At 33.4% G+C, this 52839-nt stretch carries 50 protein-coding genes and 1 tRNA gene (1 of these 51 running past the window's edge); 26 read left to right on the top strand and 25 right to left on the bottom strand.

Annotation, left to right across the window (positions count from 1 at the left end):
* A protein-coding gene (locus tag HYN86_RS20665; RefSeq protein WP_113679763.1) for an O-methyltransferase crosses the window boundary here: on the top strand, positions 1 to 553 show its 3' portion. The gene continues 227 nt to the left of window position 1, outside the view; 553 of the gene's 780 nt are visible here — the last part of the coding sequence; its start codon lies beyond the left edge, outside the window; it ends in the stop codon at positions 551 to 553.
* A 60-nt stretch (positions 554 to 613) separates the two neighbouring features.
* On the opposite strand, the gene HYN86_RS20670 is transcribed toward HYN86_RS20665, so the two are convergent.
* Positions 614 to 1273 carry a DUF6565 domain-containing protein gene (locus HYN86_RS20670; RefSeq protein WP_113679764.1) on the bottom strand — a complete coding sequence of 220 codons (660 nt, stop codon included), beginning with the start codon at positions 1271 to 1273 and terminating at the stop codon, positions 614 to 616.
* A 292-nt stretch (positions 1274 to 1565) separates the two neighbouring features.
* Here HYN86_RS20670 and HYN86_RS20675 point away from each other — a divergent pair, with 292 nt between their 5' ends.
* The 4 genes from HYN86_RS20675 (at position 1566) to secA (ending at position 6837) form a co-directional block, all read left to right on the top strand.
* Complete coding sequence (locus HYN86_RS20675) at positions 1566 to 2252, top strand: ABC transporter ATP-binding protein (protein WP_113679765.1); 687 nt, start codon at positions 1566 to 1568, stop codon at positions 2250 to 2252.
* A gap of 104 nt (positions 2253 to 2356) precedes the next feature.
* Positions 2357 to 2926 carry a cob(I)yrinic acid a,c-diamide adenosyltransferase gene (locus HYN86_RS20680; protein ID WP_113679766.1) on the top strand — a complete coding sequence of 190 codons (570 nt, stop codon included), beginning with the start codon at positions 2357 to 2359 and terminating at the stop codon, positions 2924 to 2926.
* Between the two features lie 259 nt (positions 2927 to 3185).
* Positions 3186 to 3407 (top strand): DUF2795 domain-containing protein, encoded by a 222-nt coding sequence (locus HYN86_RS20685; RefSeq protein ID WP_007138072.1) that lies wholly within the window; start codon positions 3186 to 3188, stop codon positions 3405 to 3407.
* 85 nt (positions 3408 to 3492) lie between these two features.
* A complete protein-coding gene (secA, locus tag HYN86_RS20690) occupies positions 3493 to 6837 on the top strand; it encodes a preprotein translocase subunit SecA (RefSeq protein WP_113679767.1) in 3345 nt (1114 codons plus the stop codon).
* 177 nt (positions 6838 to 7014) lie between these two features.
* Here the strand turns inward: secA and HYN86_RS20695 are convergent, their stop codons facing one another.
* Together HYN86_RS20695 and HYN86_RS20700 are read right to left on the bottom strand one after the other, a co-directional pair.
* Positions 7015 to 7677, bottom strand: a complete 663-nt coding sequence (locus tag HYN86_RS20695) for a TrmH family RNA methyltransferase (protein ID WP_113679768.1) — start codon at positions 7675 to 7677, stop codon at positions 7015 to 7017.
* Positions 7678 to 7734: 57 nt separating this feature from the next.
* Positions 7735 to 8118 (bottom strand): hypothetical protein, encoded by a 384-nt coding sequence (locus tag HYN86_RS20700; RefSeq protein ID WP_162789414.1) that lies wholly within the window; start codon positions 8116 to 8118, stop codon positions 7735 to 7737.
* 100 nt (positions 8119 to 8218) lie between these two features.
* Here HYN86_RS20700 and HYN86_RS20705 point away from each other — a divergent pair, with 100 nt between their 5' ends.
* The 3 genes from HYN86_RS20705 (at position 8219) to HYN86_RS20715 (ending at position 12934) form a co-directional block, all read left to right on the top strand.
* Complete coding sequence (locus HYN86_RS20705) at positions 8219 to 8908, top strand: SIR2 family NAD-dependent protein deacylase (RefSeq protein WP_113679770.1); 690 nt, start codon at positions 8219 to 8221, stop codon at positions 8906 to 8908.
* A gap of 204 nt (positions 8909 to 9112) precedes the next feature.
* On the top strand, positions 9113 to 10459 hold the full coding sequence (gene purB, locus HYN86_RS20710; RefSeq protein WP_113679771.1) for an adenylosuccinate lyase: 1347 nt from the start codon (positions 9113 to 9115) through the stop codon (positions 10457 to 10459).
* 237 nt (positions 10460 to 10696) lie between these two features.
* Positions 10697 to 12934: a cation:proton antiporter domain-containing protein gene (locus HYN86_RS20715; RefSeq protein ID WP_113679772.1), complete on the top strand. Its 2238-nt coding sequence runs from the start codon at positions 10697 to 10699 to the stop codon at positions 12932 to 12934.
* Between the two features lie 149 nt (positions 12935 to 13083).
* Here the strand turns inward: HYN86_RS20715 and HYN86_RS20720 are convergent, their stop codons facing one another.
* The gene (locus HYN86_RS20720; protein ID WP_113679773.1) at positions 13084 to 13722 is read right to left on the bottom strand and encodes a peroxiredoxin; all 639 of its coding nucleotides are present in this window, start codon (positions 13720 to 13722) and stop codon (positions 13084 to 13086) included.
* A gap of 111 nt (positions 13723 to 13833) precedes the next feature.
* Positions 13834 to 14745 (bottom strand): AEC family transporter, encoded by a 912-nt coding sequence (locus tag HYN86_RS20725; protein WP_113679774.1) that lies wholly within the window; start codon positions 14743 to 14745, stop codon positions 13834 to 13836.
* A gap of 403 nt (positions 14746 to 15148) precedes the next feature.
* Here HYN86_RS20725 and HYN86_RS20730 point away from each other — a divergent pair, with 403 nt between their 5' ends.
* The 3 genes from HYN86_RS20730 (at position 15149) to meaB (ending at position 17583) form a co-directional block, all read left to right on the top strand.
* Complete coding sequence (locus HYN86_RS20730) at positions 15149 to 15556, top strand: RrF2 family transcriptional regulator (protein ID WP_113679775.1); 408 nt, start codon at positions 15149 to 15151, stop codon at positions 15554 to 15556.
* Between the two features lie 57 nt (positions 15557 to 15613).
* On the top strand, positions 15614 to 16255 hold the full coding sequence (locus HYN86_RS20735) for an NAD(P)-dependent oxidoreductase (protein WP_113679776.1): 642 nt from the start codon (positions 15614 to 15616) through the stop codon (positions 16253 to 16255).
* Positions 16256 to 16485: 230 nt separating this feature from the next.
* Positions 16486 to 17583, top strand: coding sequence for a methylmalonyl Co-A mutase-associated GTPase MeaB (gene meaB, locus HYN86_RS20740; RefSeq protein WP_113679777.1), 1098 nt, complete (start codon positions 16486 to 16488; stop codon positions 17581 to 17583).
* A 77-nt stretch (positions 17584 to 17660) separates the two neighbouring features.
* Here meaB and HYN86_RS20745 read toward each other — a convergent pair whose 3' ends face one another.
* The 3 genes from HYN86_RS20745 to HYN86_RS20755 form a co-directional block, all read right to left on the bottom strand.
* A complete protein-coding gene (locus HYN86_RS20745; protein ID WP_230406402.1) occupies positions 17661 to 19442 on the bottom strand; it encodes an LTA synthase family protein in 1782 nt (593 codons plus the stop codon).
* 185 nt (positions 19443 to 19627) lie between these two features.
* The gene (locus HYN86_RS20750; protein ID WP_057116919.1) at positions 19628 to 19855 is read right to left on the bottom strand and encodes a hypothetical protein; all 228 of its coding nucleotides are present in this window, start codon (positions 19853 to 19855) and stop codon (positions 19628 to 19630) included.
* 43 nt (positions 19856 to 19898) lie between these two features.
* Entirely contained in the window at positions 19899 to 21284 is a 1386-nt protein-coding gene (locus HYN86_RS20755; protein ID WP_113679779.1) for an MATE family efflux transporter, read from the bottom strand.
* Positions 21285 to 21474: 190 nt separating this feature from the next.
* On the opposite strand from HYN86_RS20755, the gene HYN86_RS20760 reads away from it, so the two are divergent.
* Positions 21475 to 21996: a hypothetical protein gene (locus HYN86_RS20760; protein WP_113679780.1), complete on the top strand. Its 522-nt coding sequence runs from the start codon at positions 21475 to 21477 to the stop codon at positions 21994 to 21996.
* A 180-nt stretch (positions 21997 to 22176) separates the two neighbouring features.
* Here the strand turns inward: HYN86_RS20760 and HYN86_RS20765 are convergent, their stop codons facing one another.
* Complete coding sequence (locus HYN86_RS20765) at positions 22177 to 23055, bottom strand: PPK2 family polyphosphate kinase (RefSeq protein WP_113679781.1); 879 nt, start codon at positions 23053 to 23055, stop codon at positions 22177 to 22179.
* 205 nt (positions 23056 to 23260) lie between these two features.
* Between HYN86_RS20765 and HYN86_RS20770 the strand changes: the two genes are divergently transcribed.
* The 9 genes from HYN86_RS20770 (at position 23261) to HYN86_RS20810 (ending at position 33160) form a co-directional block, all read left to right on the top strand.
* Complete coding sequence (locus HYN86_RS20770) at positions 23261 to 24097, top strand: DUF6929 family protein (RefSeq protein WP_113680022.1); 837 nt, start codon at positions 23261 to 23263, stop codon at positions 24095 to 24097.
* 75 nt (positions 24098 to 24172) lie between these two features.
* Complete coding sequence (locus tag HYN86_RS20775; RefSeq protein ID WP_113679782.1) at positions 24173 to 26329, top strand: prolyl oligopeptidase family serine peptidase; 2157 nt, start codon at positions 24173 to 24175, stop codon at positions 26327 to 26329.
* Between the two features lie 192 nt (positions 26330 to 26521).
* Positions 26522 to 27178, top strand: a complete 657-nt coding sequence (locus tag HYN86_RS20780; protein ID WP_113679783.1) for a hypothetical protein — start codon at positions 26522 to 26524, stop codon at positions 27176 to 27178.
* Positions 27179 to 27391: 213 nt separating this feature from the next.
* Positions 27392 to 27892 (top strand): RNA polymerase sigma factor, encoded by a 501-nt coding sequence (locus tag HYN86_RS20785; RefSeq protein ID WP_113679784.1) that lies wholly within the window; start codon positions 27392 to 27394, stop codon positions 27890 to 27892.
* A gap of 2 nt (positions 27893 to 27894) precedes the next feature.
* Positions 27895 to 28860 carry a hypothetical protein gene (locus HYN86_RS20790; protein WP_113679785.1) on the top strand — a complete coding sequence of 322 codons (966 nt, stop codon included), beginning with the start codon at positions 27895 to 27897 and terminating at the stop codon, positions 28858 to 28860.
* 70 nt (positions 28861 to 28930) lie between these two features.
* Complete coding sequence (locus HYN86_RS20795) at positions 28931 to 31087, top strand: vWA domain-containing protein (RefSeq protein WP_113679786.1); 2157 nt, start codon at positions 28931 to 28933, stop codon at positions 31085 to 31087.
* A 52-nt stretch (positions 31088 to 31139) separates the two neighbouring features.
* The gene (locus HYN86_RS20800) at positions 31140 to 31727 is read left to right on the top strand and encodes a phospholipid scramblase-related protein (RefSeq protein WP_113679787.1); all 588 of its coding nucleotides are present in this window, start codon (positions 31140 to 31142) and stop codon (positions 31725 to 31727) included.
* Positions 31728 to 31840: 113 nt separating this feature from the next.
* Positions 31841 to 32557, top strand: a complete 717-nt coding sequence (locus tag HYN86_RS20805; protein ID WP_113679788.1) for a 3-ketoacyl-ACP reductase — start codon at positions 31841 to 31843, stop codon at positions 32555 to 32557.
* Positions 32558 to 32650: 93 nt separating this feature from the next.
* Positions 32651 to 33160: a hypothetical protein gene (locus tag HYN86_RS20810; protein ID WP_113679789.1), complete on the top strand. Its 510-nt coding sequence runs from the start codon at positions 32651 to 32653 to the stop codon at positions 33158 to 33160.
* Between the two features lie 166 nt (positions 33161 to 33326).
* Here the strand turns inward: HYN86_RS20810 and mtaB are convergent, their stop codons facing one another.
* Positions 33327 to 34661: a tRNA (N(6)-L-threonylcarbamoyladenosine(37)-C(2))-methylthiotransferase MtaB gene (gene mtaB / locus HYN86_RS20815; protein WP_113679790.1), complete on the bottom strand. Its 1335-nt coding sequence runs from the start codon at positions 34659 to 34661 to the stop codon at positions 33327 to 33329.
* A gap of 486 nt (positions 34662 to 35147) precedes the next feature.
* On the opposite strand from mtaB, the gene HYN86_RS20820 reads away from it, so the two are divergent.
* A complete protein-coding gene (locus HYN86_RS20820; protein WP_113680023.1) occupies positions 35148 to 35666 on the top strand; it encodes a hypothetical protein in 519 nt (172 codons plus the stop codon).
* Positions 35667 to 35735: 69 nt separating this feature from the next.
* On the opposite strand, the gene HYN86_RS20825 is transcribed toward HYN86_RS20820, so the two are convergent.
* From HYN86_RS20825 to hisS, 12 genes are all read right to left on the bottom strand, one after another.
* Positions 35736 to 36266, bottom strand: coding sequence for a GNAT family N-acetyltransferase (locus tag HYN86_RS20825; protein WP_113679791.1), 531 nt, complete (start codon positions 36264 to 36266; stop codon positions 35736 to 35738).
* A gap of 5 nt (positions 36267 to 36271) precedes the next feature.
* Positions 36272 to 37075 (bottom strand): Cof-type HAD-IIB family hydrolase, encoded by an 804-nt coding sequence (locus HYN86_RS20830; protein WP_113679792.1) that lies wholly within the window; start codon positions 37073 to 37075, stop codon positions 36272 to 36274.
* Positions 37076 to 37152: 77 nt separating this feature from the next.
* Positions 37153 to 37371, bottom strand: coding sequence for a putative signal transducing protein (locus tag HYN86_RS20835; RefSeq protein ID WP_113679793.1), 219 nt, complete (start codon positions 37369 to 37371; stop codon positions 37153 to 37155).
* A 10-nt stretch (positions 37372 to 37381) separates the two neighbouring features.
* Entirely contained in the window at positions 37382 to 38197 is an 816-nt protein-coding gene (locus HYN86_RS20840) for an alpha/beta hydrolase (RefSeq protein WP_113679794.1), read from the bottom strand.
* Positions 38198 to 38270: 73 nt separating this feature from the next.
* Complete coding sequence (locus HYN86_RS20845; RefSeq protein ID WP_113679795.1) at positions 38271 to 38933, bottom strand: DEAD/DEAH box helicase; 663 nt, start codon at positions 38931 to 38933, stop codon at positions 38271 to 38273.
* Between the two features lie 102 nt (positions 38934 to 39035).
* Positions 39036 to 40199 carry a sigma-54-dependent transcriptional regulator gene (locus tag HYN86_RS20850; RefSeq protein WP_057116938.1) on the bottom strand — a complete coding sequence of 388 codons (1164 nt, stop codon included), beginning with the start codon at positions 40197 to 40199 and terminating at the stop codon, positions 39036 to 39038.
* Between the two features lie 207 nt (positions 40200 to 40406).
* Positions 40407 to 41723, bottom strand: coding sequence for an ABC transporter permease (locus tag HYN86_RS20855; protein ID WP_113679796.1), 1317 nt, complete (start codon positions 41721 to 41723; stop codon positions 40407 to 40409).
* 81 nt (positions 41724 to 41804) lie between these two features.
* Positions 41805 to 42734 (bottom strand): ABC transporter ATP-binding protein, encoded by a 930-nt coding sequence (locus HYN86_RS20860; RefSeq protein ID WP_113679797.1) that lies wholly within the window; start codon positions 42732 to 42734, stop codon positions 41805 to 41807.
* A 160-nt stretch (positions 42735 to 42894) separates the two neighbouring features.
* Positions 42895 to 44004, bottom strand: coding sequence for a molecular chaperone DnaJ (dnaJ, locus tag HYN86_RS20865; RefSeq protein WP_113679798.1), 1110 nt, complete (start codon positions 44002 to 44004; stop codon positions 42895 to 42897).
* Positions 44005 to 44081: 77 nt separating this feature from the next.
* A complete protein-coding gene (locus HYN86_RS20870) occupies positions 44082 to 44660 on the bottom strand; it encodes a nucleotide exchange factor GrpE (RefSeq protein WP_057116942.1) in 579 nt (192 codons plus the stop codon).
* 542 nt (positions 44661 to 45202) lie between these two features.
* A tRNA-Trp gene (locus HYN86_RS20875) sits at positions 45203 to 45273 on the bottom strand.
* A 186-nt stretch (positions 45274 to 45459) separates the two neighbouring features.
* Entirely contained in the window at positions 45460 to 46887 is a 1428-nt protein-coding gene (gene hisS / locus HYN86_RS20880; protein ID WP_113679799.1) for a histidine--tRNA ligase, read from the bottom strand.
* Positions 46888 to 47066: 179 nt separating this feature from the next.
* Here hisS and HYN86_RS20885 point away from each other — a divergent pair, with 179 nt between their 5' ends.
* Positions 47067 to 48311, top strand: coding sequence for an ABC transporter permease (locus HYN86_RS20885; RefSeq protein WP_162789415.1), 1245 nt, complete (start codon positions 47067 to 47069; stop codon positions 48309 to 48311).
* 92 nt (positions 48312 to 48403) lie between these two features.
* On the opposite strand, the gene prmC is transcribed toward HYN86_RS20885, so the two are convergent.
* Entirely contained in the window at positions 48404 to 49258 is an 855-nt protein-coding gene (prmC, locus tag HYN86_RS20890) for a peptide chain release factor N(5)-glutamine methyltransferase (protein WP_113679801.1), read from the bottom strand.
* Between the two features lie 87 nt (positions 49259 to 49345).
* Entirely contained in the window at positions 49346 to 49831 is a 486-nt protein-coding gene (locus tag HYN86_RS20895; RefSeq protein WP_113679802.1) for a GNAT family N-acetyltransferase, read from the bottom strand.
* Positions 49832 to 49928: 97 nt separating this feature from the next.
* Here HYN86_RS20895 and ribD point away from each other — a divergent pair, with 97 nt between their 5' ends.
* The 3 genes from ribD to HYN86_RS20910 are packed head-to-tail and all read left to right on the top strand — an operon-like array spanning position 49929 to position 52216.
* Positions 49929 to 50978: a bifunctional diaminohydroxyphosphoribosylaminopyrimidine deaminase/5-amino-6-(5-phosphoribosylamino)uracil reductase RibD gene (gene ribD, locus HYN86_RS20900; RefSeq protein ID WP_113679803.1), complete on the top strand. Its 1050-nt coding sequence runs from the start codon at positions 49929 to 49931 to the stop codon at positions 50976 to 50978.
* Positions 50971 to 51573, top strand: coding sequence for an HAD family hydrolase (locus tag HYN86_RS20905; RefSeq protein ID WP_113679804.1), 603 nt, complete (start codon positions 50971 to 50973; stop codon positions 51571 to 51573). Before ribD ends, HYN86_RS20905 begins: the two co-directional genes overlap by 8 nt.
* A gap of 10 nt (positions 51574 to 51583) precedes the next feature.
* Complete coding sequence (locus tag HYN86_RS20910; RefSeq protein ID WP_113679805.1) at positions 51584 to 52216, top strand: IMPACT family protein; 633 nt, start codon at positions 51584 to 51586, stop codon at positions 52214 to 52216.
* A 31-nt stretch (positions 52217 to 52247) separates the two neighbouring features.
* Here HYN86_RS20910 and HYN86_RS20915 read toward each other — a convergent pair whose 3' ends face one another.
* The gene (locus HYN86_RS20915; protein WP_095952032.1) at positions 52248 to 52652 is read right to left on the bottom strand and encodes an acyl-CoA thioesterase; all 405 of its coding nucleotides are present in this window, start codon (positions 52650 to 52652) and stop codon (positions 52248 to 52250) included.
* Between the last annotated feature and the right edge of the window lie 187 nt (positions 52653 to 52839).

Raw genomic sequence — 52839 nt, forward strand, 5'->3', positions numbered from 1 at the left:
AAGACAAATTTCCAAAATTGCGCAGACAGCTGGAATTTCGCCAAAGCGAGCCGAATTATTGTTTCGCGTAACAAATTACTTTAAGCCAGAAAATATTCTGGAAATAGGAACTTCTTTGGGTTTGGCGACTTCTGCCCTGGCACTTGGAAACACAAAAGCAAAAGTTGTAACCATTGAAGGCTGTCCGCAGACTGGAGGCACTGCCAAAAATCAATTGGATAAATTTGAGTGTAAAAATGTTGAAACTATAATCTCAGAATTTGAATCTTTTTTAATTTCTGAAAACATTCAAGCCACAAATTACAATCTGATCTATTTTGACGGAAATCATTCTAAAAAAGCAACTTTAGCTTATTTCGAAGTTCTCCTTCAAACAATCGACAACGATTCTGTTTGGATTTTTGATGATATTCATTGGTCGCCAGAAATGGAAGAAGCTTGGGAGATTATAAAAAATCATCCTAAAGTAAAAGTAACCATCGACACCTTTCAGTGGGGATTTGTATTTTTTAGATACGAACAACCAAAAGAACATTTTATAATTCGAACATAAAAAATAAAAAATGGCAATCATCTCTGATTGCCATTTTTTTACTAATTCAAAAAATATTTTTTATTTTTTTGCTTCTTTATTCTCTTCAGATTTTGCTCCCATTCTGTTAACAGTATACATTGGCGCAAATTTAACTTTTAAACCAGCAATTTTTCTGTTGTCTTCAGACGAAAGTCCTTCTTTTTCAACAGTATTTTTTCTGCTGTCAAGTGCTTCATACAATAATTTAATTTCATCCCAGTCTTCTCTAGAATAACTATCTTTATTGTTTTCAACTGTGTGTACGAATTGTTGGTAAACGCTATGGATATTCTGAGCATTAACCCAGCTAAAGCTCATATCGTCTCCAATTTTTCCTTCACCAAATAAAGCGTTTCTTAATTGTTGTTTTGGACTTGCTGCTGGCGGGGCCAAAAGGGTGGATACTTCATTTTTAAAGTCCTCGTATTTTGCTTTACTTGTATTTATTTTTTCAGTTTCGGCAGCATTATCTTTAATATCTGCTAAAGCTAAGTTAGCTTCTGCTGCTCTTCTGTCGTATTCTGCTTCTACAGCATTCCAATTTTCTTTTAAATCTTCGGCTTTTACGTTTTTAACCGAATCTACGTAGGTTACATAAGAATCAATTGTACGCTGTGCTTTTTCTTGTTTTTCGTCTTTACACGATGTAAAGCTCAATGCTAATAATGCAATTCCTGCGGCTATTTTTATACTTTTCATAATCTTGATTGTTTAATTAATTACATTTCAAAGATACTTAAAACTCATGCCCTTAAATTACATTATTACCATATTTTTAATATTTAAAATATATTAAATCTGTAAAATTTAAAAAATAATGATAATTATATAAAACAATTAAAAAATAACATAACAGTTTTAAAATAGATAACATTTGATTTAAGATATGCAGAATTTAGAATTGGATCATGTAACAAAAACCAATAATAAGCTACTTATCTTTTTAATTCAAAAGTGTTTTGTACTTTTAAATCCAAAATTGTAAACCGAAATGGCTGAACCATTAATTAAAATAACCGACATTAAACGAAATTTCGTTTTAGGCAACGAAATTGTGTATGTATTAAAAGGAATAGATCTAGAAATAAACAAAGGCGAATATGTTGCTTTAATGGGACCTTCTGGCTCTGGAAAATCTACATTAATGAATTTATTAGGCTGTTTAGACACACCAACTTCGGGACATTATGTTTTGAACGGAAAAGATGTCAGCCAAATGAGGGATGATGAATTAGCCGAAATCAGAAATAAAGAAATTGGTTTTGTTTTTCAGACATTTAATTTACTGCCAAGAACAACCGCACTTGATAACGTTGCACTTCCTATGATTTATGCCGGCTACGGAAAATCTGATCGTATCGCAAGAGCTACCGAAGTTTTAAAACAGGTAAACCTAGCCGATAGAATGGATCACCAGCCAAACCAGCTTTCTGGAGGACAACGCCAGCGTGTTGCTGTTGCCCGAGCTTTGGTCAATAAACCATCGATCATTCTAGCCGATGAACCGACAGGAAATTTAGATAGTAAAACTTCCGTTGAAATCATGAAACTCTTTGGAGATATTCACGCACAAGGAAATACGGTCATTCTAGTAACTCACGAAGAAGATATTGCGGCTTATGCGCATCGTGTAATTCGTCTACGTGACGGGCTAATTGAAAGTGATACAACTAAATAATTTTAGATTTCTGATTTTAGATTTTAGATTATTTTCTAAACCTAAAATAAGTATAGACAACAGTTTTACAATCTAAAATCAAAACTCTGCAATCTACAATAAAAATGAAAGTATATACCAAAACAGGCGATAAAGGTACAACAGCTCTTTTTGGCGGAACTCGTGTACCAAAAGACCATATTCGCATTGACAGTTATGGAACTGTTGATGAATTGAACTCTTATATCGGATTAATCCGCGATCAGGAAATCGACTCAAGTTATAAAACTATTCTAATAGAAATTCAGGATCGTCTTTTTACAGTTGGTGCCATTTTGGCAACGCCGCAAGAAAAAGAAGTTTTGAAGAACGGCGAGCTTAGACTGAAAAATTTAGGAATAATTGACTCAGATATTGAATTATTAGAAAAAGAGATTGATAAGATGGACGAAAGTCTTCCGCCAATGACTCACTTTGTTTTACCAGGCGGTCATCCTACCGTGTCACATTGTCATATTGCCCGCTGTATTTGCCGTCGCGCAGAGCGTTTAGCTGTTCATTTAAGCCACAATGAGCATGTACCCGAAATCGCAATTCAGTACTTAAACCGACTTTCTGACTACCTTTTTGTCTTGGCACGGAAGTTGTCGTCAGACTTAAAAGCGGAGGAAGTGAAATGGATACCCAGAAAATAAATTTTCTGCAAATTCCAGATTTTTGAAATCCCAAATTCCAAAGTAAAAATTAAATTCTTTCGATTTTTAAAGCAAAATAAAGCTGTAAAAATTGGAATTTGGAATTTAAATATTGAGTTTTCATAGGCCTTTTTTGGAATTTGAAATTAAAATATCGGAATTTAACAAGAGACGTTCTTAATTTTTATTAAAATAAATCAAAATTTACTTGTCTTTTTCAGTAAAAAATTTATTTTTGCACAAACTAAACAGATAACAGATGTATTGGACATTAGAATTAGCATCTTATTTAAGTGATGCGCCATGGCCTGCTAACAAAGATGAACTTATAGACTACGCAATTAGAGCTGGTGCTCCATTAGAAGTAGTTGAAAACCTTCAGTCAATCGAAGACGAAGGCGAGATATATGAATCAATGGAAGAAATTTGGCCTGATTATCCAACAGACGAAGATTATCTTTGGAATGAGGATGAATATTAAAAAATAAACCAAAGGAAAAAGTCTCATCACAGAGGCTTTTTTTTTGGTTCAAATACATATAAATAATAAAGAAATACAATAAATCATGAGTTTCATAAACAGTATTATTAAAGTCTTTGTAGGTGATAAATCACAGAAAGATGTCAAAGCTTTACAACCTTACTTAAACAAAATTAAAACATTCGAAACTACTTTAATGAGTCTGTCTAATGACGAATTACGAGGGAGAACTGTATATTTTAAAGATAGAATAAAAGAAGCTAGAGCAGACAAAGATGCTAAAATTGCTGCGCTTAAAGCGGAAGTAGAAAACATCGAAGACATTGACAAAAGAGAAGATCTTTATGATGCTATTGATGCTCTTGAAAAAGAAGCTTATGAAATTTCAGAAAAAACTTTATTGGAAATTCTTCCAGAAGCATTTTCTGTTGTTAAAGAAACAGCTCGTCGTTTTAAAGACAATTCTCATATCGAAGTTACTGCAACTCCAAAAGACCGCGAATTTTCAGCAACAAAACCATATATTACAATTGATGGCGAAAAAGCAGTTTGGGCTAACAAATGGAATGCTGCTGGAAAAGACATCACTTGGGACATGATTCACTATGATGTTCAGTTAATTGGTGGTATGGTATTACATGAAGGTAAAGTTGCCGAAATGCAAACGGGTGAAGGTAAAACTTTAGTTGCTACACTTCCACTATACTTAAATGCTTTGACAGGAAACGGAGTTCACTTAGTAACAGTGAATGACTACTTGGCAAAACGTGATAGTACTTGGAAAGCGCCATTATTCGAATTTCACGGTTTAACTGTGGACTGTATCGATAATCACCAGCCAAGTACAGAAGCTAGAAAAAGAGCTTATGATGCTGATATCACTTACGGAACCAACAACGAATTTGGTTTTGACTACTTAAGAGACAACATGGCGCACTCGCCTAGCGATTTAGTTCAGAGAAAACACAATTATGCAATTGTCGACGAGGTCGATTCTGTATTAATTGATGATGCAAGAACACCGCTTATTATTTCAGGACCAGTTCCACAGGGAGATCGTCACGAATTCAATGAATTGAAACCAAAAATCGAGAACTTAGTTGCACAACAACGTCAGTTAGCAAATGGTTTCTTAGCTGAAGCTAAAAAATTAATTAAAGAAGGAAATACTAAAGAAGGTGGTTTCTTATTATTAAGAGCTTACAGAAGTTTACCTAAAAATAAAGCATTAATTAAATTTTTAAGTGAAGAAGGAATTAAACAATTACTTCAAAAAACTGAAAATCAATACATGCAGGATAACAATCGCGAAATGCATAAAGTTGACGAAGCTTTATATTTTGTGATTGAAGAAAAAAACAATCAAGTAGAATTAACAGATAACGGTATTAAATATCTTTCTGGAGATACTGATGCAGATTTCTTCGTTTTACCAGACATCGGAACAGAAATCGCTGCTATCGAAAAACAAAAACTTGATAAAGATTCTGAAGCTGAAGCTAAAGAGAGATTATTCCAAGATTTTGGTGTAAAAAGCGAGCGTATTCATACTCTTACTCAGCTTTTAAAAGCATATGCTTTATTCGAAAAAGACGTAGAATATGTTATCATGGACAACAAAATCATGATTGTCGATGAGCAGACAGGTCGTATCATGGATGGACGTCGTTATTCTGACGGTTTACACCAAGCGATCGAAGCTAAAGAAAATGTAAAAATCGAAGCTGCTACACAAACTTTTGCTACTGTTACATTACAGAATTATTTCAGAATGTACAGCAAATTAGGTGGTATGACGGGTACAGCAGTTACAGAAGCTGGCGAGTTATGGCAGATTTATAAATTGGATGTTGTTGAAATTCCAACCAACCGCCCGATTGCAAGACACGATAAAGAAGATTATATCTACAAAACAACACGTGAGAAATTCAACGCTGTTATTGAAGACGTTACTGAATTATCAAACGCTGGAAGACCAGTTTTGATTGGAACAACTTCTGTAGAGATTTCAGAATTATTAAGCCGAATGTTGAAAATGAGAGGCGTTACTCATAACGTTTTGAATGCTAAAATGCACAAACAAGAAGCACAAATCGTTGAAGAAGCTGGTAAAGCCGGAGTTGTAACTATTGCAACAAACATGGCTGGTCGTGGTACCGATATTAAATTATCTCCAGAAGTAAAAGCTGCGGGAGGTTTAGCAATTGTTGGTACAGAACGTCACGATTCTCGTCGTGTAGACAGACAGTTACGTGGTCGTGCAGGACGTCAGGGAGATCCAGGAAGTTCTCAATTTTATGTTTCTCTAGAAGATAACTTAATGCGTTTATTCGGTTCTGAAAGAGTTGCGAAAGTAATGGACAGAATGGGACTTAAAGAAGGTGAAGTTATTCAGCATTCTATGATGACTAAATCTATCGAACGTGCGCAGAAAAAAGTAGAAGAAAATAACTTTGGTGTTCGTAAACGTTTATTAGAATATGATGACGTAATGAACTCACAGCGTGAAGTAGTTTACAAACGTCGTCGTCATGCTTTATTTGGTGAGCGTTTGAAGCTGGATATTGCTAATATGCTTTATGACACTTGCGAAGTAATCGTAAGCAATAATAAAGTGGCAAATGATTTCAAAGGATTTGATTTTGATCTAATTCGTTATTTCGGAATTACATCTCCAATTTCAGAAGCAGATTTCTTAAAATCATCTGACATTGAAATCACTGGAAAAGTTTACAAAGAAGCTTTGGCATTCTACACAGAAAAAACTGAAAGAAGCGCTAGAGAAGCTTTCCCAATCATTAAAGGTGTTTATGAAGAGCCAAACAATCATTTCGAAAGAATTGTAGTTCCTTTTACAGATGGAATTAAAACTTTGAATGTTGTTACTGACTTGAAAAAAGCTTACGACAGTGAAGGTGCTCAATTAATTGCCGATTTCGAGAAAAACATTACACTTTCTATCGTTGATGAAGCTTGGAAAAAACACTTACGCAAAATGGACGAATTGAAACAATCTGTTCAATTGGCTGTTCACGAGCAAAAAGATCCATTGCTTATTTACAAATTAGAAGCTTTTAACTTGTTTAGATCAATGTTAGACAACGTAAATAAAGAAGTTATTTCATTCTTATTTAAAGGTGATTTACCTGCTCAAGACGTTCCTGAAATTCATGAAGCAAGAGAAGTTCGTCAGAAAGAAAATTTACAATTAACTAAAGACGAAATTCCAAACAGCGAAAATATTAATCGTGAAGCTGGAGAAACACAACAACGCCAAGTAACTGAAACTATCGTGAGAGATATGCCGAAAATCAATCGTAACGATACTGTAACAGTTCAAGAAGTTGCAACTGGTAAAACAGAAACAATGAAATTCAAAAAAGCAGAAAGTCTTTTAGCTGCTGGAACTTGGGTTATTGTTAATGAATAAATTCTAAGTATTCAGTCGCAGTTTACAGTCTCAGTACCGTTTACAGTTTACACTGATACTTCAAATTCCATAAAAAAACCGACAGCGAAAACTGTCGGTTTTTTATTTTTTTTAAGCGTTTATATTTTAAATTAAACATCTCAAAACTGAAGACTGAGACTGTAAACTGTGACTTTTTTATCTCGGATTCTCCTGATAATAGCGAGCTTCAATTCGTTTAATATCTTTAATGGAATTTTTAGCCCAATCCAGACGTTTTACTAAAATTTCCTCTTCACTCAATTTCCAATCAATATCTGATCTTCTTAATCTATTCGTCAAACTTTGAATGACAATCGCTGCCGAAACCGAAATATTTAAACTTTCCGTAAATCCAACCATTGGTATTTTTAAGAAACCATCGGCATTGTCCATTATTTCTTTTGATAAACCTTCTTTTTCAGTTCCAAAAAATAAAGCGCTTGGTTTTGTAATATCAAAATCTTCCAGCATGCAGTCGTTTTCGTGAGGTGTAGTTGCAATAATCTGATATCCTTTGCTTTTTAAATCTGCAAGACATCCTGAAACCGAATCAAACCGATTGATATCCACCCACTTTTGAGCGCCCAAAGCAATTTCTTTATCGATTCTTTTTCCGAAACGCTGTTCAATTACGTTTAATTCCTGAATTCCAAAAACTTCGCAGCTTCGCATTACTGCGCTTGTATTATGCATCTGAAAAACATCTTCTACCGCAACTGTAAAATGCTTTGTACGGTTTTCTAAAACTTTTAAAAAATTGCTTTTTCTATTATCTGTTAAGATGTTTTCTAAGAATGCGAGGTAATCTAAATCAATCATTTTAATTCTGTTTGCTGCAAAAATACATTTTAAAAGAAATATTTAGATTTCTTACTTTTATTTTTTATTAAAAAGACCATCTAAGACATCATGAAAAATGGCCTCTCCAAATGTTTTCTTGTCGCTTTGATCTGGAAAAATAGGTTCTGGCTCTATATTACTCATTTCTCTTTTTAATAATAATTTTGTATTTACAAAAGAGTAATATTTTTGTGATTCTATCTTTGTTGGAGTAAATCCAGGTTTCGGATTATAAATAGAAAATGGAACAGGAGAATTGTAAAACTTTTGAAATTGAACATTCAATGCTGTTTCTTTTACAAATGAAAATGGAGCTAAAGAAGAGTCTTCTTCTTTAAATAAATTTTTATTTTTAGAAAATGTTTGTGCAAAAAAAGAAATACTCGCTAAAAGAGATCCTACTAAAAATAACTTTTTCATCTGATAAAAATAAAACATAAAAGTAAGAAAAAACTATTTTTACAATAAAAATCAAAGATGCATTAAGTTTTACAAAAATGCATGGAAAACAATTCTTAATATGAAAAAGAAACTTGTAGTCTTAACAGGAGCTGGAATAAGCGCAGAAAGCGGTATCAAAACATTTCGCGACAGTGATGGTTTGTGGGAAGGACATGACGTAATGGAAGTTGCAACACCCGAAGGATGGTATAAAAATCAGGAATTGGTTTTAGATTTTTACAACAAACGCCGTCAGCAGCTAAAAGAAGTGAACCCAAATTTGGGCCATACTATTCTGGCTGAATTGGAAAAAGATTTTGATGTTTATATTATCACTCAAAATGTTGACGATTTGCATGAACGTGCGGGAAGTACAAAAGTGCTTCATTTACATGGCGAATTGCTAAAAGTGAGAAGCATTCAGAATAAAAATCTAATTTTAGATTGGACGGAAGATTTAAATACTGGAGATTTTGATACAAACGGGCATCAGCTAAGACCACATATAGTCTGGTTTGGAGAAGAAGTCCCTGCTCTCGAGGAGGCTCTCGATATAACTGAAACTGCAGATTATTTTGCTGTAATTGGAACTTCCCTTCAGGTTTATCCTGCAGCGGGCTTAATTTCTTATGTTCCAAGTACAACTCCAGTTTTTTATATTGATCCAAAGCCAATTGCCATTCCGAATATCAGAAATAAAGTAGAGACGATTGCCAAATTTGCGTCAGAAGGAGTTGCAGATTTGAGAGAGAAATTAAAATCAATTTAAACACATAATTTATTGAACACAAATTTCACTAATTGACATGAATCTTTTGCATTATCTATCAAGCAGCCAAAAAATCCGTGTTAATTCTTGGAATTTGGGTTATGTTCTCTTTTCTCCCTTTTTAAATTTATTCAATTGACTTTCTGATTACTTTAAATCCGCAAATTCTGTTTATATTTGCACCTTTCGAAAAACAACATAACAATGACTACTCTAAACGAACTGAATGCTATATCGCCAATTGACGGAAGATATAGAAATAAAACCCAAAATTTAGCCCCTTTTTTCTCTGAAGAAGCTTTAATAAAATATCGTGTATTGGTTGAAGTAGAATACTTCATTTCTTTATGCGAAATTCCATTACCTCAATTAAAAGACATTGATTCCGGTTTATTTGACAGCTTAAGAAGTATTTACAAAAACTTTTCTACAGAAGATGCACTTTGGATTAAAGAAACAGAAAAAGTAACCAACCACGATGTAAAAGCAGTTGAGTACTTCATAAAAGATGCTTTTGAAAAATTAGGTTTATCTCAACACAAAGAGTTCATTCACTTCGGATTAACATCTCAAGATATTAACAATACTGCTATTCCGCTTTCTACAAAAGAAGCGTTTGAGCAGGTTTATATGCCAACTTTAATTGCGGTAATTTCTAAATTAAAGGAATTAAGTGTTGAATGGAAAGACATTCCGATGCTGGCACGCACACACGGACAACCTGCCTCTCCTACCCGTTTAGGAAAAGAACTTTTGGTTTTTGTAGAACGTTTAGAAGAGCAGATGCGTTTGTTATTCAATATTCCGTTTGCTGCTAAATTTGGCGGTGCGACAGGAAACTTTAATGCACATCATGTAGCTTATCCGCAGATTGACTGGAAACAGTTTGGAAATAAATTTGTTGAAACTAATCTTGGTTTGCAGCATTCTTTTCCAACTACTCAAATTGAACATTACGATCATTTTGCTGCTTTCTTTGATGCTTTGAAAAGAATCAACACAATTATTATCGATTTAGACCGTGATATTTGGACGTATGTTTCTATGGATTATTTCAAACAAAAAATTAAAGCTGGAGAAATTGGTTCATCTGCAATGCCGCACAAAGTGAATCCGATTGATTTTGAAAACTCTGAAGGAAATTTAGGAATTGCAAATGCTATTTTTGAACATTTATCTGCAAAATTACCAATTTCAAGATTACAGCGTGATTTAACTGACAGCACTGTTTTACGTAACGTTGGTGTTCCTTTTGGACATACAATTATCGCATTTGAAGCAACTTTGAAAGGTTTAAACAAATTACTTTTAAATGAAAGCAAATTTGCTGAAGATTTAGAAAAAAACTGGGCAGTAGTTGCTGAGGCAATTCAGACAATCTTACGTCGCGAAGCTTATCCAAATCCTTATGAAGCCCTTAAAGGTTTAACTAGAACAAATGAAGCTATTGACAAAAATGCAATTCATAATTTTATTGCTACTTTGGAAGTTTCTGATGCTGTTAGAGCAGAATTAATGCAGATAACACCTAGTAATTACACAGGAATCTAAAGAAAATACTAAATATTTTATCAAAAAAAGCTATCTTTATCGAGATAGCTTTTTTTATTTAAATCAGAGTTTAGCCCAGATTGAAATGAAAAGCCTTTTGTGAAAAAAGCCATATTTTTTCGCTGGTACAGAGCGACCAGCGGAAGCTCCTGGAACTGCTGAAAAAATAGGCATTTTTGAACAAAAGCTTGTAATGAAAAGCTGGATCAGCTCCTTAAAAAAATACCACATTTTAATATGATTGCATTAAATGCCGCGGCCGAAAGTACACATCACCTACAACCTTTAATTAGTGATTTAGGATTAATCCTTATGACTGCTGGAATTGCCGTTTTATTATTTAAAAAAATGAAACAACCTCTAGTTTTAGGATACCTGATTGCAGGATTCTTAGCTGGAAACCATTTCGATTTTTTCCCTTCTATAACCGATATGAAGAGTGTCGAAGTATGGGCAGAAATCGGGGTTATATTTTTACTATTTAGTTTAGGACTCGAATTTAGTTTTAAGAAACTAATGAAGGTTGGAGGAACCTCATCTATCACCGCCATAACCCAGATTATGTTTATGACACTGATTGGTTATTGTGTCGGCCAATGGATGGGGTGGGGAAAAATGGACAGTATTTTTCTAGGGGCAACACTTTCGATTTCATCTACAACAATTATTATAAGGGCTTTTGATGAATTGGGTGTAAAAGGTAAAAAGTTCGTCGGTATTGTATTTGGAGCTTTAATTGTTGAAGATATTGTTGCCATTTTAATGCTTGTTTTATTATCAACGATTGCGGTAAGCGACCAAGTTTCTGGAGGTGAATTGATTCAATCTGTTTTAAAATTAGTTTTCTTTTTAATTATATGGTTTTTAGGCGGGATTTTTATTATTCCGACCATCTTTAAAAAAGCCAAACATCTCATGACAGACGAAATGCTTTTGATAATTTCATTAGCATTATGTTTAATGATGGTAATTTTTGCTGCAAATGTTGGATTTTCACCAGCTTTAGGCGCATTTATCATGGGTTCTATAATTGCTGAAACTACAATGGCAGAGAAAATCGAACATTTAATTCAGCCTGTAAAAGATTTATTTGGCGCCGTTTTCTTTGTATCCGTAGGAATGTTGATTAATCCGGGAACTTTAGTGACTTACGCCCTTCCTGTGGCTTTAATTACACTGATAACTATTTTTGGAAAAGCTTTTAGTTCTTCTATTGGAGCGTTAATTTCTGGTCAGCCTCTTAAACAATCTGTTCAAACGGGAATGAGTCTGGCGCAAATTGGGGAGTTTTCATTTATTATTGCAACTCTTGGTATGACTTTGAAAGTAACCAGCGATTTCTTGTACCCCATTATTGTGGCAGTTTCGGCAGTTACAACTTTTACAACTCCATTCTTAATCAAATATTCTGAAACATTTGCGCAATTTTTAGAATCTAAAATGCCCAAAAAATGGGTTAAAAATATTAACCGATATAGTGTAAATGCGCAGGCAATTAAGTCTGTGAGTACTTGGCAGATTGTACTTCGCTCTTCAATCACTCAAATTATTCTTCATACTATTATTATTGCTGCAATTATTTTATTGTCATCTCGATTTGTAGCGCCGTTAGTAGCCGATACGAGATTTGGAAATACTTTAGCTGCCTTATTAACATTGGTGATAATTGCGCCGTTTTTATGGGCTCTCTCGCTTCGACGCGTTAAAGTAGAAGAAGTAGAAATACTTTGGGAGGAACGCAAATATCGCGGAGCCCTTTTGATGTTGATTTTAATTAGAATGAGCCTTGGATTATTCTTTGTTGGATTTTTATTAAATATCTTCTTCTCGCCTTTAGTAGCATTTGTTGCGCTGATTATCGCTATTGCTGCCTATCAAATTTTCCCTAAAAAGCTTAACGAACAATACCATAGAATTGAAAATCACTTTTTGAAAAATCTTAATGACCGCGAAAACAAGAAAATCGACAGAAGATATGCCAATCTAATGCCGTGGGACGGTCACATGTCATTTTTTGAAATTAAAAAAGAATCTAATTTAGTTGGTAAGACATTACAGGAATTAAAAATCAGGGAACAATTAGGAATTAATATTGCCTATATTAAAAGAGGCGAAGTTACTATACCAATTCCAACCAAAAATGAACGTTTATTCCCTGGAGATGAAATCTGCGTAATTGGAACAGATGCTCAGATTGTAGAATTCACTAAATTTTTAACTCAAAATGAAACTGAGGCACCAGGAAAAGTAGAAGAAACCAATATTGTACTGCGTCAGCTTGAAGTTTCTCAGGAGGAATTCATTCAAAAAAGCATTGGACAATTTAGAACAAAAACAGACGGAATGGTCGTAGGAATCGAACGAAATGGAAACCGCATCTTAAACCCAGAATCTAGTTTGATCTTGGAGAAAAATGATATTCTCTGGGTTGTCGGAGACAAGAAAAAAATGAATGCTTTGTTGGCGGCCAAGTAAGGTTCTAAGATGCTAAGATTCTAAGATTCTAAGGGACTAAGGCAAAAAAAAGCGGTAAGATTTCAATTTATGAATTTTACCGCTTTTTTAGAAGGAACCAAGCTAAAAACTTAGAACCTTAGAAACTTAGTATCTTAGAACCTCAAAAACTACTTATTCGGCTGTGGTGTCAAACGTAAATAAGGTTTAATTGGTGTATGTCCTTTTGGGAATTTTGCTGGAATGTCACTGTCTGGAATTGCAGGTGCGATAACTACATCTTCGCCATCTTTCCAGTTTGCAGGCGTTGCAACGCTGTAATTTGCAGTCAATTGCAGACTATCAATAACACGAAGCAATTCGTCAAAATTTCTACCTGTAGAAGCAGGATATGTCAAAGTCAATTTGATTTTTTTATCAGGCCCGATAACAAAAACAGAACGAACTGTAAATTTGTCACTTGCATTTGGATGAAGCATATCGTATAAATTAGCTACTTCTTTATTTTCATCTGCAATAATTGGAAAATTAACTTCTGTATTTTGAGTTTCGTTAATATCTTTAATCCACTCCTTGTGTGAGTCCAAACCATCTACACTCAAAGCAATAACTTTCGTATTTCTTTTAGTAAATTCAGGAACATAATTCGCTACAGTTCCTAATTCAGTTGTACAAACAGGAGTAAAATCTGCTGGATGCGAAAATAATACACCCCAAGAATCTCCCAGCCATTCATGAAAATCGATTGGTCCCTGCGTGGTTTCTGCATGGAAATCTGGAGCTATATCGCCTAATCTTAATGTTGACATAATTTAAATTTTTTAGTTCCTCTAAAATTAACTAAAAATTACATTGAGAAAACAACTTAGAATTAAAAAAAAGTTAAAATTCTACTTTGTCGATATAATTAGTATTTTAAGCTAAATAAAACTTAGCACAAAGTACCAGACAGCAAGGGTTACAAATGAAATTGGAATTCCGAAACCAATCATCATACTGCTTAATTTTGGCTTTAAACCATAAGTTGAAGCTAAAATTGCACCCGTAATCATTGGCGCCATAGCAGTTTGCATTAAAGTGATTTTTATTACTTCGGAACGTTGATTGAAAATAAAAACATACAATACAAAAATCACGAAAGGAACTAGAATTAACTTAAAGAAAAGTCCCAGCCTTAAAAATTTCCAATGCTGGCTTTTTCGATCAAAAGTTAATTGGAGACCAACAGAAAGCAAAGCTAAAGGTGTTACTAAACTGCCTATTTTTAATAGCAATGATTGAATATTTTCATTTAAATCAAATCGAAAAATATTCATTAAACATGATACAACAAACATTACAAAAGGCGGGAACAGAATTATTTTTTTCAAAATTTCCAAAGCGTTTGGACTTCCTTTTGAATAAAAAGCCGCCGTAAAAACTCCAAGTGTAGAGACAACAACAAAAGTACCGGGCTGATCAACCAACACTGCAGTTTCTAGACCTTTTTTTCCAAATAAAGCCTCAATAATTGGATATCCAAGAAAAGAGCTGTTACTCAGACCAGCAGTTAAAATCAAACATCCAATCAATTTATTCGACCAGCCATTTCTTCTTCCTAAAAAATGAAAAAACGCAAAAGCTAAAAAATAAGTAATCCACCCTGCTCCTATTGGAAACAAAAGTTCACTGCTCCATTTTATTTTCGGAATATGATATAATGTTATCGCAGGAAGACAAAAATAAATAACAATTTTATTAAGTGTCTTATAAATATGGGTGGGAAACTGTTTGACCCGCTGTAGAACTAAGCCAAGTGAAAGAAAGAGAAATATTAGTATAAAGTTGTTCATTAATTAGTTTTTAGTAGATAGTGCTTAGTACTTAGTAATTAGTTATTAGTAATTAGTTATTAGTACTTAGTCTTTAGTACTTAGTCTTTAGTACTTAGTCTTAGTACTTAGTCTTTAGTACTTAGTCTTTAGTGATTAGTAGTTTATTTTAGATCAATTTGTTAGGATTTAAATTAAAAATGACAACGCCTTTTTTGCTAAACATTTCTTTATACAATTAATGATTTTACTAATTATTATGCAAAAGTAATAATTACAAAGCATTAAAAAGCTCAACACTAATAACTAAGGAACAATAACTAAGGACCAATAACTAAGGACTAATTACTAAAGACTAAAAAAAAGTTAAATTAGTTTTTTGCATTACAAAAAGATGTAAATTTGTAACATATTTTATTACAGTATGATTTCAGGTAAATTCGCCATAACGATTCACATTCTTACTTTGCTCCATAAATTCCCAAATGATTATTTGTCATCTGAGTTTATTGCGGGAAGTATTAATTTAAATCCTGTTTTGGTGCGAAAAGAAATTGCCAATTTAAAAGCCCATCATATTGTAGAAAGTAAAGAAGGAAAAAATGGCGGTACAAAATTGGCAGTTAATGCTGCTGAACTGACTTTAAAACAAATATTCGAAATGACATTTGAAACTATTGGTTTAGGTTTTGCTAAAAATCAGCCGAATCCTGATTGTCCGGTTGGAAAAAACATCAATCAGCATTTGGAGAATTTATACAGCGAAATGAATCAGAAAGTAAGCGCACAGCTGGAGGGGATTTCATTGGAAGATTTTTCGAATCAATTTTAAAACTATTTTTTTAACCTAAACTGTAACATTTTTTATTACTAAATAAATTTATATATTATGAAAATCGCAATTATCGGAGCAACAGGATTTGTTGGCTCAGCAATTTTAAACGAATTAGCAGATAGAAAACACGAAATTACTGCAATTGCAAGAACTCCAAAAGATACTGCAAACGCCACTTGGATTGCTGCAGATATTTTTAATGTTGATGCTTTGGCAGAAATTTTAAAAGGCCACGATACAATTATTAACGCTTACAATCCAGGCTGGACAAACCCAAACATTTACGATGACTTTTTAGCAGGTTCTAAAGCGATTCAAGAAGCCGTTAAAAAATCGGGTGTAAAACGTTTTATCACAATTGGTGGTGCAGGAAGTTTGTTTGTAGCGCCAGATTTACAAGCAGTTGATACACCAAATTTTCCTAAAGAAATTTTCCCTGGTGCAAACGCCGCAAGACATTATTTAGATATTATTAAACAAGAAAAAGATTTAGATTGGGCATTTTTTAGTCCTGCTTTTGAAATGCATGCCGGAATTACAACAGGAAGAACAGGAAAATATCGTTTAGGATTAGAAAATCCAGTATTCAACGATGAACAAAGAAGTATTTTATCTGTAGAAGATTTAGCAGTTGTTATTGCTGACGAAACAGAAAATTCAAAACATCATCAAGTTAGATTTACAGCTGGATATTAATTTTTTTTAGCTACGAATTACACGAATTATAACGAATTGTTTTTGTTCCTATTTATAGCAGCTAAGTTACTCATGTCATGCTTAGTGAAGTCGAAGGATGAAAAAAAAGCGTTAAAAATTAGAGGAAATTCGAGTAATTCGTGGCAAACCTAACAGCACAGTTTCAAAGGAACAATTGTCTTTTGAAACTGTTTTTGTTTTCTGTACTTTTACAATACTAAAAAAGCATTTTGTCAAGTTTAAAGAAACAGTCGAGCAGCATTACTGAAAAAGCTGGAATTTCACCTCCCGAAATCACCAATGTTTCGGCTATCAATCAAATCAAAAACAAACGCAGGCAACAGCCTTCTTCTGAAGAATTAATTAAAGGAATTTTAGGGGGCAGCAGAACTTCTTTAAGCCGTGCCATAACTTTAATTGAAAGCACCAATCCTGATCATTTTGAAAAAGCAAGCGAAGTTGTTCAAGGCTCTTTAAAACATGCAAATAAGTCTATTCGAATTGGAATTACAGGTGTTCCCGGCGTTGGAAAAAGTACTTTTATTGAAGCTTTCGGAAAACAACTTACTGCATTAGGAAAAAAAGTCGCAGTTCTTGCTGTTGATCCCAGCAGTTCGCTTTCGCATGGAAGTATCCTTGGCGATAAAACCCGAATGGAAGAATTGGTTAAAGATGAAAATGCTTTTATCAGACCCAGTGCGTCTGGGGAAACTTTGGGCGGTGTAGCGCGTAAAACAAGAGAAACAATTATTCTTTGTGAAGCTGCAGGTTTTGATACTATTATTATCGAAACGGTTGGCGTTGGCCAAAGTGAAACCGCGGTCCACAGTATGGTTGACTTTTTTCTTTTATTGAAAATATCTGGTGCCGGCGATGAACTTCAAGGCATTAAACGCGGTATTATGGAAATGGCAGATGCAATTGTAATCAATAAAGCGGACGGAGATAATATTAAAAAAGCAAATCAGGCAAAACTTGAATTTAATAGAGCTTTACATTTATTTCCGCCAAAAAAATCAAACTGGCAGCCAAGAGTTACTACTTGCAGCTCCCTGACAAAAGACGGAATTCCTGAAGTTTGGAATACTATTTCTGAATATTTTAAATTGACCCAAGAAAGTGGCTTCTTTCAAGAAAAAAGAAACGAACAAAATCATTTTTGGATGATGGAAACCATCAACGAACAGTTGAAACAAAACTTCTACAATCAGCCAGAAATTATTTCCCTTTTAGAACAAAATAAAAAAGCAGTGCTAAATAATGAAATTTCACCTTTTGCAGCTGCTTCTGAATTATTGAAATTGTATTTTAATAAAGGTGCAAAGTAGCAAAGGTTCAAAGGAACAAAGTTTTTTCTCCGTCTCTTTGAACCTTTGTGCCTTTGTAACTCTGAGCCTTTGACCCTTTATTTGCCCTTCAGCTTATACCTACTCTCCTTATATAAATTCCCCGCTGTGATAACATGTGCCAAAGCATCTTTTGCTAATTCTTCGTTTAATTTTACAGGAATTAAAGTAGTATCATTTTTAACTTCAAATTGTAACGGTTTTAAATTTGGCTGCATAATCACAACCTGATTTTCAACTCTAAAGGCATTTATATCATTAAACTGCATAATTGCCCTTCCTTGAACTTTCGGATCTAGTTTGCTTAAATTTCTTCCCACCATTGGCGTTTCAAACGTAATTCCTAAATAACTTAATAATGTTGGCGGAATATCAATTTGACTTGCTAATCTGTTATAAACAGCTCCTTTTGAAACCCCTGGTCCCATAATAAAGGCTGGAATATGAAATTTATTTATGGGCACTAAATTCTTACCATAAGTTCTGGTATTATGATCTGCAATTACAATAAAAATGGTGTTTTTAAAATAATCCTCTTTTTTAGCCAATTCGAAGAATTTTCCAATAGAGAAATCAGCATATTTCATCGCATTATTTACTGTCGCTGCTTTTTTATCGTAAGGTTTAATTCTTCCCGAAGGATATTCAAATGGTTCGTGATTTGAAGTTGAGAACATCAATGAGAAAAATGGCTTTTTACCTTTTGATTTAAAATATTGATTGGCTTTCGTCACCAAATCTTCATCAGAATAACCCCAAGTGCCTTTAAAAGCGTACTTATTTCCATCTGACTCAAAATCTGACTGGTCAATTATGTCAGTAAAACCATTTCCATTAAAGAATGATGCCATATTATCAAAATTTGCCATTCCTCCATAAATGAAACTCGTATCGTAACCTTTGTGCTTTAAAGCATCTGCAAGAGTGAAAAATCCCTGCTGAGAATTTCCTAATCGAACAACACTTTCTGAGGGTGAAGGTAAAAATCCCGTTACAACAGCTTCGATACCGCGCACACTTCTGGTTCCTGTACAATACAAGTTGGTAAATAAAGTTCCTTCTTTTGATAATTTATCAAATTCTGGAGTTAATGGTTTACCACCAAGGATTCCAACATATTCTGCCCCTAAACTTTCTTGTAAAAAGATGACCAAATTATAAGGTTTTTTCAACAATGAATCTGGCTGTTGTACATGCAGGAATGGAATTTCGGCATCTGTAAAATCATTTGGACCGGCGATCATATATTTTTTTACACGTGCAACAGCTTCGGCTTCATCCATTTTACCATACATTTTGGTGTTTCCTTCATTTTTTATAGAATATGCTGCGAAAGCAACTGTATAAAATGAATTCAACCCTAAAGTATTAGTCAGCTGATCTGTTGAAAAAACAGCATTACTGGCATTTATAGGACGTTTTGAAGTTAAACTTGAACGTGCTCCAAAAAACAATAGGAAAGCAAGTAACGGAAATACCATCAATTTGAATTTATACTCCGTACTCGTGGTGTGAAAATATTTCTGACCTTTTTTGAAAGCAAAATAAATCACAATTCCTAAAATCAGAAAAGTAATAATTATAGAAGTCAGGTAGCTTTTTAAAAGCATTCCAACCACTTCTTTTGGATAAATAAGATAATCTAAGAAAATCTTATTGGGTCTTGTATCGTACTGCTTTATAAAATCTGGAGAAGCTAATTCTACAAAAAGGATAAAAAACAGAAACAAGAAACTGTAAATTACAAGAAACTTATTGGTGAATTTAATCCATTTATTGGGCAAAAATGTAATCAATAAAGCGGGCAGAAAAGACAAATAACAAAGTAAAATTAAATCCATTCGAAGCCCGATTGGAAAAATATACCAGAAATTTTGAGTCTCTGCTACCCTTTCTTTAAAAAGGAAAAATAAAAAGATTCGGCTTAAAGTAGTGATCAATAAACCGGCTGCTATAAAATTAAATATAGGTTTTAAAAAACTTAATTTTTTCATTAGAGAATATAATGTTTTTTACTGCGCAGTCTTTATTCTTCGTAACGGTTTACTTCGCGATCGTAGAAATCATTTGCTTTTTCGATCAAGCTTTCCATTTCTGCATTTAATTCCGCTTCATCTAAATCTTCTGGTTCTTCTAAAAATTCTACCTCATCATCTTTTAAATTAATGATAAATCTTGGGTAATCAAGGTGAATGATAAAGATATCGTCTGGAAAATCTGTATTATCTCCGAGTAAAAATTTAGGTAATTCCATATTTATTTTGTTTTATTAATTGTTATTTATATTGGATTCAAATTTAGGTATTTGAAACCGATTTTGTTATTAATCTCCTTGTTAAGTAATGAAAGCGGATGTAAAGTAAAATAGCCGCTGTAGTTAAACCTGCCAAAAGTCCAATCCAGACTCCCTGCGCTTTTAATTCTGTATGTTCTCCTAAATAATAAGATATCGGAAAACCAATAATCCAATAGGCAGCAAAAGTAATATACATTGGAATTTTAACATCCTGCAAACCACGTAATGCACCTAGAACTACGACTTGAATTCCGTCAGAAATTTGAAAAACCGCTGCGATTAAAAGTAATTTTGATGCGATACTTATTACTTCTTCGTTATCCAAAATTTGTCCTGTATTTTCCATATTCAAAAAGATATACGGCAGATAATCATGAAAAATAATAAAGAATATTGCAAAAACTGTTTCTAGTATAATGGCAAGCAAGAAAATAGATCTCGCTACAACTATCAGTTTTTTATAATCCATTAAACCTCTTTGATTACTAACTCGAATCATCGAAGTTACACTTAATCCCATTGCAAACATAAAAGTCATCGATGCGAGACTCAAAGCAATTTGATTGGCTGCCTGACTCGTTTTTCCGATATTACCGCAAAGCCAGATAGAAGCCGTAAATAATACCACTTCGAAAAGCATCTGCATAGCCGATGGAAATCCGATACTAATGATTTTTTTAATTGTTGATTTCTTGATTTCGTCGAAACTAAAGTTTTTAAAGAATCGTTTTAAATCATTTCTTCTTGAAAGCATAATATGCATGAACATCACCAAAAATATTCTAGAAATTACGGTACCAAGTGCCGCGCCAATAATTCCCATTTTCGGAAAAATCCAAATTCCGTAAATCAAAACATAATTAATACCTACGTGAAGCACGTTTGCCATTACCATTGCATACATCGAATATTTGGTCATCGACATTCCGTCTGCAAACTGTTTATATCCTTGATACATTATTAGCGGAATCAACGAAAAAGCTACCCAGCCTAAATATGGTTTTGCCAGCACAATTACATCTGCAGGCTGTTCCAATAATTCCATAATTGGTTTTGCAAACATAATTACTCCAAAAAGAAATAATCCTAAAATGGTACAAAGGAATAAACCGTGGTGAAATGCAGAACGAATTTTATCGTCATTTTTTTCTGCATCTCCCTCTGCAACAATTGGTGTAATTGCTGTTGAAAATCCAATTCCAAGAGACATTGCAATGAAAATCATACTGTTACCAAGAGAAACCGCGGCAAGTTCTGTACTTCCCAATTTACCCACCATAATATTATCGACTATACCGATTAAAGTATGGCCGACCATTCCTAAAATAATAGGATATGCTAGTCTTAAATTATACGAAAACTCTCTGGTGTACTGCTTTAAATTCACTTGTAATCAATTTTAGTCGGCAAAGATAATCAGAAGCTTCGAATTCTATCCTATTAATAAAAATATAAGGTATTATTAAGGGTAAAATAAGCATACCATAATATTATATAACGATTTTTAAAAATTATATAACAAGCTCAAAAGTGCTCTATTTTACTTTTACATCATTAATAATTCAAAATTATAAGCCATGAAAAAATTACAGATTATTTGCCTAGCTGCTTTTGCTTTTTTATTCTCTAACACAACTTTTGCTCAAGAAACAGAAGCAACAAATTACGATCAAGGATTTAGATTAGGATTTGGAGTAAATGGAGGACTTCCAACAGACAACGATTACGACTGGGCTCTTGGCGGAGACGTTCGTTTACAATATGACCTTTCTAAAAAGACATCATTAACCTTAACAACAGGATTTACTAATTTATTTAACGGTAAAAAAGATGCCGCTGGAAATGACATAAAAGATCTTGGATTTATTCCAGCTAAAGCAGGTTTTAAAGCCTTTGTTTTAAAAGATCAATTTTATGTGCTAGGAGAACTGGGTGCTGGTTTTGCTGTAACAAATGGTTACAATAACACTACTTTTTTATGGGCGCCAGGAATTGGATATGCCAATAAATACATCGACTTAAGTGTTCGTTACGAAGATTATCATGATTTTAGAACCAACCAAGTAGCACTTCGTGTTGCATACGGTTTTAAACTTTAAAAAATAGGTTTAATTTATTATTTTGTTTTTGGTAAAAACCCGACAGCTCGCATAGTCTGTCGGGTTTTTTATTTTATAAAATCTATTCATACCAAAATTAAACCCGACAGATTTTAAAAACCTGTCGGGTCTGTACGTTAGAAAAATTATCTAATTGACACATTTTCAAATTATCTAATTTTAACTCTTCTCCAAAGTCTTTTTGTACGTATCAAAATTGTCTTTAATTTCTTTAGCTAATTCTGGAACCTGAATATCGGTATATTGTTTCATTTCTTCCCAAATAATTTTAGCCACAATATAACGCGCCATATCTTTATCATCTGCTGGAACTACATACCAAGGTGCGTGTTCTTTTGACGTTTCATTAATCGCTTCTTCATAATATTGCTGATATTCATCCCAATGTTCGCGTTCTTTAAGATCGCCTGGAGAAAATTTCCAATTGTGTTTTCCTTGTTCCAAACGGCGCAGTAAACGACTTTTTTGTTCATCTTTACTTAAGTGCAGAAAAAACTTCATAACGATAGTTCCATTTTCTGCAACATGTTTTTCGAAATTATTGATTTGTTCAATTCTGTTCTTCCAAAATTTCGGTTTAATATCGTCAACCGAATTAATTCCCGGCAAATTCTCCGCCATAATAAATTCTGGATGCACTCTCGTAACCAAAACATTTTCGTAATGCGTTCTGTTAAAAATCGCGAATTTCCCTTTTTCGGGCAGAGCAATATAATGGCGCCATAAATAATCATGTTCCAATTCGGTTGAATTTGGTGTTTTAAAACTATGCACCACCACCCCGCGCGGATTGAATTCTTTAAAAACTTCCCGAATCAAACTGTCTTTTCCAGAAGTATCCATTCCCTGCAGACATATTAAAACCGCATACTTATTGTGCGCATACATTACATCCTGCAAATCGCTCAATTTTGCCTGAACTTTATCTAGTTTTTCTTCTTTTTCATCATCATCCGCATCAATATTTAATAATGTCGGAAGCTTCTTTAATTTTATTTTATCTACAACTTTAAAATCTTTTGGGTCTATTGACTTCATATTTTCCAATTTTATATCATAAATATACTACTTTTACGAAGCATATTCCTGCTATTCATTGCAATACTTTTCAATAAATTGCTTTTTTCCAAAGCCATAACAAGAGCTTCCGCTGGTCGCTTTGTTCTGTCAGGAAAAAATGCAATTTCTTTTCAAAGTATTTTCATTGCTATCAGGGCTAGGCACTTATTTCAAAACAACATTCATGGAAAAATTCACATTAGAAATATTATTTCAAATCATCGGAATCGGTTCGGCATCAGGATTATTTTATAACAATGATGCACTTTATGTAATTGGCGACAACAGCGGATTTCTTTACGAATACAATATGCAGAATCAGCAATTGAACCAGCACGCTTTAATTGACAATACGACACAAAATATTCCGAAAAACTTAAAACCTGATTTTGAATCGCTAACGCATCACAACGATACACTTTATGTTTTTGGTTCTGGTTCAACCGAAAACAGAAACAAAATGATCGAATTTGATTTGAAGTCCAAAACCGTTTTACAGAAAAACAATTTAGTCGATTTATATTCCGTAATGCAGAATTTCGGAGCTATAAAACCAGAAGATTTTAATTTGGAAGGCGCTATTTTCGATGGCGAAAATTGGTATTTATTCAATCGTGGAAATGGAGTTTCAAACAAAAACACCATTTTTACCATTCACGCCAAAAACCTTGGAGAAGAGTTCGCCTTGATTTCTGTCAATTACAAACTTCCAAAAATAAAAGGTGTTCGTTCCAGTTTTACCGATGCCGTTTTGGTTGATGATAAAATCTATTTCCTTTCAACCGCAGAAGATACCAAATCAACTTACGATGACGGAGAAATCTTAGGAAGTTTCATTGGTAGAATTGACATTAAAACCATGAAAATAGATTTCACTCAAAAAATAACTTCAACCAATAAATTTGAAGGTTTGACTTTCTACAAAAAAGAAAACAATAAAATCGAGTTTTTACTTTGTGAAGATAATGACACCGATCTTTTGGAAACAAAAATCTACAAATTGACAATTCCGGCTAAATAACGCACCAATTTCCTGTTTATTGAGTCTTTGACTATATAACAAACCATAAGTAATAATTATAAACATAAAAAAATAATGATCAGAAAAACCGCTTTCGCTCTTTTAGTTTTTATTACCAGTCAAATATCACAGGCTCAATATCAATATCCTTCAACACCTGAACATCCTGTAGTAGATGATTATTACGGAACAAAAATCACAGATTCTTACCGCTGGCTGGAAGATATGAAAAAACCAGAAGTGCAAAAATGGTTTAAAGATCAAGGCGATTATACCAATTCTGTCATTAAAAAAATCTCTGGCCGTGATGCTCTTTTCAATAGAATGAAGGAAATTAGTGCTTTGGCCGGAGATGATTATGCTTACGTAAAACAATTAGGAGACAATTATTACTACACCAAAAAGATAAAGGGAGAAAGCATTAATAAATTATATATCCGCAAAGGTTTAAACGGAACCGAGGTTTTATTATTAGACCCGAATACTTATAAAAAAGATGCAACGATTACGAGTTTCAATATTAGTCCAGACCAGAAAAAATTAGCGGTTACATTGTCTCAAGATGGTGCAGAAGTTTGTGACCTCCGAATTATGGATATTGAATCTAAAACTTTTCTTCCAGACAATTTAAATCCTGTCTGGAGTGAATTTAGTTTTGAGTTTACACCTGACAGCAAAGCAATTACTTATACCAAAATGAGTACTAATGATAATAAAAGTGATGATTTTCTAAAACACATGAAATCTTTACTTCACGTTATTGGCACTAATCCGGAGACCGATAAAATACTGGCATCAAAAGAAAACAATCCCAACTTGAATCTTCTTGCTGAACAGTTTCCTGATGTTGCATTCTCAGGCAATTATTCATACATAATTTTAGAAATCGGATCTACAAAAAGCGAAATATTAGCATTCTATGCTCCCTATTCAGAACTTAATAATTCTAAAATAAATTGGAAACCGCTTATTAAATATGAAGATGAGATCACAAGCTATCAAATAATTGGAGACCAATTTTTCTTTCTTTCGCATAAAAATGCGCCCAATTATAAAATAGGATTAACAGACATTAAAAATCCAAATGTTGATAATGCAAAAATTATAATTCCAGAGAGCAATAAAGTATTACGAAGAATACAGAAATCTAAAAACTTCATTTATTATACTTTAAGTGACGGAATTGTACAGGATAAATATCAAATTAATCCAAAAACATTAGAAAGTAAAGTAATCGCTCTTCCAAAAGGTTCAAATGGAGGTTATGCTTTAAATTCTCGTGAAAACGACAATTTCTTGTTTTTTAACAATGGCTGGATCACGCCTTCTACGTCTTATTATTTTGATGGGTCAACTGATCGTTTAGAAAAGTCGAAACAATTTATTGCAAGCGGCAATTATCCTGACTTTTCAAAGCAATATAGTGTCAAAGAAGTTGAAATTGCAAGTCATGATGGCGTAATGGTTCCGTTATCTATTATTTATCCCAAAAATATTAAAATGGATGGCTCTACTCCTTGCTATATTAGTGGTTATGGTGCTTATGGATTAAGCAGGTCACCCTATTATATTGGCGATAATTTAATGGCATTGCTGGAGCAGAATACTGTAATTGCTTTTGCACATGTTAGAGGCGGTGGAGAAAAAGGAGCAAATTGGCATAAAGGAGGTCAAAAAGCAACGAAACCTAACACTTGGAAAGATTTTATTGCTTGTTCTGAATATTTGATCAAAGAAAAATATACTTCGGCAGACAAACTTATTGGAAATGGAGCAAGTATGGGCGGTGTATTAATTGGAAGAGCAATTACAGAACGTCCTGATCTTTTTAAAGTTGCACTTATTGAAGTTGGCGACACTAATATTATACGAAGTGAAATTACTCCGAATGGACCAAATCAAATACCAGAAATCGGTACTTTAAAAAACGAAACAGACACCAAATATCTTTTGGAAATGGATGCACAAAGCAAGGTGAAAAAAGGAGAGAAATATCCTGCAGTCTTAGTTCACACTGGAATGAATGATGCGCGAGTAGATTCTTGGATTCCTGGAAAATTTGCTGCTATTTTACAAAATTACAACAGTTCTGACAGACCAATATTATTACACGTAAATTATGCAAACGGACATTTTTCTAACGATCTGGATGTAACTTACAACGATAGTGCTGATATGTTTGCTTTTGCATTGTGGCAGGTTGGAAATTCAAAATTTCAGATGGCGAAGTAATCAATAGCTCAAATTTAAATACAATTTTACTCTGCGTAATTCTTTGTGAATCTCTGCGTAATAATTTTACCGCAAAGATTCACAAAGAATTACGCAGAGAAACACAAAGTAATTCCATTTAACAGTTTAAACGTAGAGACGCACTGCAGTGCGTCTCTACGATAAATATTTTCATGAAATCAAAACTCACAAATGAAACAACTTTACAAAATCATCATCCTAATTCTTATCAGACTTAAAAGCTATTCTCAAACACAAGAAGCTATAATTTATTTTAAAGACGGAGACTCAATTGAAGGTTTTGCTTCATTAAAATTCAATAAAATAAAATTTAAAGTTTCGCAGGATGAAAAATATGACAGCTGGGATGAGGAGTTTTTAAAAAAAATTACTTTCCTTGATTTTGGAACCAGAAGAACTTTTGAATATGTAAAGCTGAATTCTTTAGACAAACCAAAATTGGTAGAAATAATTACCCAAGGTGAAGCGACTTTATATAAAAAACTAGGCTCAGATTTTAGTCTTACAGACCTGATATACAACCCTTATAATGATCGACCTTACAATTCTTTAAGCCCAGAACTAAAAACACAATTAGGACCGCAAGCTCAACAACAATTATCAAATTCTAATGTAAGCGAAACTTCTACATTTTATTATATAAAGAAGCCAAAAGACAAATATCCAACTTGTTTAAACTGCGGTATTGTAAATGCTTGGAGAAAAAACACTTCCAAATTTTTTGCTGACTGCGATTTTATCGTCAAAAAATTAAAAGGCGGCAAATGGCTTTTTGAAGACATTAAAGAAATTGTAGAATTTTATAATGATATTTGTTTGGGAGAATAAATTTTTCATTTAATTAAAAAAAAATCCGGTTTTACTGTCTTTAGACGCACTGCAGTGCGTCTCGACCATAAACCTTTGCAACTTTAAATCTCTGTAACTTTGAACCTTTAAAAAAAAATTCATCATCGTCCCAACCTTTTTATCTTTTTATCTCTCTATATAAGAAAGACAACAATTGTGATAAACGAGACTCAAATAGCAAACTGTAAAAAAATGCACCGCGATGCGCAGCGTGAGGTGTACGAATACATGGCGCCTAAATTGTACCGCCTTTGCAAAAGATACCTAAAAAAGGAAGAGGAAATTGAAGAAGCTCTTGCCGATTCTTTCTTTACGATTTTTACCAAACTGGACCAATTAAAAGAAGCGTATGCTTTTGAAGCCTGGGCCAGAAGAATAACCGTAAACCATTGTTTGGCGGCAATTCGAAAAGCAAACAATTTCAACATGTATCTCGACGATGTTAAATTGATTTCTCAACCATCAGTTGATGAATTAAACACTTTAGAAGAAGAAGATTTACTCAATTTATTAGACCATATTCCAGACGGCTGTAAAACTGTTTTTAACCTTTTTGCCATTGAAGGTTTCTCTCATAAAGAAATAGCCGAAATGCTGAAGATCTCCGAAGGCACCTCAAAATCACAATTGAACGCCGCTAAGACCAAATTGAAAGAACTGGTTAATAAACTGTATTATCAAAAAGCAAAATAGTCATGGACAATCAAGATAAATTATTCGAAAAAATAAAAGAAGCTTCGCAAAATGCGGAATTCAAAGACTTTCCAGCAATGGAAAAAGTCTGGGCACGTGTTGAAGAAAAACTGGACAAAAAAGAAGATAAAAAGACAATCGCGCTATGGAAAAAAATTGCAATTGCTGCTTCTCTTCTTTTACTGATTTCTTTAGCTGTTCAATTTTTACATACAGATAAAAATGCCGTACAAGAAACTCCTAAAGTAGTTCTTCAGGAAACTGAAAAAGCAGAGTCGCAAGAACCTGCTTTAAATCAAAAAAAACCAGAACCTTCTTCTGATTCTGGAATTGTTTCAAACGAAGAAGCTGTTAAAATTTTAGAAAATAACACTAAAAACAAACAGAGAGTAGCAATTCAGGAAATAATTGCACCAAATACAGAAATGGTACAAGTCGCACCCGCTCCAAAAATTGCTGCAGATGCTGTTGCAGTCCCTACACCTGCTACCCAAGAATCAATTGAAGAGGATAATAATATTATTTCAAAAAAAGAGCTTTCATCAGAATCTGCTTATTTGAGAAGTTCACAAAGAGAAACCGCGAAAACTGCATTTGCCGACAAACAAACCCAAAAAGCAAAAAAGAGTGCGCCTTTGGTAATTCTTAACGGAAACGCAATGGCACACAGCGACGAGGCTAAAAAAGATAAAATGATGCGAAACGAACTTCCAAATCTAAATCCGGAAAATGTAGATTCGCTTGTAGTTCTAGACGAGCCGTTATATATTATCGATGGTATTTATTATTCTGAAAATGATTTATTTGGAAACAATCCAACAAGTCCTTACGCGCCTTTAGACAAGCAAGACATTAAAACCATAACCATTTTACAAGACCTTGAAGCCACTTCAAAATATGGCGAAAAAGGTAAAAAAGGAGTTGTCATAATTACTACTAAAACAGGAAAACCAACTCCGAAAAAGTAATTCCAAACTTTGTCAAAGTCTGCAGCTTTGACAAAGCTAAATCCAAACATTAATCTTAAAAATTATTATCATGAAAAGTTTAAAACTTATTTCATCAGCCATTGCTATGCTTGTATGTTTCGTAACCATAGCACAAGAAAGAACTATTACTGGAATCGTTTCAGACGAAACACAACAGCCAATTCCAGGTGTAACTGTTCTAAATCAGACCTCAAAAGCTAGTGCTTATACAAATTTTGACGGCCAATACAGTATTCAAGCCAAAACTGGCGACATGCTGGTTTTCAGCTTCCTTGGCTATAAAAACCAAAGTCAAAAGATTCAGAACTCAAATATTATCAATATAAAACTTGTTCCAGATAATCAAACTTTAAATGAAGTTGTGGTTATGGGTTACGGCACAAGTAATGCTGAATATGAAGATCGTAGTTATGCACGTGCCGAAAAAAGAAAAGAAAAAAGAGATAAATCGGCAGCACCGCAAGGAAAAATGGCAATGCAAGTTACGAGTAATGCCCTTTATATGCCAAGCCCCAATGTCGTTGTACGCGGTAATGCATCTGTTTCTCCAAAAAATGAACCAATGTATATAATTGACGGAGTTCCTGCAAAAGCCAATCAAATGGCAAAAATTAATCCGAATGATATTGACAACGTTTCAGTTTTAAAAGACAAAGCAGCAACATCTATTTATGGAACTAAAGCTACTAATGGCGTTGTGGTAGTTTCGACTAAAAATGAACTTTATAAAAATCTTTCGGAAAAGGAATTAGACAAAAAATTAAACATAATGCCAATTCCTGCAGAACCAACCCAGGAAGATTATGGTGCTTTTGTGGAGAATGCTTTCGAAAGTTCAAAGACAGCACCGCTTTCTACCTTTTCTATTGATGTTGATAATGCTTCGTATACGAATATCAGACGTTTTTTAAACAATGGGCAGCAAGTTCCAAAAGATGCAGTACGTGTAGAAGAAATGGTAAACTTTTTCAAATACACTTATCCACAGCCTAAAGATGAAAATCCGTTTTCTATTAACACAGAAGTAAGCGATTCGCCTTGGAATGCAAACAATAAAATCTTGAAAATTGGTTTACAAGGAAAAAATATTCCAACAAATGATCTGCCAGCTTCAAACCTTGTTTTCCTAATTGATGTTTCGGGTTCGATGAGCGATATGAACAAACTGCCATTATTAAAACAATCTTTAAAAATATTAGTAAACGAATTACGTGCAAAAGACAAAGTGGCAATCGTAGTGTATGCGGGCGCTGCAGGAATGGTTTTACCTCCAACTTCAGGCGATGAGAAAAAAACAATTATCGATGCTTTGGATAAATTGCAGTCTGGCGGAAGTACTGCCGGCGGTGCAGGAATCGAACTGGCTTATAAAACCGCTACCGAAAATTTCATCAAAGGAGGAAACAATCGTGTAATTCTGGCAACTGATGGCGATTTTAATGTGGGAAGCTCTTCTAACACTGACATGGAAAAATTAATCGAAGACAAAAGAAAAACGGGCGTTTTCTTGACTTGCTTAGGTTACGGAATGGGTAATTACAAAGACAGTAAAATGGAAATTTTAGCCGATAAGGGAAATGGAAATTATGCTTATATCGATAATATTCAAGAAGCAAATCGTTTTTTAGGAAAAGAATTTAAAGGTTCAATGTTTGCTATCGCGAAAGACGTAAAAATTCAGATTGAATTCAATCCAAAACAAGTTCAGGCGTATCGTTTGATTGGATATGAAAACAGAAAACTTCGTGCGGAAGATTTTAAAAATGATGCAATTGATGCTGGAGAATTAGGAAGTAATCATACCGTAACGGCTTTGTATGAAATTATTCCAGCTGGCGTAAAAAGCAATTATTTAATTTCGCTGGTAGATGATCTGAAATATACTAAAACAGAAACAATTTCAAGTAATTACACTAATGAATTGGCAACAATAAAATTCCGTTACAAAAAGCCTGACGGTGACAAAAGTATAGAAATGGTTCAGGTTATTGAGAACAAATCGGCTGTTATGGAAAAAGCGAGTGATGACATGAAATTTAGTACTGCAGTTGCTTGGTTCGGATTAAAATTAAGAGATTCAAAATTGATCACCGACAAATCTTCTGATGAAATTGTAAAACTAGCTAAGCAAGGAAATTCAAACGATAGCGAAGGTTACAAAGCTGAATTTATTCGTTTGGTTGAAACTTCTAAACAGTATAATTAATAAATATTGTATTACATTTGGCTTTTTTAAAACTTTAATTTTTTATACTCGTATGAACCCAATTTTAAGCCAAAATTTATTTTTAGTAAAAGAACATGTTGGAATGTTTAAAGCCGCAAATAACTATGACATATACAATCCGGAAACGAATCAGATAATTATGAACTGCCGAGAAAACAATCTTGGTTTCTTCACAAAAGTACTTCGTTTTACAGATTATAAAAGAGCAACTCCGTTTAATGTAGAAATCACAACTGCTTCTGGCGAAAAATTAATTACCGTAAGAAGAGGCGTTGCCATCTTTAGATCGACTGTTGAAGTATTGGACGAAAAAGATCGTTTGATTGGAACTTTTAAACAAAAATTCTTTTCTATCGGAGGAAAGTTTGACATCTTAGACAAAAACGAAAAACCGGTTGCAACGCTTCAAGGAAAATGGACAGGGTGGGATTTTAAATTCTCCCATGAAAACAAACAATTGGCGCAGGTAAGTAAGAAATGGGCTGGATTAGGAAAAGAGTTTTTCACAAGCGCCGATAATTATGTACTTCAAATTGAAGATACTGTAGCAGCCGAAAGTCCGTTGAGACAATTAATTTTAGGAGCCGTAATGTGTATCGATATGGTTTTGAAAGAATAACAAAAAGTTGTTAAACTTAGATTAAGAATATATTTAAAGCATCATTTTAGTTTGCAAAAGCTTATTTTTGTAGTACTTAAAATGATGCTTTCTGCATTTCTAAAAATACAATCATGACCGACTTAAAAAATAAAAATGCGCTTATTACTGGTGCTGGAAAAGGAATTGGAAAAGCTGTAGCCATTGCTTTGGCCAAAGAAGGTGTAAACCTGATTTTAGTTTCTAGAACTAAAAGCGATATTGATCAATTGGCAGAAGAAACGGCAAAACTGGGTGTAAAAACTTTAGCTTTATCTGCAGACGTTTCGGATATTAACTCCATAAATACTGCTGTTGAAAAAGCAATTGCCGAATTTAAAAGTATTGATATCTTAATCAATAGTGCTGGAATTGCTTCTTTTGGAAAATTCTTAGAATTGGAGCCAGAAGCTTGGGAAAGAATTATCCAAGTAAATTTAATGGGAACGTATTATACGACACGCGCCGTTATTCCAAATATGATTGAAAGACAAACTGGAGATATTATCAATATTTCATCTACTGCAGGTCTAAACGGAAATGCTCTTACGAGTGCCTACAGCGCCTCTAAATTTGCTGTTTTAGGTTTAACCGATTCTTTGATGCAGGAAATGAGAAAACACAATATTCGTGTTACAGCTTTAACGCCTAGTACTGTTGCTACTGACATGGCTAAGGATTTAAATCTGACTGACGGAAATCCAGAAAAAGTGATGCAGTCTGAAGATATGGCAGATTTAATTATTGCACAGTTAAAATTAAACCGAAGAGTGTTTATTAAAAATAGCAGTATTTGGTCAACTAATCCTTAAAAATATAAACTTCAAGTTCCAATTTTTAAATTCCAAATTCCAAGTTTGACTAAATTGGAATTTTAAATATTGGAATTTCAAAAACTAAAAATTATGGAACAATATTTAAGACAGTTGGTCGAAATAGAATTTCAGGATAAGAAAGAAATCTTCAGCGGATTTCTAATTGATTATTCTGATGAATGGATTTTACTTCGAAATAATCCTGTAGATTTTGTTTTGGACGGTTTTGTCATTTTGAGAAATAAAAACATCGAAGCTGTAAACCGAGATCATGATCTGGCGTTTACAGAGAAAGTAATTCGGTTGAAAGGTTTGAAAATTAATTCTGAAGATATCATTCCTATTAAAGATTTGGCTTCAATCATAAAATTTATTTCTGAGAAATACGGAGTTTTTCAAATTGCAAAAAAATCATCAAAATCTGCTTATTTAGGAAAATTAATAGAATTAAACGACGAAGAATTAACCATTAATTTTTTGGACACACGAGGCCAATTTGGAGGAGAATTGAGTTTTAATCCAGAAAAGATTCGTGTTATAGAATTTGATACTGACTATATTAATTCACTGAAATTGGTGGTTGACGAGAATCAGAAGTAAGATAATTTTAAAACAACAAAGCCCTTTTGAAAAGGGCTTTGTTGTTTTTTGTCATTCCGAGGAACGAGGAATCACAATCGTAATTCCGTATGCATAATCGTCAATCTTTGTCGAGCTCCGAGTGTGATTCCTCGTTCCTCGGAATGACAATACTTTCGTTACATTTTTAGACTTCAGCAAGTTTATTCAAAAACTCCAAACGTACACTTCCATCTTCGTCTATTTTTGTCAAATTGATTTCTTGCAAAGTATTTACCAATTCAGGATTCCAAGGTGTTTTTACTTTTACGTAGTTTTCTGTAAATCCATGAATGTATCCTTCTTTGTTTTCGCTTTCAAAAAGAACGGTTCTGTTTGTTCCTAACTGGCTTTCATAAAAAGCACGGCGTTTTTTAACTGATAAACCACGAAGCATTTTACTGCGTTTTGCTCTTACATTTGAAGGTACAACGCCTTCCATATCCGCTGCTTCTGTATTGTCTCTTTCAGAATACGTAAATACGTGCAGATACGAAATATCTAAATCATTTAAGAAATGATAGGTTTCTAAAAAGTGTTCGTCTGTTTCTCCAGGGAAACCAACAATAACGTCTACACCAATACAAGCATGAGGCATTACTTCGCGAATTTTGTTTACGCGATCTATATAAACTTCACGCAAGTAACGACGTTTCATTAATTTCAAAATATCATTGCTTCCTGATTGTAAAGGAATATGAAAATGCGGTACAAAAGTTCTGCTTTTAGAAACAAATTCGATGGTTTCATTTTTAAGTAAATTCGGTTCGATAGATGAAATACGTAAACGTTCGATTCCTTCTACTTTATCCAAAGCCTGAACTAAATCTAGAAAAGTATGTTCGTGTTTTTTATTTCCAAACTCCCCTTTTCCATAATCACCAATATTTACTCCAGTTAAAACAATTTCACGGATATTCTGAGCCGAAATTTCTTTGGCATTTTTTAGTACATTTTCTAAAGCGTCACTTCTGGAAATTCCTCTTGCCAGCGGAATTGTACAATACGTACATTTATAATCGCAGCCGTCCTGCACTTTTAAAAATGCTCTTGTACGGTCACCAATAGAATAACTTCCAACATAAAAATCGGCTTCGGCAATTTCGCATGAATGCACTTCGCCCATATCGTTTTTACTCAAATCATGAATATAGTCAGTGATTTTGAATTTTTCTGTTGCACCTAAAACCAAATCAACTCCGTCGACAGCGGCCAATTCTTCTGGTTTTAATTGGGCATAACAACCAACAGCTGCGACAAAAGCTTTATCGTTAAGCTTCATTGCTTTTTTGACTACCTGCTTAAACTGCTTATCTGCATTTTCTGTTACAGAGCAAGTATTGATGACATAAATATCTGCTATTTCTTCAAAATCGACACGGTCAAAACCTTCGTCGTTAAAATTTCTGGCAATTGTAGAAGTCTCTGAAAAATTCAGTTTACAACCCAGCGTATAAAAGGCAACTTTTTTTCTATTTTCCATAATCTGTCTTAAATTAATGAAATCGTTGTCAAAAAATTTAAGGCTGCAAATTTACAAACAATATTCATCAAAAGAAAGGGATTAATTTACTTCGAATCAATAATTTGTATTCAATGTTAATTTAGAAACATTAAAAATATATTTTGGTGATTTATTTTTTTTGAAGATCATACATCTAAAACTGTCTTTTTTTAACAGTAGAATAAGAATAAAATGACAAAATAATCGATCAAATGCAAGTTTCATCGATTAAATACATTTTTTCTTGATTTAAATTCAAAATTTCTTACATTTACTTTTGTTATGATCTAGTCTGAAAATTAATCCATAATTAAGAATTTTTACAAGCTTTAATTAATTTAATAATAATTCAGGCATAACAATTTTGAATTTTACTCGTTATGTTGTTGTTTTGTGTTACAAAATGAAATGGGAAAGCCGAAAACCAAAGAGAGTAGGCAAAATTATAATAACAAATACCACTTTATGAAAGCATTTTTACCCACAATCTGCTTGATGTTCTTAACCATTTTTAGTTCGCAAGCGCAAACTAATGCCCCAGCCGCAAATCCATTTCCTTCTATTAGTACATTAACGACTTGGGCGAGCTTCAATTCACAACAGCAATTTGATGTTGCTATTCGTGCAGTTGGGTTTAAGTTTGAAGTGAAAGAACCAGGTGAAGGATCTACAGCTTACACTTATATTCGTAAAGTAACGGTTAACGAAGTAAACTACACTGATAGAATTGTGTACAGAATTACTAATAATAATTCAGCAAGTATTATCTCATTAGTAACTGCTTCTACTGACTTAGTTAGTTTATATACACCACAATTGAGTACTTTTAAAAACAACAACTGTAAAACAGAAATGTCTAAAGACAAAAACACTACTTGCAGCTGCTACGAAAGTGCTAATTTTGCAATCGATCTTTGCGACGAACGTGTAAAATTAACTATGGGTGACGGAAATAAATATTTTGTTTCTGTAGCTAAAAAATAATAGTATAACTCGGAATTGTTTCCAAATCTTTACTGACTTTTAAGTATGTAAAGATTTGGAATACATTTCTTAGTTTGAGTTTGGATTTTTGAGTTCGTACCAAACTTCAATTTCTCCTTCATATTCGAAAGAATTCACAAAATGGAAACCTAATTTTTCTAAAATCTTTCTAGAATTTTCGTTTCCTGCATCGGCATACGCGTAAAGTACTTCAACTTTCATATTATTAAAAGCATAGTCGACAAAAGCTTTTCCAGATTCAGACGCATATCCTTTTCCCCAATGTTTTTCGATAAAACGATATCCTAACTCGTAAAAGTTTTTATGATTATTGATTTCGTCAGTAATAAATTTTATTCCTGACCATCCAATAAATTCATTGGTTTCTTTTAAAACAACCGCCCAGCGACCTGTTCCAAAATCTTTGTATTGCTTTTGAATAGATTTTATATAATCAATACTTTCTTCAATATGTTTTACGGGATTATTTCCTAAAAACAAATGCACATTCGGATTCGAATCCAATTCGAACATTCCTTCTGCATCAGAAGCTTTAAACTCTCGTAAAATCAAACGTTCGGTTTCAATTGAATTCTTCATCTTTATTAATTTAAAATGTAACGTGTTATTACTTCTGCAACACCATCATTATTATTGGAAGATACAATTAAATCGGCTTTATCACGCAATTCGGGCGTTACGTTATCTACCCAGACTCCAAGACCAGCATATTCAATCATTGTTAAATCATTTCCAGCGTTTCCAACTGCGATAATTTCACTTTGAAGAATTCCTAACTTATCTGCCAAAAGTTTCAAACTGGCTGCTTTATCAACCCCTTGCTGCGCTGCTTCTAAGAAAAATGGTTTCGACATAGAAACACTCAAATGCGGCATTGCTTCAATCAAATCTTTTTCAACCGTTTTCAAATAAGCCGGATCTTCTAATAAAATACATTTTACCGCAGGTCTGTCAACATAATCTTTAAAACTGGTCACTTTACGATGCACCATTCCAGTAATTTCTTTTTCGACTTCTATATATGGTGAATCTGTTTCGCTTATAATTTCATTGTCCAAATAAGTGATAATATGCGTCTTCATTTTAACACTATAATCGTATAAATCATGAATCTGCTCTACAGTCAGCTTTTGTTCAAAAAAAACTAAATCGTCTTTTGCCCTGCTGATAATAGCACCATTAAATGATATAATATAAGAGTCATTAATATCCAATTGTAATTCTTTTGCATAAGCAATCATTGCAGACGTAGGTCTTCCCGAAGCCAAGACTACATAAACACCTTTGGCCTGTGCCTCTAATATTACTTTTTTATTTAAATCTGAAATTTTATGATCGTCTGTCAACAAGGTATCATCCATGTCGAGCACCAGCATTTTGTATTGCATATTTTTTAGTATTCAGCTGCAGTTTTCAGCCGCAGTCTCAGTAACAACTGAAAATTGCGACTAAAAACTGAAAACTTTTAAAGACTCATTCTAAATTCTTCAATAACCGGATTTGCTTTTGCAAAATCAGTTTCTTGAATAAAAACCTCAACAGCCAAATCTGTCTGACCGAAACCTCCTAAACGAGCCGATTGAATATTATCTTTTTTTACGGTTTCTACTCCCGCTGTTTCTAATCTTTCCTGCAAAGCAATTGCTAACACTTCACTACCCGAAAACACCTTCATTAATCCCATGATATTCTATTTATTCTAATATTATTTTTAATTGTTTTTGAAAATCTTCATTTTCATTCACCCCAACATGTCCCTGACCTTTCAAAGGATAAAAATAGGCATTTGATTTCAAAAGCTTTTTCAATCTTACTGAATTTTCACAAGGAATTAACTGATCATCAGTTCCATGAAAAATATAAATTGGAGCTTTAATTTTTGGAAGATATAAATTGGTTTCTAAACTAAACCTCTTCATAAAGTCTGGAAAAAAGGGAACTCTCGAACTTGACAATTCTAAAAAGTTGTAATATGGAGCCTGAAGGATTACTGCTTTTGGTCTATTTTCTAAAGCAAGTTTTGCAGCAAACCCAGAACCGATAGAATATCCAGCAATTATAATTTCATCTTCTGAATATCTCTTAGACAATTGCTTAAAAACAATCGAAATATCTTTACTCAATTGTTCTTCATTTTCAATTTCACCTTCACTCTTTCCGAAACTTCTGTAGTCCAAAATAAAAATATCGTAACCCAGTGAAGTATATATTTTAGCAATCTTGCCCCAAGTTTCTAATGTTCCGGCATTTCCATGAAGATAAAAAATTAAGCCTTTGGATTTTTCGGCTTTAAACAACAATCCGTTGAGAATACTTCCATCAAAAGACTTGATATTAATTTCCTCATACTTATGCTGATAATCAAATTTAAAATCCTTTGGTAATTTTGAACTATGAAAAACTAATTCAACCTGATTGAAATAAACGTAAGATATTATTAAAACATAAACAATTAGAAAAAAGCACAAAAGTACCAATGCTAAAAATTTAAACGTTTTTAATATCTCCATTAATCACTAATTATTTTGTTTGTGCAGTTTTCAGTTTAGCACTCTTCTTACTGAAACCGAAAACTGAGACTATCTATTCTTCTTGAATATCGTCTTCTTCTTCGTCAAGTTCTTCCTCTCCTTCTTCATCCATATCAAATAAAAAAGGTTCAACTAACATTTTGTCAGCCAAAATTTCGATGCGTTCTGTCAGGGTTTCAGCAAAAATCAAACGCTGTGTTTTTGTAATACTGCCAGAAATACGCATAATTTTGGTTTCGTGCCTCAACCTTAAAATAGGATCAGCATCATCAAGGATCAGCATTTTTAATCGGTTAACATTGTAACCCGCCGTACTAAACATATCGTTTAATTTCGTTGGTGTTCCAATTAAGACATCGATTCCGGTTGAAATGTAATTTTTATCGTAATCCATATCGCCTTTTTCATTTACGCCATACACCTCAAGATTGGTGTATTTTCCATATTTTTCAAAAAGCGCCACCATTTCCAATACCTTCGCTTTGTCTTCAACAATAATCAAAGCACGAGGCGATTCTTCATTTTTTCCTGCTAACTGCTGAATGACATTTAAAACAATTGTAGTTGTCTTTCCACTTCCTTTTGGAGAAATAATTACGCAATCGGCACCACTTTTTATGGTCGAAAATGTTTCCAGCTGCAATGCATTTGCTTCTGTCAAACCATTTTCAATTAATCCGTCTTGTAACTTCTCGTTTATTTTTTTTAGTTTCATTTTTTTTATGCTTTAAGCTTTAAGCATTAGGCTATAAGCTAAAATATTATACTTTTTTTTAAAGCCTAAAGCTTAAAGCTTAAAGCCTATTGCGCGAAGCATCTATTTACTTGCAAACAATTTTACATCGGTTTCAGAGATTTCGTTTCCTCCTAAAATAATCAATCGTTCGACTACATTTCGAAGTTCACGAATATTTCCTGTCCAATCATATTCCTGCAATAATTTTATGGCTTGCGCCGAAAATACTTTCACTGCATTTCCCTGCTCTGATGCAATTTTTTCTGCAAAATGTTTTATCAAAGCCGGAATATCGTCACGTCTTTCATTTAACGGCGGTACTTTAATCAAAATAACTGCCAGACGATGGTATAAATCTTCACGGAAACGACCTTCTGCAATTTCTGTTTTTAAATCTTTATTTGTTGCAGCAACTACACGAACATCAACTTTAATATCTTTATCGGCACCAACTCTGGTAATCATACTTTCCTGAAGGGCACGTAAAACTTTGGCTTGCGCTGAAAGACTCATATCGCCAATTTCATCTAGAAAAATAGTTCCTTTGTCAGCTGCTTCAAACTTCCCTGCGCGATCTTTCACTGCCGATGTAAAAGCGCCTTTTACGTGTCCGAACAATTCACTTTCAATTAATTCACTCGGAATTGCGGCACAGTTAACTTCTATTAAAGGAAAATTAGCACGTTCGCTTTTTTCATGTAACTGATGTGCTACTAATTCTTTTCCAGTTCCGTTGGGACCCGTAATTAAAACTCTGGCTTCGGTTTGAGCTACTTTATCAATCATGACTTTAATATGATTAATTGACTCGCTCTCGCCTATCATTTCGTAATTCTTACTTACTTTTTTCTTTAGAATTTTATTCTCGACAACTAATTGTTTTTTGTCTAAAGCATTACGAACGGTATTCAATAAACGATTCAAATCCGGCGGTTTTGAAATATAATCAAAAGCTCCTAAGCGCATGGTGTGAATTGCTGTTTCCATATCGCCGTGCCCCGAAATCATGACCATCGGAATTTCTGGTTTTATCTTTTTTACTTCTTCTAAAACCTCAACACCGTCCATTTTTGGCATTTTGATATCACACAAAACCAAATCGTAATCGTTGTTTTTTATTTTTTCAAGACCCGCAACGCCATCTTCAGCTTCTTCAACCTGGTATGAATCATTCTCTTCTGATAAAATTTTTACCAAAACTCTTCTGATCGCTGCTTCGTCTTCTATAATTAGTATTTTACTCATTTTTTTTTCTAAGGTTCAAAGTTGCAAAGGTTCAGAGGTACAAAGTTTAAAATCTTTGTCGCTACTAATTCCTTTCAACCTTTTATTAGTAATATCTTTTTTTAAGTACTATTTAATTCTTAAAGTTGTTATTTCTAAGTTACAAAAATTCAAATTTAAAAAAACCTTTGAACCTTTGTTCCAGTAAACCTTTGCAACTTTAAAAAGCTAGTACTTCAGCCACTTATACAATTCTTTCCACGTTGGTTTTTTGCCGTACATTAAAATACCTACGCGGTAAATTTTTGCAGCGAACCAAACAACAAGGAAAAATGTAGCAAACAATAATGATACCGAAATTGCGATTTGCCACCACGGCACACCAAACGGAATACGCATAAGCATTACAATTGGCGACGTTAATGGAATCATCGAAAAAATTACAGCAACTGTTCCGTGAGGATCATTAACAACTGTAAAAAATCCGATGTAGACGCTTAAAATAAGAGGCATAATAATTGGCAGTAAAAACTGCTGGGAATCTGTTTGATTGTCTACTGCCGCTCCGATTGCAGCATAAAATGAGCTGTACAGAAAATAACCTCCTATAAAATAAATTACAAAACCTATTAGAATACTGGCAATTGGCAGGTTCCATAATTCAGCAATATACATTTGTGCAGATCCTGCAAATTCATGTTGTGCTGACTGCATTAATTCTGGCGAAATTCTGGCAGTCGGTCCGATATTGACACCAAAAAATGCCGACGCTGCAAACATTAATCCCAAACCAATAATTGCCCAGATCATAAATTGTAAAATCCCTGCAAGAGAAGTTCCTACAATTTTACCAATCATTAACTGAAATGGTTTTACCGACGAAATAATGATTTCGATAATTCGGTTCGTTTTTTCCTCGATTACACTTCGCATTACCATGTTTCCGTAAATGATAATAAACATCATAATCAAATAACCGAATGCACCTCCAATTCCGATTTTTATCTCGTTTAATCCTTTTAAACTTTCTTCCCCAGAAGCTTTCACCAAATGAATATTAACTTTTGACTGTGCTTTTTGAATCGCAAGGGTATCTAGTTTGGCTTTTTCCAGATTTAGTTTCGTAATTTTTGTTCCGATGACATCCTGTGTACTTTCAACAAAAGAAATACTAGGACTATTATTCGAAATAAATTCTATTTTACTTTCTAAATCTTTTGTATTATTTGTTTTTGGAATGACAATTAAACCGCTGAAATTTTCTTTTGTAATACTGTCTTTCAACGCCTTTACATCAATTTCAGATAAATCGAGATATTTGAACTCTGCTCCTTTTTTATTTTCTTTTAAGAAATCGGCAGCAAAAAGTCCAGTTTCGTCATGAATTGCAATACGCTTTGTATCGGCTTTCATCGAACTCAAATAGCCAATAAAAACTGCTATCGCCACAAATAAAAGCGGACTCAAAAAAGTCATGACAACAAAAGATTTATTGCGGACTTTGGCAATAAATTCTCTTTTTATAATCAACGAAATGATGCTCATAAATATTTTTAATTTTTAAAACTTCAAATCCCAAATTCCAAGCTTTTACAATTGGAATTTGGAATTTCTATTTTGGAATTTTTAAATTTTATTTTCTGTTACTGTTTGAATAAAAATATCGTTTACGCTTGGAATTTTTTCAACGAAATGTGTTACTTGTCCACGTTGTGTTAAAATATTCAATAATTCGTTTGGCGTTGCATTTCCTATTTGAATATTTAATTTTAAATCATCATTCAAAGATTTGAAATTTGCAGGTGCAACACTAAATTTTTGCGTAATGTCATACATCAAACCTTCGACGTTATTAGTCAAAATTCCAACTTCAAAACTATTAGTTTTAAACTGACGTTTTACATCGCCAACTTTACCTTCAATAAGTTTATTCGATTTATGAATTAAAGCAATATGATCACACAGTTCTTCAACGCTTTCCATTCTGTGTGTCGAAAAAATAATTGTGGAGCCTTGCTCTTTTAATGCCAAAATTTCATCTTTTATAACATTGGCATTTACGGGATCAAAACCAGAAAAAGGTTCGTCGAAAATCAGCAGTTTTGGTTTATGCAAAACGCAGACTACAAACTGAATTTTCTGCGCCATTCCCTTAGAAAGTTCTTGGATTTTTTTGTTCCACCAGCCTTGAATTCCTAAACGATCAAACCAATATTCTAATTGCAGTTTTGCCTCGGTTTTAGAAAGCCCTTTCATTTGTGCAAGATACAAACATTGTTCACCTACTTTCATAGAAGTATATAAACCTCTTTCTTCTGGAAGGTAACCAATTACCTGTACATGTTTGGGTTGCAATCTTTCGCCATCCAAAATTACTTCGCCACTATCTGGCATTGTAATTTGATTGATGATTCTGATAAGGGAAGTTTTTCCAGCTCCATTAGGACCTAATAGTCCATATATACTGCCTTTCGGCACATTTAATGAAACTTCGTTAAGCGCTACATAATCGCCATATTGTTTTACGACTTTATGTACTTCAAGTAAGTTACTCATGCTGTTTTTTAGATTTTCTGCGTAGCTTCACCAATTATAGCTCAGCGACTGTAAAAGTAAATAATTCGAAGCGAACTTTGTATTATAATATACAAAAAACCCATTCTAATTTGCACTAGAATGGGTTTTTGATGGTATTACATTTTAGAAAAAGTTTCAATTATGAAAACATATCTTTTACTTTCTCAAAAAATGATTTCTCTGATTTCTCTGGACTTGGAATAAAATGTTCGTCGTTTAGAGCATTTTCAAAGAATTGTTTTTGTTCTTTATTTAAAGTTTTAGGAGTCCAAACATTTACGTGAACTAATAAATCTCCGTTTCCGTAACCATTTAAACTTGGAATTCCTTTTCCTTTTAATCTTAAGATTTTTCCAGATTGAATTCCTTCTTCCAATTTAATACGAACTTTTCCGTTGATTGCTTCTATATCTTTTGAAGCACCTAGAATAGCTTCTGGGAAACTGATATATAAATCGTAGTGAACATTCTCACCTTCACGTTTTAGGAATTCGTGCTCAATTTCTTCAATCGCAACAATTAAATCACCTGGAATACTATTTCCTGGCGCATCGTTACCTTTGTTAGAAACTTTTAACTGCATTCCGTCAACAACTCCCGCAGGAATTTTGATTGAAACCGTTTCGTCTTCCTGAACCATTCCTTGTGCATCTGCCTCAGAAGGTTTTTTATCTAAAATTTGACCAGAACCACCACAAGCAGGACAAGTTGACGCAGATTGCATTCTTCCTAAAATGGTATTAGTTACACGCATTACCTGACCTTGACCATTACAAGTCGTACAAGTTTTATACGTTACACCTTTTGCCTGAACTTTACGTTTTACTTTTACTTTTTTCTCTACTCCATTTGCAATTTCTTCTAAAGTTAATTTCACTTTAATTCGAAGATTGCTTCCTTTTGCACGGCGAGGACCACCGCCTCCGCCTCCGAAACCGCCAAATCCACCTCCAAAAATATCACCAAACTGGCTGAAGATGTCATCCATATTCATACCGCCATGACCACCGCCAAATCCGCCAGAACCATCAAATGCTTGATGTCCGTATTGATCGTATTTTGCTTTTTTCTGCGGATCACTTAAAACTTCATAAGCTTCTGCCGCTAATTTGAAGTTTTCTTCTGCCTCTTTGTCGCCTGGGTTTTTATCAGGGTGATATTTCAGCGCACTTTTTCTATATGCCTTTTTTATTTCAGCAGCGTCAGCATTTTTTGAAATGCCTAGTATTTCGTAAAAATCTTTTTTCATAATGAAGGTTAAATTCCAAAAACTAAAATTCCAAATTCCAATCTTAAAACTGACTTTTGAAACTTTTGTTTGCTTTTTTAGTTTCCGATTACTACTTTAGGAAAACGAATAATTTTGTCTCCTAATTTGTATCCTTTTTCAATAACGTCAACAATTTTCCCTTTTAATTTATCAGACGGAGCTGGTATTTGGGTAATTGCTTCAGCAAAATCAGCATCAAAAGCATCACCTGCTTTTACATCAACTTGCTCTAAACCTTTAGTTACTAAAGTACTTTTAAGTTTTTCGTGAATTAATTCAACACCTTTAGTTAAATTCTCATCTTCAGATTTGTTGATTTCTACCATCGCTCTGTCAAAATCATCTAAAACAGGAAGCATTGCTAACAAAACTTCTTGATTTGCAGTTTTAAAAAGGTCAATACGCTCTTTTGAAGTTCTTTTTTTGTAATTTTCAAATTCGGCAAATAATCTCAAAAACTTATCTTTTTCTTTAGCCAAGTCTTGAGCTAATTGCTCCTCAACACTTAATTCTTCAACAATTAACTGTTCTCCGTTGGCATTGTTCTCTAACGTTACGTCGTCTAATTCCTGATCGAATTCTGTATTTTCCGTAGTCATATTACTTTTATTTTTAAAAATATTTTTAAACTTCATTTTTTATTTCTTTCTGTTGGATTGCAAAAGTACTGCCAAATCTTATAAAATGTCAAATTGTCACTTTATTAATTATGAGACTTTTAAAAAATGAAATTAGCGAATTAAAATTTAGTATAATTTTAAGACTATTACGTTATAGTTTATTTTATCTTTGGAACGTAAAAACTAAATCATTACCAATCAAAATTGAATTTAAGGGTTGGCCTCGGCCTCAAAATAATTATTAATTCAAATTTACCTTATATTAAAAAAAGCTTCGCCTTAAGAGACGAAGCTTTTTTTTTGCTTTTTTTACTATACTTTTTTACCACAGAGAACACAAAGGTTTTCACAGAGTTTACAGAGATTTAAGTTGTGCTTATAAAATCTAAACACACAAAGTTTTGTGAATTCTGTGATTTTAGAAACTGCACTTAAATAAATCTTTGTGTTTTCTGTGTTTTTAAAAAAAATCGCAAAGCTTTATATAAATTTAGCTTTGCGAATTGTGTTTTTTAATATTTTGAACAAAAAATCTTTGCTGTAAAATATATATATTGCACGGGCGGAGGGATTCGAACCCCCATCAACGGTTTTGGAGACCGCTATTCTACCCTTGAACTACGCCCGTAACTTAAGGTCGGCAAATTAAAAGCTTTTTTTCTTTACTAGCAAGTATTTCACGCACATTACAAAAGATTTTTAGCGGATAAAATGGTAATAATTTACTAACCAAATCATCTTCAAAGCTTTGCAAACTTTATCTTTTTTATACAGAAAACAAAATAAATCTTAGCGCACTTTGCTGGTTAAACTCTTATACCAACAAAGCATTTTTCAATCCTTCGAAATCAACTGTAATTTGTTCTCCTGTCACTAAATTTTTAAGCGCATAAGAATTTGATTCTATTTCCTGATCACCTGCAATTACTGCAAACGGAATCAGACGTTTATCTGCATATTGAAACTGCTTTCCAACTTTTACATTATCAGGGTACAATTCCACTTTTATATTCTCTTGTCTTAATTTTTGAATTGCTTTTGAAGCATACAAAGCTTCTTTATCTCCATAATTGATAAAAATAGCTTTTGAAGTCGCTGCAACAGTTTCTGGAAACAATTGCAATTCTTCTAAAACCAAATAAATGCGATCCAAACCAAAAGAAATTCCGACACCACTCATATTTTTCAAACCAAAAATACCAGTCAAATCGTCGTATCTTCCACCGCCTCCAATAGATCCCATCGAAACGGTTTTTGGAGCCGCAACTTCAAAAATAGCTCCAGTGTAATAATTTAAACCACGTGCCAAAGTCACATCTAAATCTAAAGTCGCTGTTGCCAATCCTAAAACGGCAACATTGTCACAAATAAATTTCAATTCTTCAACACCCTTCATTCCTTCTTCTGAAGAAGCCAATAACTCTGAAAGCTGATTGATTTTATCTGCAAATGTTCCGCTAAAGCTAAAAAGCGGCTGTACTTTAACTAACGCTTCTGCAGCAATTCCTTTTTCGATCATTTCCTTTTTTACGCCGTCTTCTCCAATTTTATCCAATTTATCAAGAGCAACCGTAAAATCGATTAATTTATCTGAAGCGCCAATAACCTCAGCAATTCCAGATAATATTTTTCTGTTATTGATTTTAATTGTAACGCCTTCCAATCCTAATGAAGTGAAAACGGTATCATACAACTGAACCAATTCTACTTCCTGCCAAAGTGATTTTGAACCAACGACATCGGCATCACATTGATAAAATTCTCTATAACGTCCTCTCTGTGGTCTGTCAGCTCTCCAAACAGGTTGAATCTGATATCTTTTAAAAGGAAATTCAATTTCGTTTTGGTGCTGTACAACGTATCTTGCAAACGGAACTGTCAAATCGTAACGCAATGCTTTTTCTGAAATTCTTCCAGTAAATTTATTCAATTCGATTCTCTGGCTTAAATCTATTGTTTCGGCAGAATTAGACTGAAGTGCTTCAATAGATTCTGGCAGTTCAATTTTATTTTTATTGAAGAAAAAGTTACCTGAATTCAATATTTTAAAAATCAAACGATCTCCTTCTTCCCCATATTTCCCCATCAAAGTATCTGAATTTTCAAACGAAGGAGTTTCTATTGGCTGAAAACCAAATTTTTCAAAATTAGTTTTGATTGTCTGAATAATATATTGACGTTTTGACACCTCTGCAGGCGAAAAATCTCTTGTTCCTTGTGGAATACTTGGTTTTGAAGCCATCTTTTTTATTTTAGATTGTTGATTTTAGATTTTAGATTTACTGAATCATTACCTCTAAATTCATTAACATTATTTTCTTTTTATTTTAATCGCCTGCAAATATCTTACTTTTTAAAATAAATAATAGCGCTTCGAAAACAAACTTGTAACAAAAAACGTATTTTCGTGACAAATTGGTCATGATGCTAAAATTATTTAAAGAAAATATTCGAATTGCTTTTGGTTCTATCAAAACACAATTACTGCGTACCATTCTTACCGTTTTAATTATCGCTATTGGTATTACGGCTTTGGTTGGAATTCTTACTGTGGTTTCTGCTTTAGAAAATACAATTTCCAGCGATTTTGCTTCGATGGGAGCAAATACATTTAACATCAATCAATACGAAAATAAGGTTCGTAACCGCGGTGGGAATGAACGAGAAGTCATCAATCCGATTATTTCTTATCCTGAAGCTGTTGCTTTTAAAAATAAATACAAATATCCTTTTACAGAAACTTCTCTATCATTTACAGCAACTTCTACTGCTGAAGTAAAATATTTAAGAGAAAAAACAGATCCTGAAATTACAATTGTAGGCGTTGACGAACATTTTATTACTAATTCTGGCTTGGAAACAAGTTTAGGACGAAGCTTTAATCAATTTGACGTTGAAAACAACACCTATTCCTGCATTGTTGGTTCTGACTTCGAAAAAGGACTTTTAAAAGATATTAATCCAATTGATAAAATAATTTCCATTAGAGGCGCAAGATTTAAAGTAATTGGAGTTCTTAAAGAAAAAGGTTCAACGTTTGGGAACAGTCAGGATTTACGAGTTTTGATTCCAATTCAAGTGGCAAGATCTTTATTTACGGCACCAAATATCAATTATACAATTAGTGTAATGGTTTCTAAAAAAGAAGTTTTAGACCAGGCTATTGACAACGCAACAAGCACCATGCGAAGAGTTCGCAAATTAAGTCCAGTTCGTGATAATAACTTTGGCGTTGTTCGAAGCGATGATTTAATTAACAGAATTCTCGGAATTACTCAATATTTAGGATGGGCCGCATGGATTATCAGCATCATAACTATTTTAGGATCTTCCATAGCATTGATGAATATTATGATTGTTTCGGTTACAGAACGTACCCGCGAAATTGGTGTTCGTAAAGCTTTGGGAGCAAAAAGAACTACTGTAGCTTTCCAGTTTTTTATTGAAACTTTATTAATTGGACAAATTGGAGGTTTAGTCGGAATCGTTTTGGGTATTTTATTAGGATTTGCTATTGCAGCAGCTATGAGCTTCTCATTTGTGATTCCGTGGATGGCAATTTTTGCCGCTTTTGCAACAAGCTTTTGTGTTGCGTTGGTTTCTGGTTTATATCCAGCAATTAAAGCATCTAAATTAGACCCTATTGAAGCTTTACGATACGAATAGTTTTTTAGTATTCAGTCGCAGTCACAGTTTTCAGTATTAGTGCTGCCGAAAACTGTGACTGAGACTGAGACTGAGACTGAGACTGAAAAACTTTAAATATTCCCTTTTATCATTCTGTCGTTATCGTAAATATCTTTTCGAAGTTCAACGTTTTTAAAATCCATATTTTCGAGCAACTCAATCATTTCTTTTCCAAGATATTGATTGATTTCGAAATATAATTTTCCCTTTTCAAAAAGGCGTTTTTGTGCCAGCGAAGCAATTTTTCTGTAAAAAATCAAAGCATCATTATCTTCCACGAAAAGTGCTAAATGCGGTTCGTAATCCAGTACATTTTTTTTGATTTCTTCTTTTTCTAAATTTCGAACATAAGGCGGATTAGAAACAATAATATCAAAATTACATCTTAGTTCCTCAGTTTCTAAAATATCCAAAAGAACAAAAGTCACATCGACATTATTTTTTACCGCATTTCTTTTTGCTGTTTCAATTGCTTTTTTAGAAACATCGATTCCAAAAACTGCAGCATTAGGCAGATTTTTTGCCAGCGAAATAGCGATACAGCCGCTTCCTGTGCCAATATCTAGAATTTTTATTTTTTTTGATTTATCAGGATTAGAATTTTCATTAATAATCCATTCTACTAATTCCTCTGTTTCTGGTCTCGGAATCAGAACGTTCTCATTTACTTCAAAATCCAAACCGTAAAAATTTGTTTTCCCAAGTAAATATTGAATTGGAACTTCTTTTTTCAGCTGTCTTACAAGTTCGTCCCATATTACAAAGTCATTCTCCTCGAAAGTCAATTCATGATTTAATGCCAAATCAATCTGACGAAGTTTATGTTTCTCTTCCAGAATTAAATAAAAAAAACTCTCCGCTTCGTACGCATCGTAAAAAGGCGATAATTCTTTAATAAATTGAGTGCGGTATTGTTTAATTTTCATTTCAATTATTTGAACATTATGTACCAGTTTAAAACTGATTTTACAATTCAATAAGTCTCGTTAACACAAAATTGTTACAAATTCTAATTACAAAACTTTCAGCATCCATATTGGACAAGAGCAATGTCCCGTTGACCCTAATGGCGCATCCAGATATTCAAAACCAGATTTTTTATACAACTTTTGTGCTGTATGCATAAAAGGCATTGTTTCTATATAACATTTTTCGAAACCAAAATCCTTTGCTTGTTCTAAACACTTTTCCATCATTTGCGTTCCAATTCCTAAACCTCGGGTTTTGGGCAGAAAATACATTTTCTGCAATTCGCAGATTTTCGGATCACCATTTTCTAAGGGAGCAATTCCTGCACAGCCTACAATTTCACCTTCACTTTCTACAACAAAATAGGAAGATTTTGCTTTACTATATTCTTCAAACATCAAATCTAGATACGGATCTTCGTATGCAGTTCCCACTTTTGGAATTTCCATTTCATCAAAAACCGACCTTATTAAACTAGCAACTGCCTGATTGTCTTCTTTTTTAATTTCTCGGATTAGCCAATTTACCATTTTTTAAATCTAAAATATTATAATTACAAAAGTAAAGATAGTTTTTCGATAGTTTCTTAACTTAGTCTTAAACTCAAAAATTAACTACTTTTGTACCGTGAATATACAAGAAAAATACATAAAACGCTGTATCGAGCTGGCACAAAATGGACTTGGAACTACTTATCCAAACCCAATGGTCGGAAGCGTGATTGTTTACGACGATCAAATTATCGGCGAAGGCTGGCATAAAAAAGCCGGCGAACCTCATGCAGAAGTAAATGCAGTGAAATCTGTGAAAGATAAATCGCTGTTAAAAAAAGCAACAATTTATGTAAGCTTAGAACCTTGCAGTCATTTTGGAAAAACCCCTCCGTGCTGTGGTTTAATCATTGCTAATGAAATCCCAAATGTAGTTGTGGGAACGGTTGATCCTAATGAGAAAGTGGCTGGAAAAGGAATTCTAAAATTAATCGAAGCTGGAGCAAATGTTACCGTTGGAGTTTTAGAAGATGAATGCAACGAGCTGAACAAACGTTTTTTTACTTTTCATCAAAAAAAGAGACCGTATATTATTTTAAAATGGGCAGAAAGTCAGGATGGATTTTTAGCTCCTGAAAAAGCTAACAACCAGGATCGTAAACCAATCTGGATTACGAATACTTATTCTCGACAATTGGTTCATAAATGGAGAACCGAAGAGCAGGCTATTTTAGTTGGAAAACAAACTGTTATTGATGACAACCCTAAATTAAACGCCAGAGATTGGAGCGGTAATAATCCTGCGAGGGTTGTTATAGATAGAGAAAATAAAATTGACGACAACAGTTTTATTTTTGACGACACTGTAAAAACAATTATTTTTTCTAATGAAAACAAAAAAACATCAACAGCAAATACGCAGTTTAAAGTAATTGATTTTAGTAAAAATATTATTCCTGAGATTTTGGATGTTTTATATAAAAATCAAATTCAATCGATAATAATTGAAGGAGGAAGACAAACTTTACAATCTTTTATAGATGAAAATATTTGGGATGAAGCTCGAATATTTGTCGGAAAACCAAGTTTTGGCAACGGAACAAAGGCTCCAATTATTTCAAGAAAAAACAACACAAAAACTACTATTTTAAGCGACGAACTAATACAGATTAGAAATTATGATTGATACTATAATTTTTGACTTTGGAGATATTTTCATCAATTTAGACAAAGCTGCCACAATTTCTGGTTTGCAAAAATTAGGAATGACAGAATGGAATAACGAACTTGATCAATTAAATTTTTCTTTTGAAACTGGACATATTTCTCCAGAAGATTTTATTGGCGGTTTTCAAAAACAACTTCCTAACGCATCTAAAGAAGAAATCTTAAAAGCTTGGAATGCTGTATTGGCAGATTTTCCTTTATACCGTTTGGAGTTCCTAAAAGAATTATCCAAAAAATATCGATTGTTTTTATTGAGCAATACTGATTCTATTCACATCAATACATTTGAAACAAAAAACGGAACTGCCTTTTATGAAGATTTTTATCGCTGTTTTGAAAAAGTCTATTTCTCATTTGATATGGGATTAAGAAAACCAGACCCAAAGATTTACCAATTCTTACTTGACAAACACAATTTAATCCCAGAGAATACTTTATTTGTTGACGATAAAAAAGAAAACACCGACAGCGCAGCAGCGCTAGGTATAAAAGTCTGGAATCTTCAAGTCGGGAAAGAAGATGTTATTGACCTTTACAATAAAAATATAATTTAGATTACTGCTTTTGGAAATTAACGATACTTATCAAACTATTGCAATCGCATCTGAAGAAATGCTGTTTAAAGAAAAAGGCAGTAAATTCTTTGGCTACGCATTTCCGATAGATCATGAAGACGAAGTAAAACCAATTATTGAAGACCTTAAAAAACAACATCCGCATGCTGTACATTATTGTTATGCTTATCAGCTGGGAGTTGGCAGCAAAATTTCATATCGCGCTAATGATGACGGCGAGCCAAGCAATACTGCAGGCGCGCCAATTTACGGGCAGATACAATCTTTTGGAGTAACCAACGTTCTTGTTGTGGTTGTTCGAATTTTTGGAGGTGTAAAACTGGGAGTCGGAGGTTTAATCGCTGCTTATCGAACAACAGCCCAAATGACTTTAGAAACTTGCGAGATCATTGAAAAAACAATTGATGAATCATTTTTAATTTCATTTGATTATAAAAACATGAATAAAGTAATGCGTGTGATTAAAGAAAAAAAGTTAGAGATAACTTCTCAAGAAATGGAAATGGATGAAATTTCCGGATTACCGATCGGCAAATTTACAATCAAAACGCGAAAAAAAAATGCCGAAACAGTGTTCAGCATTTTTGATTTAATGTTTGAAATCGATATTAAAATTATATAAATTAGTATAAAATCTTTAAGCGATTTAACAATTATTCAAGCGATTTAAATATTTCTAAAATATAATCTGGAGGAGCTGTCGGACGACCCGTTTTTAACGAAATAAATACCAAAATAAACGTCGCAGTTGTTAATAACTCATTTGACTCATTATAGATCTCGCAGTCAAATTCAATCTTCACAGAAGAGTGACTTTTGAAAGTTGTATGAATTGTTAAAAGCTCATCGTATCTCGCCGATTTTTTGTAACTTATATTCATGTTTACAATTGGCAGACCAATACCGCTTTCTTCCATGCTTTTATACGAAACCCCTTTATTTCTAAGCCATTCCACGCGTCCGATTTCAAAATAAGGCACATAATTTCCGTGATAAACGACTCCCATCTGGTCGGTTTCTGAGTAACGAACTCTTACTTGAGTCTGGTGATTTTTCATTATTTAGAGATTAAAAAAATTCAAATTTAAAAAGCCTACTTACAACTTTTTTTTATAAAATTAGATGTCAAAATATTTTTTTTTACAGAAATTTGTTCACATATTTGTTATCCCGAAATACGGAATAAAATTGCTCCTCTTTTATTAGGAGAATCTTTATAACAATAATAAAAATTTATTTGAATCT

The organism is Flavobacterium fluviale (assembly GCF_003312915.1).
Lineage (GTDB): Bacteria > Bacteroidota > Bacteroidia > Flavobacteriales > Flavobacteriaceae > Flavobacterium > Flavobacterium fluviale.

Excerpts from the sequence above, each read along its gene's own strand:
- HYN86_RS20670 (WP_113679764.1), bottom strand. The coding sequence starts at position 1,273 with ATGAAAAGTATAAAAATAGCCGCAGGAATTGCATTATTAGCATTGAGC.
- HYN86_RS20675 (WP_113679765.1), top strand. The coding sequence starts at position 1,566 with ATGGCTGAACCATTAATTAAAATAACCGACATTAAACGAAATTTCGTT.
- HYN86_RS20680 (WP_113679766.1), top strand. The coding sequence starts at position 2,357 with ATGAAAGTATATACCAAAACAGGCGATAAAGGTACAACAGCTCTTTTT.
- HYN86_RS20685 (WP_007138072.1), top strand. The coding sequence starts at position 3,186 with ATGTATTGGACATTAGAATTAGCATCTTATTTAAGTGATGCGCCATGG.
- secA (WP_113679767.1), top strand. The coding sequence starts at position 3,493 with ATGAGTTTCATAAACAGTATTATTAAAGTCTTTGTAGGTGATAAATCA.
- HYN86_RS20695 (WP_113679768.1), bottom strand. The coding sequence starts at position 7,677 with ATGATTGATTTAGATTACCTCGCATTCTTAGAAAACATCTTAACAGAT.
- HYN86_RS20700 (WP_162789414.1), bottom strand. The coding sequence starts at position 8,118 with ATGAAAAAGTTATTTTTAGTAGGATCTCTTTTAGCGAGTATTTCTTTT.
- HYN86_RS20705 (WP_113679770.1), top strand. The coding sequence starts at position 8,219 with ATGAAAAAGAAACTTGTAGTCTTAACAGGAGCTGGAATAAGCGCAGAA.
- purB (WP_113679771.1), top strand. The coding sequence starts at position 9,113 with ATGACTACTCTAAACGAACTGAATGCTATATCGCCAATTGACGGAAGA.
- HYN86_RS20715 (WP_113679772.1), top strand. The coding sequence starts at position 10,697 with ATGATTGCATTAAATGCCGCGGCCGAAAGTACACATCACCTACAACCT.
- HYN86_RS20720 (WP_113679773.1), bottom strand. The coding sequence starts at position 13,722 with ATGTCAACATTAAGATTAGGCGATATAGCTCCAGATTTCCATGCAGAA.
- HYN86_RS20725 (WP_113679774.1), bottom strand. The coding sequence starts at position 14,745 with ATGAACAACTTTATACTAATATTTCTCTTTCTTTCACTTGGCTTAGTT.
- HYN86_RS20730 (WP_113679775.1), top strand. The coding sequence starts at position 15,149 with ATGATTTCAGGTAAATTCGCCATAACGATTCACATTCTTACTTTGCTC.
- HYN86_RS20735 (WP_113679776.1), top strand. The coding sequence starts at position 15,614 with ATGAAAATCGCAATTATCGGAGCAACAGGATTTGTTGGCTCAGCAATT.
- HYN86_RS20745 (WP_230406402.1), bottom strand. The coding sequence starts at position 19,442 with ATGGATTTAATTTTACTTTGTTATTTGTCTTTTCTGCCCGCTTTATTG.
- HYN86_RS20750 (WP_057116919.1), bottom strand. The coding sequence starts at position 19,855 with ATGGAATTACCTAAATTTTTACTCGGAGATAATACAGATTTTCCAGAC.
- HYN86_RS20760 (WP_113679780.1), top strand. The coding sequence starts at position 21,475 with ATGAAAAAATTACAGATTATTTGCCTAGCTGCTTTTGCTTTTTTATTC.
- HYN86_RS20765 (WP_113679781.1), bottom strand. The coding sequence starts at position 23,055 with ATGAAGTCAATAGACCCAAAAGATTTTAAAGTTGTAGATAAAATAAAA.
- HYN86_RS20770 (WP_113680022.1), top strand. The coding sequence starts at position 23,261 with ATGGAAAAATTCACATTAGAAATATTATTTCAAATCATCGGAATCGGT.
- HYN86_RS20775 (WP_113679782.1), top strand. The coding sequence starts at position 24,173 with ATGATCAGAAAAACCGCTTTCGCTCTTTTAGTTTTTATTACCAGTCAA.
- HYN86_RS20780 (WP_113679783.1), top strand. The coding sequence starts at position 26,522 with ATGAAACAACTTTACAAAATCATCATCCTAATTCTTATCAGACTTAAA.
- HYN86_RS20785 (WP_113679784.1), top strand. The coding sequence starts at position 27,392 with ATGCACCGCGATGCGCAGCGTGAGGTGTACGAATACATGGCGCCTAAA.
- HYN86_RS20790 (WP_113679785.1), top strand. The coding sequence starts at position 27,895 with ATGGACAATCAAGATAAATTATTCGAAAAAATAAAAGAAGCTTCGCAA.
- HYN86_RS20795 (WP_113679786.1), top strand. The coding sequence starts at position 28,931 with ATGAAAAGTTTAAAACTTATTTCATCAGCCATTGCTATGCTTGTATGT.
- HYN86_RS20800 (WP_113679787.1), top strand. The coding sequence starts at position 31,140 with ATGAACCCAATTTTAAGCCAAAATTTATTTTTAGTAAAAGAACATGTT.
- HYN86_RS20805 (WP_113679788.1), top strand. The coding sequence starts at position 31,841 with ATGACCGACTTAAAAAATAAAAATGCGCTTATTACTGGTGCTGGAAAA.
- HYN86_RS20810 (WP_113679789.1), top strand. The coding sequence starts at position 32,651 with ATGGAACAATATTTAAGACAGTTGGTCGAAATAGAATTTCAGGATAAG.
- mtaB (WP_113679790.1), bottom strand. The coding sequence starts at position 34,661 with ATGGAAAATAGAAAAAAAGTTGCCTTTTATACGCTGGGTTGTAAACTG.
- HYN86_RS20820 (WP_113680023.1), top strand. The coding sequence starts at position 35,148 with ATGAAAGCATTTTTACCCACAATCTGCTTGATGTTCTTAACCATTTTT.
- HYN86_RS20825 (WP_113679791.1), bottom strand. The coding sequence starts at position 36,266 with ATGAAGAATTCAATTGAAACCGAACGTTTGATTTTACGAGAGTTTAAA.
- HYN86_RS20830 (WP_113679792.1), bottom strand. The coding sequence starts at position 37,075 with ATGCAATACAAAATGCTGGTGCTCGACATGGATGATACCTTGTTGACA.
- HYN86_RS20835 (WP_113679793.1), bottom strand. The coding sequence starts at position 37,371 with ATGGGATTAATGAAGGTGTTTTCGGGTAGTGAAGTGTTAGCAATTGCT.
- HYN86_RS20840 (WP_113679794.1), bottom strand. The coding sequence starts at position 38,197 with ATGGAGATATTAAAAACGTTTAAATTTTTAGCATTGGTACTTTTGTGC.
- HYN86_RS20845 (WP_113679795.1), bottom strand. The coding sequence starts at position 38,933 with ATGAAACTAAAAAAAATAAACGAGAAGTTACAAGACGGATTAATTGAA.
- HYN86_RS20850 (WP_057116938.1), bottom strand. The coding sequence starts at position 40,199 with ATGAGTAAAATACTAATTATAGAAGACGAAGCAGCGATCAGAAGAGTT.
- HYN86_RS20855 (WP_113679796.1), bottom strand. The coding sequence starts at position 41,723 with ATGAGCATCATTTCGTTGATTATAAAAAGAGAATTTATTGCCAAAGTC.
- HYN86_RS20860 (WP_113679797.1), bottom strand. The coding sequence starts at position 42,734 with ATGAGTAACTTACTTGAAGTACATAAAGTCGTAAAACAATATGGCGAT.
- dnaJ (WP_113679798.1), bottom strand. The coding sequence starts at position 44,004 with ATGAAAAAAGATTTTTACGAAATACTAGGCATTTCAAAAAATGCTGAC.
- HYN86_RS20870 (WP_057116942.1), bottom strand. The coding sequence starts at position 44,660 with ATGAAGTTTAAAAATATTTTTAAAAATAAAAGTAATATGACTACGGAA.
- hisS (WP_113679799.1), bottom strand. The coding sequence starts at position 46,887 with ATGGCTTCAAAACCAAGTATTCCACAAGGAACAAGAGATTTTTCGCCT.
- HYN86_RS20885 (WP_162789415.1), top strand. The coding sequence starts at position 47,067 with ATGATGCTAAAATTATTTAAAGAAAATATTCGAATTGCTTTTGGTTCT.
- prmC (WP_113679801.1), bottom strand. The coding sequence starts at position 49,258 with ATGAAAATTAAACAATACCGCACTCAATTTATTAAAGAATTATCGCCT.
- HYN86_RS20895 (WP_113679802.1), bottom strand. The coding sequence starts at position 49,831 with ATGGTAAATTGGCTAATCCGAGAAATTAAAAAAGAAGACAATCAGGCA.
- HYN86_RS20905 (WP_113679804.1), top strand. The coding sequence starts at position 50,971 with ATGATTGATACTATAATTTTTGACTTTGGAGATATTTTCATCAATTTA.
- HYN86_RS20915 (WP_095952032.1), bottom strand. The coding sequence starts at position 52,652 with ATGAAAAATCACCAGACTCAAGTAAGAGTTCGTTACTCAGAAACCGAC.